This window comes from Pseudooceanicola sp. DL12 (genome assembly GCF_056270665.1).
Genome location: NZ_CM149884.1, coordinates 378,894 through 420,000, shown reverse-complemented (window position 1 = coordinate 420,000; position 41,107 = coordinate 378,894). Strand labels below are relative to the sequence as shown.

Below are 41,107 nucleotides of genomic sequence, written 5' to 3'. Positions count from 1 at the left end.
CTGAGCCAGGATCAAACTCTCAAGTTGAAATCCGATTACTCGGATATCCTTGACGTTCGAACCTCTGCACATCTGTGTCCCGGAGGCTAGTCCGGGACGTCTCTGTTTGTCTGTGCTTCAGTACCAAAGGTACAGAAACCGTTCAAACAGTGAAGCTGACATTCCATCATCGGCCGAAGCCTAGGAACGCGATATGCAGACATTGATCATCGAAATGATCCAAACCGCCCACATATCTCTTCAGATACTCGCGATGTCAAAGAGCGTAGAGACAAAAACCAGACCAGTGCGCCCTAACTTACGGCGCGCCCGCCCGTCATTACCTCTGAATTTCTTGTCACCACCTAACCGTCCAGTCCCTCAAGAGCGTCCGCTCCGTCCGTCCCGTCCGCCTCAGTGGCGCCCCGTAGCGCCTCAGCGCCGCCGGTGAAGGGGTATTTAGGGATTGGGCCGCAGAGCCGCAAGCGGAAAAAACCGGGAATTCGCGCTTTTTTCAGAAAATATAAAAATATAAACATTTTCAATAAGTTACCAACCCACTTCCGTGTGAGATCATGTGACGGCCCCATCAAGACCTCCCGTGAAAGTTGTGTGCCAAGGACCTGTCGGCAGGGGCACCCCACTTATCCCCCGAGTTATCCCCAGACTCGGCCGGAATCGGGGTGGAATCGGACGGGAATCGCCCCCGACTCGAGTCGGACGGCATGGGAATCGCCGGTGGGTGCCCCGATCGCCCCGGATCCTCGCTCGACACTCCGGTCCATCATCGGCTGCTCCATGGCACGCCTTCCGGTCTTTCCCGGCCTCTCCCCGGATCTGCCGCCAAATCGCCGACGCAGGCCTCGCCCCTCCGCCCGCCTTTGCGCCCGCCTTTGCGCCCGCCTTTGCGCCTGTCTCTCCCACACGCGGCTTGACCCACGGCCGCGAAGGCGTAGTCTCCTCCCCACGTCAGGGGAATCCCGCCCAGGGGATCGAGAGGCTGACATCGGGGAGACCCGAGGTGAAGCGACCCTTTGAACCTGACCCAGTTGATACTGGCGTAGGAAGACCGAAGGGCTTTTCCGCATCCTCTGTTCGCACGAGGCGGTCCTTTCGGGCCACCGTGGCCCTTTGCGTATCGACGCACCCGGGCCACATGGCCCCTTTCTGCCTCACTACTCACTTGGGTCTTTTCGAAAGAGGAGACCGATATGAAAGACGCCCCCCCCACCATCTCCACCGGCGCCCTGCCCGCCGCCCGCAAGATCTACCTCCAGGGAGACCGGCACGAGATCCGCGTGCCTCTGCGTGAGATCGCGGTGACCGGCGAGGCCTCCCTGCGGGTCTACGACAGCTCGGGCCCCTACACGGACCCGGCCGCGCAGATCGACATTGCCACCGGACTGCCCCCCGTACGGGGCGGCTGGCTGCAGGCGCGCGGCGATGTCGAGACCTATGAGGGACGCAGGGTAGAGGCCGCCGACAACGGGTTTGCCGAGGGTGCCCGGCTGACGCCCGCCTTTCCCCGCGCCCGCGCCCCCATGCGCGCCACGGGCGGCCGCGCCGTGACCCAGCTGGCCTATGCCCGCGCCGGCATCGTGACACCCGAGATGGAATTCGTAGCCATCCGCGAGAACGAGGGGCGCACCGCCGCGGCCACGCGGGACGGCGAGCCCTTCGGTGCCGAGCTGCCGGACCTGGTGACACCCGAGTTCGTCCGCGACGAGATCGCCGCCGGCCGCGCCATCATCCCGGCCAACATCAATCACACCGAGCTCGAGCCGATGATCATCGGGCGGAACTTCAAGGTGAAGATCAACGCCAACATCGGCAATTCCGCCGTCACCTCTTCCATGGAAGAGGAAGTGGAGAAGATGGTCTGGGCGATCCGCTGGGGCGCCGACACGGTGATGGACCTCTCCACGGGGCGCAACATTCACAACATCCGCGACTGGATCATCCGCAACGCGCCGGTGCCCATCGGCACCGTGCCGCTCTATCAGGCGCTGGAGAAGGTGGGCGGCATCGCCGAGGACCTGACGTGGGAGGTCTACCGCGACACGCTGATCGAACAGGCCGAACAGGGTGTCGACTATTTCACCATCCACGCCGGCGTACGCCTTCACATGATCCCGCTGACCGCCGAGCGCGTGACCGGCATTGTCAGCCGGGGTGGCTCGATCATGGCCAAGTGGTGCCTGCATCATCACCGCGAGAGTTTCCTCTACGAGCATTTCGAGGAGATCTGCGAGATCTGCCGGCAGTATGACGTGAGCTTCTCCCTTGGCGACGGCCTGCGGCCCGGCTCCATCGCCGATGCCAATGATGCCGCGCAATTCGCCGAGCTGCGGACGCTGGGAGAGCTGACAGAGGTGGCCTGGGAGAAGGATTGCCAGGTGATGATCGAAGGACCGGGCCATGTGCCCATGCACAAGATCAGGGCCAACATGGAAGAACAGCTGAAGCACTGCCACGAGGCGCCCTTCTATACACTCGGGCCGCTCACCACGGATATCGCGCCGGGCTATGATCACATCACCTCTGCCATTGGCGCGGCGATGATCGGATGGTTCGGCACGGCGATGCTCTGCTACGTCACGCCAAAGGAGCACCTCGGGCTGCCCGACCGCGACGACGTGAAGACCGGGGTGATCACCTACAAGCTGGCCGCCCATGCCGCCGACCTGGCCAAGGGTCACCCCGGCGCCCGGCTGCGTGACGATGCGATCAGCCGTGCACGGTTCGAGTTCCGCTGGGAGGACCAGTTCAACATCGGCCTCGACCCGGACACCGCGCGTGACATGCACGACGAGACAATGCCCAAGGAAGCGCACAAGGTGGCGCATTTCTGCTCCATGTGCGGGCCCAGGTTCTGCTCAATGCGCATTTCTCACGACATCCGGGCCGAGGCCGAGAAGCAGAAGGGCATGGAGAGGATGGCGGAGAAGTTCCGCGAGGGCGGCGAACTCTACATCCCGGCAGAGGAGGGCGCGAAATGATCTCGGTCCTTGGATCGGGGGTGGCGGGGCTCTGCGCCGCCACCGCCCTGGCCGAGGCGGGGCTGGAGGTGGAAGTGATCGTGCCTGTGGATGCGCCTGCACCCGCCTCTCATCTGGCCGGTGGCATGCTGGCGCCCTTCTGCGAAGGCGAGAGCGCGCCGGAGATGATCGTCACCCGCGGGCAGCAGGCGCTCGACTGGTGGGCGGCCCATGTGCCCGGCGTCGAACAGCGCGGCACGCTCGTCGTGGCGCCCCCTCGCGACGCGGCAGAGCTGACCCGCTGGGCGCGCGCCACACGCGGCCACGCCACCGTGGATCCCGCCACGCTGGAGCCCGACCTGCAGGGCCGCTTTGCGCGGGGGCTCCATTATGGAGAGGAGGCGCATCTCGACCCGCGCCTGGCCCTCGCCCATCTGCGCGGCATGCTGGAGGCCCGCGGAACCGACTTCCGCGACGGACCTCCGCGGGGCCGCATCGTCGATTGCCGCGGCATGGCCTCGGCCGATGTGCTGCCAGACCTGCGCGCCGTGCGGGGAGAGATGGTCGAGGTGATGGCGCCGGATGTCCATCTGACCCGCCCCCTGCGGCTGCTGCATCCGCGCTTTCCCTGCTATGTCGTGCCCCGTGGCGCCGGGCGCTACATGCTAGGCGCCACGATGGTTGAAAGCGCCCGCACCGGCCCCGTCACCGCCCGCGCGCTGATGGAGCTGCTCTCCGCCGCCTATGCCATCCACCCCGGCTTTGCCGAGGCCGAGGTCATCTCCACCGGCACAGGCCTGCGCCCCGCCTTCCCCGACAACACCCCCCGCCTGCGCCGCGCCGGCGCCCGCATCCACCTCAACGGCATGTACCGGCACGGCTTCCTGATGGCACCGATCCTCGCCCAGGACCTCGTGCAGATGCTTACCGAAGAACAGGAGCCCCTGCCATGCTGATCGACCTCAACGGCACTCCCCTCGACACCGCCGCCGCCACCCTCGCCGCGCTGCTGACAGAGCAGGGGCTCGGCCCCGCCGTGGCTACAGCCCTCGATGGCGCCTTCGTGCCCGCGCCCGCGCGCGCAGACACCCCCCTGCACCCCGGCGCCCGGGTCGAGGTGCTCTCTCCGATGCAGGGGGGCTGAGCGATGTTCCTCGACAGCGAACACGCCAGCCGCCTGCTGCTGGGAACCGCGCAATATCCCTCGCCCGCCGTGCTGCAACAGGCCATCGCGGCCTCGGGCACCGGCATCATCACCGTCTCGCTCCGCCGCGAGGGGCCCGAGGGCGCAGCCTTCCGCGAGATCCTGCAATCCAGCGGCTGCCGCATCCTCCCCAACACCGCCGGCTGTCACACCGTGCGCGAGGCCGTGACAACCGCGCAGATGGCACGCGAACTCTTCGGCACCCCCTGGATCAAGCTCGAGGTAATCGGCCATGCCGACAGTCTGCAGCCCGATCCCTTTGCCCTGGTCGAGGCCGCCCGCATCCTCTGCGACGAGGGGTTCGAGGTCTTCCCCTACACCACCGAGGACCTGATCGTGGGCGAGCGCCTGGTCGAAGCCGGCTGCCGGGTGCTGATGCCCTGGGGGGCGCCCATCGGCTCGGGCCAGGGGCTGCGCAACCCGCAGGGGCTGCGCGCCATGCGCGCCCATTTCCCCGATCTGCCGCTGGTGATAGATGCCGGTATCGGCGCGCCGTCCCAGGCGATGGCCGCGATGGAGATGGGATTTGATGCCGTGCTGCTGAATACCGCCGTGGCCCGCGCCACCGATCCCGTCGCCATGGCCCGCGCCTTCGGGCAGGCCGTCGCCTCCGGCCGCGCCGCCTATCTTGCCGGCCTGCTGCCCCCGCGCGACATGGCCTCGGCCTCCACCCCTGTCTTCGGAATGGCGAACCTCGCATGACACGACTTCTCGATCCCTTCTATCTCATCGTCGGCGATGTCGGCCGTCTCGAACTGCTGGTCCCCCAGGGCGTCCGCCTCGTGCAGCTCCGCATCAAGGATCAGCCCGACGCCATCGCCCGGCATCAGATCCGCCGCGCCCGCGACATCTGCGCGGTGCACCGTGCCCGGCTGGTGGTCAACGATCACTGGCAGGCCGCACTCGATCTGCGCTGCGGGTTCGTGCATCTCGGCCAGGAAGACATGCAGGGCGCCGATTTTGCCGCGCTCCGCCGTGCCGGGGTGCGCTTCGGCCTTTCCACTCATGACGAGGACGAGCTCGAGCGCGCCCTCTCCCTCGGTCCGGCCTACGTGGCCCTCGGCCCCGTCTACCCGACGCTGCTGAAACAGATGAAATGGGCGCCGCAGGGCCTCGACCGGCTGCGTAAATGGCGCGCCCTCGCCGGAAAGACGCCGCTGGTCGCCATCGGCGGGCTGACGCCCGACCGCCTGCCCGGCGTCTTCGCGGCCGGCGCCGATAGTGCCGCCGTGGTGACCGACATCCAGCAGGCCGCCGACCCCGAGGCGCGCTGCCGCGAATGGGTGCTTGCCACCCGCGAGATGGCGACATGAGCCGTTACGACCGTCAGCTTTCCCTGCCAGAGGTCGGCGCCGCCGGTCAGGCGCGGCTGGCGGGTGCGCGGGTGCTGGTCGTGGGCGCCGGCGGGCTCGGCTCTGCCCTGCTGCCCCTGCTGGCCGGTGCCGGTGTCGGGCAGATCCGCATCATCGACCCGGACGTGGTGGAAGAGAGCAACCTGCACCGTCAGGTGCTCTACCGCATGTCCGACATTGGCCAGCCAAAGGCCCGTATCGCCGCCGCCGCCCTCTCGGCCCTCAATCCCGATTGCGCGGTACAGGCCCTTGTCGGACGCCTCGATCCCGAAGTGGCCCGCCGCGAACTGCCCGGCACGGATCTCGTGATCGACGCCGCCGACAGTTTCGCCACCACCTATGCGCTCTCCGATGCCTGCCTTGCGGCCGACCTGCCCCTTGTCACCGCCTCGGTGCTCGGGCGGTCCGGTTATGTCGGCGGCTTCTGCGGCGGGGCGCCCGGCTATCGTGCCGTCTTTCCCGACCTGCCGGAGCAGGCCGCCACCTGCGCCAGCGCCGGTGTCATGGGGCCGGCGGTCGCCACCCTGGGCGCGCTTCAGGCCCAGATGGCGCTTTCGGTGCTGCTGCGGCACGCCCCCTCGCCGCTCGGTCAGCTGCTCACCCTCGACCTTGCAAGCTGGCGCGTCAGCGGCTTCCGCTTCGAAGGAGCCGCAGATCCCGAGGCCCTGCCCCTTGTCCTCTCCGTTCATGACCTGACCGCCGACGACCTCGTCATCGACCTTCGCGAGGCGGCAGAGCGCCCTGGCCTCGTCACGCCGCGCGCCCTTCGCCTTGCCCCGGAGAAGGTGCCGGGCCTCTCCCCCGCTCCCGGTCAGCGCACGGTTTTCGTCTGCACCACCGGCCTGCGCGCCTGGCGGGCGGCCCGGGCAATGGCTTCCGCCGGGCACGGCAAGGTCGCCATCCTGGCCGATCCATGACGACGCCGGATGTCCTGCTGATCGGCGGCATGGATTCCAGTGGCGGCGCCGGGCTCCTGCGCGACGCCCTTGCCGCGCAGGCCTTCGGCATTGCGACCCGCGCTGCCGTCACCGCCGTGACAGCCCAGACAGACAGCCGCGTCTGGGCCGTGCACCCTGTGCCGGCCCTGGTCCTCGCGGCCCAGATCCGCGCGGCGGATCACCCGCCCGCCGCAATCAAGATCGGAATGCTGTGCAACACTGCCAATGTCGCCGCCGTGGCCGACGCACTGGCCGATACCCTCCCCGACGCGCCCCTGGTGCTCGACCCGGTGATCCGGTCCAGCTCCGGCACGGCGCTCCTCGATGATGCAGGCCTCGCGCTTCTTCTCGACCGGCTTCTGCCCCGCTGCACCCTGCTCACACCCAACCTGCCGGAGCTTGCTCTGATCGCCGGCGCGCTCGGCCTGCCCAGGGCGCCCGAGCCCGAGGTCACATCCGCCCTGCATCAGCGCGGATGCCACGCCGTCCTGGTCAAGGGCGGCCATGCCGCCGAGGCAACCTGCGAGGATCGGCTCTATCTGCCCGCCGCACCTGTCGTGAAGTTCCGTGCCCCGCACCTTCCGGTCGCCCTGCGGGGCACCGGCTGTCAGCTGGCCAGCGGCGTGGCCGCCAATCTTGCACTTGGAGAGGATCTGCCTGCCGCCGTCGCCGCCTCGCACGCGCTGTTGCAACAGCGCTTTGCGCAGGCCATGGCCTAGGCCGTCCAGAGAAATCCGACAGCCCGCGCCAGGAAAGACGTCACCGAGGAGCCGTGATTGTCGCCCGGATACTCCACGAAGGTCGCGTTGGTGGCCCGGGCCATGTCGCGGGCCCGGCCCACCATGTCGCGGCTGCGCAGCCGCTCGACGCGCGCCTGCGGCTGTCCCGATTGCTCGGCCAGTTCCGGTGTCTCCAGCGCCCCGATGGTGATCAGCACGGGCGCACCCTCGGGCCGCGACTCCGTCATCAGCCGTTCCGGATCGGTCCAGATCGAGGGGCTGCCCGCTGCCACATGAGAGAAGAGAGCAGGCCGGTCGATCCGCGCGGCCAGGCCAAAGGCCCCGCCGAAACTGTGGCCGAGGATCATCCGCCGCGCCGGGTTCACTGGCACTTCGCCCTCGATCCGCGGGATCAGCTCCTCCTCGATCAGCGCCAGGGTCGCACGACGGCTGGGCCCAACGGCGTCACTGCCCGCCAGGTCCGGCGTCCGGCGCGCGAAATCGATCAGGTCCGCCTCTGGCCAGCCGATGCCCACCACCACGGTGGGCTCGACACCGGATTCCGCGTAGCGGCTCGACTGCATGCGCACCGCGTCGCGCAGCGTGCCGAAGGTCCAGCCCGCATCCAGCGCGTAGATCACGCCATAGCCCCCGGGCGGCGGGGCGGCATCGGGCAGGCTCACCACGATGCGAAAGGGGCGCTCCGCCGGGCCGATGTCGAACTCGGCCGTCCCGGACGGACGCCAGGGGGGGCCGAATGCATCGGCCCCCCCGGTCTTGTCGTCATCCGTTTTCGTGGCTGCGGCCGTCATCTCGGTGGATGGTGCCATGGCTTCGATTGTCTCCGGATCAGAAGGATTTGCTGAGCGACACGTTAAACGTCCGGGGTTCGCCGCGGAAGTTGAAAACGGTCGTGCTGCCGACACGGGTGTAATAGGCCTCGTCAAAGACGTTATCCACGCCCATGCGCAGGGTCACGCCGTTGTCGAAGCTGCGCGCCGCCATCAGATCGACCACCTTGTAGGCCGGGGCCGTGATGGTCTTGGAGTAGAAGTCGGACATCGCCGTCAGACGGCCACCAAAGCTCCAGCCGGCCAGCGCGCCCTCGGTCACGTCGTAGCTGGCGGTCAGCTTGAACATGTGCTCGGGGGTGTAGGTCGAGAAGGTGTCGCCCTCGCTGTCGCCGTTCAGGTACTCGGTGTGGGTATAGGTATAGCCGCCCGAGATGTGGAAGTTCGGGGTGATCTCGCCGGCCAGTTCCAGCTCGATGCCCTTGGATTCCACTTCTTCCTGCGCCACGTAGATGTCATCGTCGACCTCGACCGGGCGGTTGACCTCGCGCAGATCGAAGACTGCCGCCGATACGTTCAGGCCGTAGGCCAGCTGTGCCTTGACGCCGGCTTCGAACTGCTGGCCCTCGATCGGCTCGAGCAGGTCGCCGTTGGCATCCTTCACCGACTGCGGAATGAAGATTTCCGAGTAGCTGGCATAGAGCGTGGTGTTCGGGTTCAGGTCATAGGTGACACCGGCAAAGGGCGTCACATGCGCATCCACGTCGTAGGAGCTCGTGTCGACCGCGCCGGACGACAGCGTCGTTGTGTCCGAGGTGCCATCATACCAGCTCAGGCGCGCACCACCGATGAAGGTCAGCGGCTCAATCGGCGACAGGCGCAACTGGGTATAGAGCCCTTTGGAAGTGGTGTCGGTATCGGTGCGCGTCGAGTAGGAGACGTCCGGAGCGGCAACCGCGCCGGTGTTCCAGTTGGTCAGGTCCCAGCTGCCCGAGATCGAGCCGCGCGCCTGGTACATGGTGCTCTCCACGTGCTGCCAGTCGGCACCGATGATGGCGTTGCCCGTCCAGTTGCCCATGTAGAAGGGCAGCTCGGCGTGGACATCCATCGCGGTGCTGTCCTGGGTGAAATCACGCGCCAGCCAGGCCAGCTTGGAAATCGTGTTGTCGGAGGCCGCGGCAGAGCCGGAATACCCGTAGAGGAAATTGCCTTCCTGGTGCGAACGGCGCAGCGAGAACTTGATGCGCCCGCCGTTGGCCAGCTGGTGCTCGGCCGCGATCACGCCGTCGGTGACCTCGTTCTCGAAGTTGTTCCAGTCCAGCACCGTGGTGGCCGAGCTGTTGAGCCACATCAGCGAGCTGTCGGAATAGGTCGGCAGGCCGTTATAGGGAGTGATGTCCCGTTCCATGTGGCTGAGCGAGAAGGTCAGCTTGGTGTCGGGCGTCACGTCCCAGGCCAGCGTGCCGTAGAGGGATTTCACGCCGTTGGTCACGCCGTCGACAAAGCTGTCGCCGTCGCCCCAGGCCGCCACGAAACGGCCACGCAGGGTGCCGTCCTCGTTCAGCTTGTTCGACATGTCGATCTCGGCGCGGGCCTGGCCGTTGGAATCGTAGGAGGTCGAGGCATAGCCGGTGAACTCGGTCGCATTGGCCTGCTTCAGGCGCATGTTGATCGAGCCTGCGGGCTCGCCGGTGCCGATGAAGAGACCGGCCGGGCCTTTCAGCACTTCCACGTGGTCGACGATCGAAAGGTCGGGCTGGGTGCCGTAGATCGAGCTGACCGGCGCCGGCAGACCGTCGAAGTAGAGATAGTCGAACTCGTAGCCACGCGAATAGATCGACGACCGGCCCACGTTGTTGTTCAGGATCATGATGCCGGGGGTATCGCCCAGCGCCTCTTCAAGCGCGGTATAGCCGCCGTCCTCGATCTGCTTGTGCGTCACCACGCTGGTCGACTGCGGCACCTGGCGCGGGCTCATCGTCGCCTTTTCCCCGACCGAGATCAGGTCCGTGGAATAGCTGTTGGTGTCTTCCGTCTCATAGCTCGACCCGTCGACGCTGATCGGGTCCAGCAGGATGACATTATCCTGCGCGAGGGCAGGGCCGGCAAGAGCGGTCGTGGCAAAGAGAGCCACGCGAAGGGAATGGCGTGCGAGCACTGGCATGGGGCGATCCTTATTTCCGACTTTTTTTATCGGTAATAGGCTGTAAACTGGTTCCCAGCCAGTCACCGACCTTTTCAAAAGGGTCATAAGGATTCGCCAGAACGCCATTTTGAGCTCACGAGAGACGCATGTCAGCGATCAGCCTCGCCCAGATCGAAGACGCCACCGGCGCACGCTGCGTGGATTTCGGCGCAACCCTGCCGGCCGACAGGATCGTCCTGACCGGGCTGCGAGAGGGCACGCCCCTGCCCTCAGGCATTCACGTCAACCTGCATCATTCCCGCGCCGAGCAGGATTTCGAGACGCGCATGGTGCGCGCGCCCAACGTGGTGCTTCAGATGGTTCTCGAGGGGCAGGTCGAGGCCTGGCTGGGCGGGGCCCGCGTCGAACACGGCCGCCCGCCGCACCAGCCCGCGCGCATCATCTTCAGCGCCCTGTCAGAGCCCACCCAGTTCCGCCGTCGTATGCGACGCGGGCAGGTGCTGCGCAAGATCGGCGTGGTGCTCTCCTGGGACTGGCTGCAGGCCCATGGCCTCTCGCAACAGGAGGTCCTGCACGGACAGCCCATGCGCTTCGACAGCTGGATCGCCCCCTCGGCCGACGTCTCCCGCGCCGAGGCCCTGCTGGCTGCGCAGGAGGACGGCAGCACTCCCGCCTCCCTGCTCGCCTTCCGCAAGGAGGCCCTCGCCATGTCGATGATCCGCCACGCGATCGAGAACCTGGCCGTCGACGCTGCCGCGCTCAAGCCAAAGGAACGCGAGAGGCTCTCGCGGATGGAGGCCCGGGCCAGCCGCCCCGGTCCGCTCCCCCCGCTAGAGGAGATCGCCGCGGCCGGCGGCATGAGCGTCTCGACCATGCGGCGCCTGTTCCAGCGTGCCTATGGGCGACCGGTGCTGTCGCATATCCGCGATCAGCGCATGGACCGCGCCGCGGGAGCCCTGCGCGCCGGCACCTCCGTCGGCGATGCGGCGGCCATCGCCGGCTACGAGACGCCCACCGCCTTTGCCACCGCCTTTCGCCAGCGCACCGGCGTCAGCCCGTCGCAGTTTCGCCGCTCCGGCGACTGACCGGCCACGGCACCCCGGCTAGAGCTCCAGCAGGCGCATGCGCATTGCCGTGGCCACCGCCTCGGAAATCGTAAGCGCCGAGAGCTTCTGGCGCAGGTTGCGGAAATGCATGTCCACCGTCGGCAACGAGATGTTCAGCCTGTGCGCGATCCGGTCCCGTCGCAGCCCCGTCGCCGCCAGTCTCAGTACCGACATCTCGCGCGGGGTCAGATGCGGCCTCTCCTCCGCCCCCATGGCTAGTTCGGCCTGTTCCAGGAACAGCACGATGCGGACACGGTCGCGGTCGAAGGGCAGGATGTTGACCTGCAGGAGTTCCCCGCCCTCCCCGCTTTCGGGCTTGCAGACCCAGGGCTGCGGATCCTCCTCGCGGCAGGCCAACTGCAGGGCCTCGCGAAACGGCCGCTCGGGCCGGATCGAGAGCCGCCCCGCCCGCGCCGTGCAGATCGCCGTGCCGCCGTCCTCCAGGAACCGTCCCGCCGCCGGGTCCAGCGCTAGGATCCGCCCCTCCGGATCTACCTCGAGCCAGGCCAGCGACACGGTCGTCCTGACGGGAATGGAGGGCGCCTTTCCGGGGTCGTTTCGCGGCGGTCGGCTGGCGGTGGCTTGTCTGTGCATGGCTCTCGGCTTTCCTGTCTTCCGCCGCCCCTCTCCGGCGCGGCCTGTCCTGGGCACCACCCTTGGAATCACCGCCGGCGGCTTTCGCCCCCCGAATGGGGGGAGACCCGCGGAAAGATCGGAACGCGGGACGAAAACGTACCGTACCGAAGGTTTTCGTGGCCGTTTTCCTTGCACCCCGTCCGAAACCTGCCAAAGATTTCCGTCACCGAATGGCTCCACCCCGCCGGCCCGCCGGCCCGGACGATCAAGGCACCGCCCGATGAAGTCTCAGGCAGACAAGACCTCCACGCCCCCCTCTCAACTGGTCGAGACCGTGGCCTCCGTCCTGCCGCGGGACCGCGCGCTGCCCTCGGAGGACGCCCTCCTGATCCGCCCGGCGCAGGAGACCGAGAGCGAGCGCTTCTTCCACCGCAACTTCTCGCGCTGCTCCTTCCCTGCGAACCTCCACGACCACGCCGGCCGCCGCCAGGTAGAGACCTTCCTCGCCGGTGCCGAAGAGGACTTCCCCGAAGTCCTGCGCATGCCCCGGCAATCCTCCGGCGGCTGTGCCTTCGTCGTGGCCGAAGACGCGCTCTTCTTCCTCTACGACCGGATCGACCGCTGGGAGGACGCCCCGGGGCACCTCGCCCTGGTCGCCGTGCGCATCGACCGCGACCGCCTGCCCTCGCTGCTGAGCGACGCGCCCCCCGGCACCCGCCTCACCCCCAGCGAATACCTGCTGCTCGGCCACCTGCTCACCGGTCTCGACCTCAAGGGCGCTGCCGAGACCCTCGGCGCCTCCTATGACACCAAGCGCAAGCAGATCCAGGTGATCATGGACAAGCTGGGCGCGCCCACCCAGACCGCCCTGCTGCGCAGCCTCTCGGTCGAGATCACCGCCCGCCTGCTCGACGAACTGCTGCCCGCCTGGCAGCAGAGCCAGGAAACCGCCCTCATCCGCCGGCAATTCGGCAAGGACGTCATCGTCAACCGCCTGACCATCGGCGAGGGAATCGAGGTGCCGGTCTGGGAATTCGGCGCCCGCCGCGGCCGCCCGGTGCTCTATTTCCACAGCATGCTGGCCCCCACCGTCTTCCGCGCGGACATGATCGAGCACCTGAAGGCCGCCAACCTGCGCTGGCTGGTGGTGCCCCGGCATTTCCTCGGCTTCGACGGCGCATTCGATGCCGAGACCCGCATGGCCCGGCTCACCCGCGCCCTGGCCGAGACCGTCGACTATCTCACCGACGAGCCGCTCACCTGCCTGGGAGAGAGCGCCGGCGTCTCCTGGGCGCTGCACTTCACCCGTCACAACCCAGAGCTGGTCGATCACCTCGTCCTGGCCGCCACGCCCCAGCCCGCCCCGGCGCCCGACACCGGCGGCAGCCTCACGATCTACGGCGAGATGTCCCAGCGGCTGCGCCGCGACGACCGTGTCATCGCCGGCCTGGCGCGGGTCTACAATGCCATCGCCCGGGTGCCTTCGCTGGCGCGCAAGGGGATGACCCACCTCTATCGCAAGTCGCCCGCCGATTCCGCCTGTGTCGAGGACATGTTCCGCCAGCCGGTCTTCACCGAATGGCTGCGCCTGATCGCCGATACCGCCACCCACACCTCGATCGACGAGATGCATATCCTGCAGCGCCGATGGATCGAGGATCTGCGGGCGCTGGACTGCGACATCAGCTTCTTCCATGGCGCCGAGGATCCGATCAGCCCCATCGGAGAGATCCGTGGGATCGCCGACAGCATGCCCCGGGCCAGCTTCCGCCAGATCGAGGATGCCGGGCACCTGGTCCTGACCCAACATTTCGGCGCCGTCACCCGCCATCTGGCGGGGCTCCCGCCACGGCAGGCCATCGCCGGCTGACCACCGGCCCCCCGATCACCGGCCCCCGATCATTGCCCGGCACGGATGCGCCGGGCAATTGCGGCCTCAGTGCGCCTGCAGGCGCTCGATCTTGTCAATCACCCGGTCATAGTCTTCCTGATAGCCGATCGGCTCGAAGAAGCGCCCGTCCTCGTCGAAGAGCAGAACCGAGGCGGAATGATCCATGGTGTAATCGCCGTTATCCAGCGGCACCTTTCGGGCATAGATCCGGAAGGCCTTGATCGCCTTGTCGATCTCCGCCTCCGATCCGCTCACCCCCACGACACCCGGCACCCAGGAGCTGTAGGCCCCCATCATGTCGACGGTGTCGCGCTCAGGGTCAACGGTCACGAAGAAGACGCGCAGCGGCGGATCCCCCGCGGCCGACAGCTCCTCCTGCCAGGTCGAGATATCGCCCAGCGTCGTCGGGCAGACCTCCGGGCAGTGGGTAAACCCGAAGAACACCGCGCTTGGCGCGCCCTTCAGACTGGCCTGGGTAAACGTGCCGCCGTCCGTCGTCTGCAATTCGTAATCGCCCCGGCCAAGGGTATCGGCGATGCCGCGGTTCAGCCGCGGCTCGATCACCTTGACATAGAGCAGGGCCAGCGCCGCCACCGCGACACAGACCCAGAGCACGAGGCGAATGATCTTCTGCGTAGTCATGAGTTGCCTTCCCTGTTTTCGGGCCGGGCTCCTGCTGCCGTCCTGCGGCGCGGGCCCGGCCCTGTCCTTGCCCCCGGGGGGATCACTTCATGTGTCCCTGCATCTCGCCGGCGCCGGATTTCGCGTCACGCGCCAGCACCGGGAAGGTCACGGTCACCGTACCCGCCTTCTCGAATTCCAGCGTCACCGGAAAGCTCTCGCCCTCGGTCAGGCCCTGCTTCAGCCCCATGAACATGATGTGATAGCTGCCGGGCTTCAGCGTCACCACCTCGCCCGCCGGCAGGGGCAGACCGTCCGACAGTTCCCGCATCCGCATCACGTCGCCATCCATGGCCATCTCGTGCACTTCCACATGGTCGGCCACGTCGCCCGCCGTGGCCCCGATCAGCCGGTCATCCACTGCCCCGGTATTCTCCACCGACATGAAACCGCCGCCCACCGGCTGGTTCGGCAGGGTCGCCCGGGCAAAGGGCGCGGCGATGATCAGGTCGCCCTGTCGGATCTGTGCCGGCATGACCATGTCCATCTGCCCAGCGCCGGCACCGGCGCCGGCGCCGGCGTCATGAGCGTGCTCACCATGGGCCCCGCCTGCCACGACCGTCAGCCTTGGCGCGGGGTTCGGCACCTCGTGCGATCCGCTGGTGTCGGTCCAGTCGGCCTCGCCATCCGTGCATACCTGGAACGAAGGGAAATAAAGCACGGTGCCCGGCGCCACCTCCGGGCCGACCGCCCCGCGCAGGGTGAACTCGTCGTACCAGCCATCCTCCAGGTGACCACCGGACCAGGTGATCTCGCGCACGCCTTCCGTCATCTCGTGGCCATGGTTCATGTAGGGCGTCGCATAGGCCCCGGTGACGGTGCTCAGCTCCCAGCCCGCCTTGGGCATGGGCTTGGCGGCGTAGAAGCCGTCGGGCAGCGTGATGCGCACCGTTTCGGTCGCCTGACCATCACAGCCATGGGGCACCCGCAGGGTGATCTTGGTGGTGGCACCGGCCTGCGCCTGCTGCTGTTCGAGCGAGACATGGGCCATGGCAAGGGTGGCGGGGGCCGTCAGGGCGACGGCGGCAACAAGGGTTTTCAACATGTTCTTCTCCTGATGTCTGGCCGCAGTGCCGGAATGGCCTGCTGCCGAATGCCACGCGCGATGCGCGGCGTGAAGGGCTCGCGGCGAAACTGCCGGCAAGGCCCCCGCGTCAGGAAAAGCGGGGTGGCGCCCTTGGAGAGGTGGCGTGATCCGGTCGCTGGCGCGGCAGGTCGAAAGGCCCCGGCAGGCTGACGCCCAGGTCAAAGCACGCCGCCCGCGCGGTCAGCTCAAGCGGCGCATGGCCCTCCTCCGGCAGCAGCCGGCAGAAGGGACAGCGGTGGTCCGAATGGTCGTGGTCGCTCTGGCAATAGTCGTCGGCACTCCCGCCATAGACCATCTGTATCTCGGCGCGCGCAATGTCGTCCCGGTCGGGGGCCATGTGCCCAGCCGAGACCACGCTGGCCAGGGCGATCAGGATCGCCGCCAGGAGACCGAAGGGAGCTCTGATCCGCCGCGTGAACATGGGCGATGACTTTGCACGGGATCGAGGACGAGGGAAGCCAAAAGTGGGTGCCGCAGGGGCAGCGCGCCGGCGGCGCCGGTTCGGCCCGAAACCGCACCGACGCAATACCGACGTGATACCGACGCAATACCGACATCGATTTTTGGCGGATTTTTCGGCGATTTTCCGGCGGGATGGCAGCGGGAAAACCGCGCTCCGAATCGCATGCCCGACATCATGTCGAGGCTGCGCGTGCATGGACCTGCCCCGGGGGCTGATCTGCAAACCATTCAAATGAAGGGAGTTTTCCAGCACCACAAGGCCAATTGGCATTCTATGTGGTGCGTTGGATATCTGGTCGGAGTGAGAGGATTCGAACCTCCGACCCCTGCCTCCCGAAGACAGTGCTCTACCAGGCTGAGCTACACTCCGACCGTGGATCGCGACCTACAGAGAATGCCGCCCTTTGGCAAGAGCCAAACGAAGAAATTACGCATCCCTGCGCATTCGCATCATTGGACCGACCCGCAGACTTGCCGGTGTGCCCACGCGATTGCGCGTCCTCAGAACCGGTTGCTGCGATCCGCGACCTGCCCGCGACTCGCGCAGGACGATGTAGAGACCGGACAAGATGATCAGACCGGCGCCGGTGATGACATTCATGCCCGGCAGCTGATCAAAAAGGATGTAGCCATAGAAGGTTGCCCAAATGATCTGGGAATATTGCATAGGCGCCACCAGCGCCGCTTCCGCACGCTTGTAGGCGGCGATCATGCAAAGACCAGCGATGATCGACAGCGCCGCGATCGACGCGAACCCCGCAAGATCAAGCCCGGGCACCGGCTTGTAATACCATGGCATGAGCGCGCCCATCAGAAGGAAATTCGCCATCATCGGATAGAGCAGCATAACCACGCTGCGCTCCTCGGAGCCGATCTTGCGAACGATGACAGAGGCCAGGGAAGAGCACACCGCAGCCAGCAGCGCAGCGGCGTGCCCGAGGGTCAGAGAGGAATTGCCCGGCTGAAGGACGACCACAACGCCCGTGAGGCCAACCAGCACGGCGATCCAGCGGCGTAGCCGGACCTTCTCTCCCAGAATCGGGATCGCCAGCACGGTGATCAGCAGAGGAGAGGCGAAGAGAATCGCGTAGGTATCGGCAAGGGGCAGAACGGAGAAGGCATAGAAAGTGCACCCACTTGCAACAACGGCCGCAATGGTACGCAGCGCCATCCACCAAGGATGAACGGGCCGCAGCGTGCCTGGCTTGCCGTCGCGCATCAGGATCACCGTGGTCAGTGGGAACCCGAACAGAACCGAGAAGAATACGACCTGGAATGGAGCGAACTGCGCACCGAGGATTTTGACGATCACGTCGTGACTGGCAAAGATGGCAAAAGCCAGCAACGCCATCAGGATGCCGCGCGTCGATCCGGTCATGCTCTTCCCTTCAAAAGAAAATTCCCACTGCCATGACAATGGCAGCGGGAATCCGAAAGGCAAGGGCTGCCCCGAAAGAAGCCTTGAAAGGCACCCTCCAGGACATCAGAGCCTTAGAGGCTGGCGTCAAGAGCGGCGATTACCGCGTCACCCATCTCGGAGGTGGTTGCAGGGGTGATGCCTTCTGCGTTCAGCAGATCCGCGGTGCGTACGCCGTCGGCAAGAACGTTCTCCACGGCCTTTTCGAGACGCGTCGCCTCGGCCCCCTCATCGAAGCTGTAGCGCAGCGCCATGGCGAAGGACAGGATGCAGGCACAGGGGTTCGCCTTGCCCTGACCAGCGATGTCCGGGGCGGAACCGTGCACCGGCTCATAGAGCGCCTTGGGCCGGCCGTTCTCCATCGGGGCACCGAGGGACGCAGAGGGCAGCATGCCCAGCGAGCCGGTCAGCATGGCCGCAAGATCCGACAACAGGTCGCCGAAGAGGTTGTCGGTGACGATCACATCGAACTGCTTGGGCCAGCGGGTCAGTTGCATGGCACCTGCGTCGGCGTACATGTGGCTCAGCTCGACCTCGGGGTAATCCTTGCCCACCTCGGTCACGACTTCGCGCCAGAGAATGCCGCTCTCCATCACGTTCGCCTTTTCCATCGAGCAGAGTTTCTTGCCCCGCTTCATGGCCAGCTCAAAGGCCGAACGTGCCACGCGGTCGATCTCGCTCTCGGTATAGCGCTGCGTGTTGATCCCGACGCGCTCGTTGCCTTCCTCGATGATGCCGCGCGGCTCACCGAAGTAGACGCCCGAGGTAAGCTCGCGCACGATCATGATGTCGAGCCCGGCAACCACGTCCTTCTTCAGCGACGAGAAGTCGGCCAGAGCGTCGAAACACTGTGCGGGGCGCAGGTTCGCGAAGAGGTCCATCTCCTTGCGCAGACGCAGCAGACCGCGCTCGGGCTTCACCGAAAAGTCGAGCACATCGTACTTCGGGCCGCCCACTGCCCCCAGCAGGACGGCGTCGGCCTCCTGCGCTTTGGCCATGGTTTCGTCGGTCAGCGGCACACCATGCTTGTCATAGGCAGAGCCCCCAACGAGGTCCTCGCTCACGTCGAACGCCAGGCCACGCTTGGCGCCGAACCAGTCAATGATCTTGCGCACTTCGGCCATGACTTCCGGGCCGATACCATCCCCGGGGAGGATAAGAAGCGAGGGGTTGCTCATCTGGTTTTTTCCTTCCTGAACTCTCTGTCCACCGCCTACCCGCAAAGGGCGGAAAGTTCAAGAAACGAAGGGGGCAAGCCCCTCTGTCAGACGGTCCCACACAAGGCTGACGCGCGGCGTCCTGCGGATGCCTTCATGGGCCGACAGCCAGACCGGCAGACCGGGGATTTCGAGCCCAAGATCCAGCTCCTCCAGCAACGGGTCCGCCCGCCCCAGTGCCGCCTGTCCGAAACCAATTCCAGCTCCCGCACGGACCAGTTCCCAGTTCGTCAGCTGGTGATCGCAGCGCAGGGCAAAGTCCTCTCGCGACAACTCGATCCCCATGCCCCGAACGGCCCGAAGCATCAGCTCCGAGCGGTCATACCCGATCATGTCATGACCAAGCGCTTCCTGCAGTGTCCGCGGCCGCCCGACCCTGTCGAGGTAGCTCTTGGCGGCGAAGGCCGACATCGGCACATCGCCAAGTTTCCGTGTCACGATGTCCAGCTGTTCGGGACGGTACATCCTCAGCGCGATATCGGCTTCGCGGAAGGTCAGGCTTTCGGTCATGTCAGAGGCGACAAGTTCGATCTGCAGTTGCGGCACCTCACTTCGCAACTCGGCCAGGATCCGCGGCAGGATGTGGAACGCCACTATCTCGCTGGCGGTAATGCGGATCGTTCCGGCCAATTGGTCATCTCGCCCCGCTACGGTCATGGCCAGCTGCCCGGCTGCTTCGGCCATGCGCTGCGCGGCAGGCAACAGCTGCATGCCATCCTCTGTCAGCGATAGCCCGCGGGGCTGGCGCCGGAACAACTCGGCGCCCAGAAGCACCTCGAGCTTCCGGACCTGTCGTCCCAAAGTCGGTTGCGACTGTCCCATGGCCCGCGCTGCAGCGGAAAGAGACCCGGTTTCTGCCACCACCAGGAAAACCTGCAGCAGCGCCCAATCCGGCGGGGTGAGTGTCTTATCCATTCAAATATGAATAACGGCTAGATGATCCCGGTCAATTTCAAAACGTTCGAGAATGGGTAAATTTTCTCCCAAGACCAAGCAATTTTCCCTCACACGAATGGAACAGAAAGGCAGAAAAACATGGTACGCACAGTTCTCATCACCGGCAGTCATGGCAAGTTCGGCCATAATGCAGTCGAGGCCTTCAAGGAGGCCGGCTGGCAGGTCAGGATCTATCGGCGTGGCAAGGACGACCTTCAGAAAGTGGCCGAAGGAGCCGAAGTCATCGTCAACGCGATGGGCCCGCCGACATACGAGACGTGGGCACGTGACCTCCTTGCCCTCCACGACTCGGTGATTGCCGCCGCCCGCAACACCGGTAGCACCGTGATCGTTCCCGGGAATGTCTATGTGTTCGGCCCCGATGCATCGCCCCCCTGGGGCCCCGACACGCCGCATCTGGCGGAAAACCGGCTGGGCCTCCTGCGCCGCGAGATGGAAGACCGCTATGCTGCCTCCGGTGTGCAGACCATTGTCCTGCGTTGCGGCGATTTCATCGACCACCAGCCCACAGGCAACTGGTTTGACCGGATCATTGCTGCCAAGGCCATGCGGGGCTATATCCGCTACCCCGGCAACCCGAACATCCCCCATGCCTGGGCCTATCTTCCTGATGCAACACGTGCGGCGGTGGCGCTGGCAGAGATGCGCACGCAACTCGGCGCCTTTTCCGATTTGCCATTTGCCGGCTACACGATGACCGGCAACGAGATGGCCGCCACCCTCGGGCAGGTGCTCGGCCGAACCGTTGAAACACGGTCCTTCAACTGGGGGCTATACGGTTTGCTGCGGCCGTTCATGCCGATGATGAACGGGCTCATGGAGATGCGATATCTCTGGGACCTGCCGCACAGCCTCGATGGTAGGGCGCTCGACGAACTCCTGCCGAGTCGGCAATCCACCCCGCTGGCCGACGCCCTGCGCCAGGCCACCGCGCATCTTCATTGACGCTCGCGACCAGCCGGCAGCTCGAGGTCGACCCAGACCAGCCGGTGGCGGCTTGCCGCAACGACCTGAGCACCGAGCGCCGTACCGGGGTCGGGCCAGAGTACGCCACTCTCCTCAACCAGCAAACTGCTCGCGGGCAGGATATAGTCGACACGCATGTTCCCCGGCATAGGGTCGGGCCAGTCCACCGTCTGCGGGCCTCGAAGCTCATGTCCCGTCACGGAGTTGCGCTGGCGTGGCAGCGGATCCTGCAGGCGGTCATCGGACAGGAGTTCGGTGATCGCCTGTCGCAGCCCGTCGCCATGCTCCCGATCCAGGTTCGCGCCACCGATGATCACTGGCACCCCTTCCGGCATGGCGCCAAGCTCACCGTCCAGCAGGCGCTGCCAGAACAGGATCTCGTCGTGATTGCGGCGCCCATTGCGATCTTCGGGCCCGTCAAAGACCGGGGTCGTGGCGCGGAAGAGGCCCAGCGCCAGGGTCTCACCGCCTGCCTGAAGCGGTTGAACGAAATGCACCACCGAGGACAGGCGCTGGACATCACGTCCGGTGTCTTCCGCGGTCATCAGGCTTCTCGGCAGCTCGGCCCAGAGCAGGGCGCTGAAATCAAGCGCCTCGCCCGCGCGAGGCAGGCGGGACAGCATCACCATGCCACCGGCACCATTGAACAATCCGTAGCCCTGGGCATCCCGCGCCTGCCCGAGCCTGCCGTTGCCATCAAGATCGAGCCCGGTCGCCACTCCGCTGTTCGGGCGAGGAAAAACCACCTCGGGATAAGGGCGTGCCAACCGTGCGTTCAGTGCCCGCGCGGCAAGGAATTCGGCGTCATAGTCGATGCCGGACAGCACGATGACGTCGGGATCGACGTGGTCTATGACAGAGATCACGGCCAGAACCTGGGCATCCTCGCCCTGAAGGATGTCTCGCAGCAGCAGCCCTGGCCCCTTTCGGGACAACTCGGTATCGAAATACGCCAGGCGAATGCGCTCGGCCCGAACCTGTACGGGGAAACCGGCCAGGACCATCAGAAGGCAGATCGAAAGGACACTTCGCGGACGCATGCAAGGCACTCCTGCTCCTGCAACCGACTTCGGCGAAACGTTCTTAATAGCTGGTTAATGTCAGACCACTAGAAGGTCCCGAATACGAGACAGGGCCCCGCGGGGCCCTGTCTTCATTGCAACTAAGAGGTTAGTCGCCAACGTCAGACCCAGGGGCGGGCCTGCGCTGCCTTGGCTTCGAAGGCCTCGATTGCAGGGGCTTTTTCGAGCGTTAGGCCAATATCGTCCAGGCCTTCCAGCAGGCAATGCTTGCGAAAGGGGTCGACCTCGAAGCTGAACACTTCGCCATCCGACGTGGTGACCGTCTGCGCCTCCAGATCGACCTCCATGCGGGCGTTGGCGCCTTTCTCGGCGTCTTTCATCAGGATGTCGACGACGTCCTGGGGCATGACGATCGGCAGCATGCCGTTCTTGAAGCAGTTGTTGAAGAAGATGTCGGCGAAGCTGGTGGAGATCACCACCTTGATGCCGAAATCCGCCAGCGCCCAAGGCGCATGTTCGCGCGAGGAGCCGCAGCCGAAATTGTCACCGGCGACGATGACAGAGGCCTCGCGATAGGCCGGCTTGTTCAGGACGAAGTCCGGGTTTTCATTGCCATTTTCGTCATAGCGCATTTCGTCGAACGCGTGCACGCCCAGGCCCGACCGCTTGATCGTTTTCAGGAATTGCTTGGGGATGATCATGTCAGTGTCGATATTCACGAGCGGCATGGGGGCCGCGATCCCCGTCAGTTTCTCGAACTTTTCCATCGGTTGTCTCCTGGTCGAACCGCGCCGAAAAGGCGCGTCGGTATTACGTCGGTATCGCGTCGGTGCCATTTGGCCCCGGGGGCGACATCACGGGCCCGCCTGCTGTGGTGGTGCGCCGTGCGACTGTTGATATCGGGTTGGTGCCGGCAGGTCCCTGCCCCGCCGGCACCGGAACTCTCAGAGTTTCTCGAGCTTCTTGATGGCGAAGGACATGGCGATCAGGCCGATGCCTTCGAACAGCAGCTGGATGCCCAGCAGGATCCCGAGGAAGCTCACCGCGGCTGCGGCGAAGTTGAAGAAGATGATCAGGCCGATGATGACCGAAGCCACACCGGACAGGATCATGACCCAGCGCATGGCCGAGTCCTCGAAGTGGCCGAAGGCCGTGAAGATGCGCACGAGGCCCGTGACAAAGAAGAGGGCGCCCACGACAAGCGTCAGGCTGACCATGCCGCGCAGCGGGTTCGCCATCAGCCAGACACCGACGACGATACCCAGCAGGGCCATGATGGCGGACCAGATCTTCTGGCCGGTGGTCATGTCCTTGTCGGTGAAGGTCGCCCACATCTGGACGACCCCGCCGGCCGTGAAGAAGATACCCACGAGGGTGGTCACCGCCAGCGACGCCGCGAAGGGGTTGATGAGGGCGAGAATGCCCCCGATGATCAGGAATACCCCGATCAGGATCATCAATGTCTTGCTCATGTCTTTCCGACTCCCGTTGCAGACCTAATTACAAGTATTAACTTACCGGTAATTAAGATTAACGGCGCCCCCCTCACATGAGATTTCTCACGTCCGTAAGTTTTCCGGTCACAGCTGCCGCGGCGGCCATGGCCGGCGACATCAGGTGGGTCCGGCCACCACGGCCCTGACGGCCCTCGAAATTGCGGTTCGAGGTGGCCGCACAGCGTTCGCCCGGCGCCAGCTGGTCCGGGTTCATCGCCAGGCACATGGAACAGCCCGCAAGCCGCCATTCGAAACCCGCGTCGATGAAGATCTCGGCCAGGCCTTCTTCCTCGGCCTGGGCCCGCACCAGGCCAGAGCCGGGCACGACCATCGCGCGGATGCCGTCCTTGATCTTCTTGCCCTTCAGGATCTCGGCCGCGGCGCGCAGATCCTCGATGCGACCGTTGGTGCAGGAGCCGATGAAGACGGTGTCGATCGCGATGTCTTCAAGCTTCTGACCCGCGGTCAGGCCCATGTATTCCAGCGCGCGCCTGGCGGCGTCGACCTTGCCGCCGGAGAAGCTCTCGGGGGCGGGCACGACATCGGAGATCGGCAGCACGTCCTCGGGCGAGGTGCCCCAGGTGACGACCGGCGCGATGTCCTCGCCACGGATGGTGACGACCTTGTCCCAATGGGCATCGTCATCGGAGAAGAGCGTCTTCCACCAGGTCAGCGCGGCTTCCCACTGGGCGCCCTTGGGCGCATGGGGGCGGCCCTTGATGTATTCGAAGGTGGTCTCGTCCGGCGCGATCAGGCCCGCGCGAGCACCGCCCTCGATCGCCATGTTGCAGACGGTCATGCGGCCTTCCATCGACAGCGAGCGGATGGCTTCGCCGCAGTATTCGATGACATAGCCGGTGCCGCCACCGGTGCCGGTCTTGCCGATCACCGAGAGGGTGATGTCCTTGGCGGTGACGCCCGGAGCAAGCTGGCCGGTGATCTCGACCTTCATGTTCTTCGACTTCTTCTGAATCAGCGTCTGGGTGGCGAGCACGTGCTCGACCTCGGAGGTGCCGATACCATGGGCCAGCGAGCCGAAGGCGCCGTGGGTGGCGGTGTGGCTGTCACCGCAGACCACGGTCATGCCCGGCAGGGTCCAGCCCTGTTCGGGGCCGACGATGTGCACGATGCCCTGTCGAACGTCGTTGACGGGATAGTAGTTCACGCCGAACTCGCGGGCGTTCTTGTCGAGCGCGTCGAGCTGGATCCGGCTGTCCTCGTTCTCGATCACGCCGGAGGCGCGGTCGAGCGTGGTGGGGACGTTGTGGTCCGGCACGGCAATGGTCTTGTCCGGGGCATGCACCTTGCGGCCTGCCATGCGCAGCCCTTCGAAGGCCTGCGGGCTGGTCACCTCGTGCACCAGGTGCCGGTCGATGTAGAGGAGGCAGGTGCCATCCTCGGCCTCGTCCGCCACGTGGGCATCCCAGATCTTGTCGTAGAGCGTCTTGCCGGCTGCGGCCTTGGAATCAGAAGACATGTGTCCTCTCCCTTGGATTCGTGGATATTCTGGAATGGAGGAACGCACGGGGAGAAGCCCCGCACACCGTCATAGGTGGGCGAGGATCGTCTGGGTCGCGCCGAAGAAGCGCCAGGGCAGGCGCGCGCGGTCATCCATGTCGAAAATCTGCGTCATGCCGCATCAGATACTCTGCGGCGCGCGGTTCATCAAGCCTTTCACGCAGGGAACATCCTCGGGGAACCGGGCGGGGCAGCTGCCGGTCGGGGAGGTGGCCCTGCATTCCCAGTCGCGCTGGCAATTCACCGCTCCCGGCGCCGTGCCCAGCGCCCCGGGCAGACGGAAGGGCACGCGCGGCGCATGCAGCACATCGAAGTAGCCGGCCCAGCGATCCAGTTCGTCAGGGCTTTCAAGCAGCTGGGCCTTGATGTTCTCGGTTCCGTCCGCATAGGCCAGGAAGACCCGCCCCATGGCGTAGCCGAAGCTGCCCGGTTCCGCCAGCAGGGCAAAGGAGGTCTTCCAGCCATGCCGGGTCAAGGAGCGGTCGAACCGCGCCACGTAGGAATGAATCATCGTGGAGGTCAGGTCGGAGCCGGTCTGACGGCGCAGGTCCACGACGATGCGGGCATCGCCCTGCAGCATGTCGAAGCGAATCGACGCGCGGACGATGGAGCCGAAGGAGGCAAGTCTCGGGTGGCCGAGAACGGTACCGATGATCAGCCCCGGCTGGGGCAAGTATGCGACGTCGATGGTCAATTTCTGTTCCGTTGCATCCCGGGATAGGACCGGGCCTTCATGGGCAATTGCAAGTGGCGCGGGCGCCACCTGTATACATGCCGCATCCTGAAGGTGATTTCACCGCTCAAATTTCCCCTACGGCACTTTTCCGCCACGCGTAGCGGACCGGCCACAGATTGCCCCAAGGCCCTCAGTCCCGTGCCCGGATCCCTTCGTTCATTCCCGCCCTTCAAATCCAGGGGCTCGGGCGCAGGCGGATCTCTGCACGGTAATGTTCTGCAACCCGGCGTGATGGAACCCGAACGCCCCCGGGGGCGTTTACCCGTGAAAGGAGAGTGCGCATGACACACACATTGAAATTGAAAGAGAAATCCGCTCTCACCCACGACGTGCACCAGTTCGTGTTTACCCGTCCCGAGGGGCTCGAGTTCACCCCCGGACAGGCCACCGAACTGGCGCTGGAAGACCCGGCGTGGGAAGACGAGGGCCGCCCCTTCACCTTTACCTCGCAACCGGACGAGAAGGTGATCGAGTTCGTCATCAAGAGCTACCCCGAGCATGACGGCGTGACCGAACAGCTGGCGGGGCTGAAACGCGGCGACGAGGTCGAGATTGCCGATCCTTTCGGCGCGATCCACGACGAGGGGCCAGGCACCTTCATCGCGGCCGGCGCCGGGCTGACGCCCTTCATCCCGATTCTGCGGCAACGTGCGCACAAGGGCCGTCTCAAGGGGTGCCGTCTCATCTATACCAACAAGACCGAGGACGACATCATCCTGCGCGAGGAATGGGAAGCCATGCGCGATCTGGAGTGCATCTTCACCGTCACCGACGAGCCCGGCAAGACCGTGCCGCGCGCGCGGATCGACCGCGACTTCCTGGCCTCGAAGATCAAGGATTTCTCTGAAACCTTCTATGTTTGCGGGCCCGACGGCTTTGTCACCGACATCCGCGACACACTGAAATCGCTTGGCGCGGCCGAGGACAGGATCGTCACCGAAGAGGGCTTCTGAAGCCGGCAGCGCCCCCTGCCCCAGACGGAATGGGCCGGTTCCGGCCGCCGCGCGAACATGCGGCACCGGATTCGGCCCCCGTTTCGTTGAAAACCCGGACATCTCTTGCTATCTTGGGGGCATGCCCAGCACCGGGGCCTTGTCGGTGCGCTGCCAGGGAGGACAATGTCCTGTCACTCGACGCAACCGCGGATACGTCCGCACCTCATGGGGCCACGATCATGACGGCCTCGCAAGAGCTGTCGGCCAAGGGCCAGCTCGACCTGATCCTGAAATCGCTGGATGACGACAAGGCCGAGGAGATCGTGACGATCAACCTCAAGGGCAAGTCGTCCATCGGCGACTTCATGGTGGTGTGCTCCGGGCGCTCCTCGCGCCAGGTGGGGGCCATCGCGGAAAAGCTGGTGGAACGCCTGAAGGAGGCCTCCGGCCGCACGGCCAAGGTCGAAGGCAAGGAAACCGGCGACTGGGTCCTGATCGACACGGGCGATGTCATCGTTCATGTCTTCCGTCCCGAGGTGCGCGAATTCTACCAGCTCGAGAAGATGTGGCTGCAGCCGGGCAGCGCGGTTCCCTCCGCCTGACCTGACAAGCCCGCTTCATGAAGCTGCATATCTGTGCCATCGGCCGGCTGCGCGCCGGGCCGGAGAAGACGCTGATCGACGATTACCTGGACCGCGCCGGCAAGACCGGCCGCGCTCTGGGGCTCGGGCCGGCCAGCGTCAGCGAGGCAGAAGACAAGAAGGGCGGTGGGATGTCTGCCGAGGCCGCCCTGCTTGACCGCATGATCCCCGAGGGCGCCGCCATCGTCTGCCTCGACGAGCGCGGCAAACTGATGAAATCCCCGGATTTTGCCAATCAGCTGGCGCGCTGGCGCGATGACGGCCTCCGCGATGCGGCCTTTGTGATCGGCGGCGCGGACGGGCTCGATCCGGCGCTGCGCGCCCGGGCCGACCTGTCGATTTCCTTCGGCAAGATGGTCTGGCCACACATGCTGGCGCGGGTGATGCTCGCCGAACAGCTCTATCGCGCCACGACGATCCTGGCCGGATCCCCCTATCACCGCGAATGACCCCCGCGTGACAGAAAAAGGGCGGCGCCGTGGCACCGCCCCTTTCCCATTCCATTCCGCCTCAGCGCGCCGGCGCCAGGTATTTGGCCGAGACCCAGCCGGTCTTGCCGCCGGGCCCGAAGGAGATCTGGCACCACTGGCCGTCGGGCGAACGGCTGGTGACCATGACCTTGTCGTGCGGGCCAAGCTGGCCGACGACGGGCGCGTTGGTACCGGGCCCCTGGCGCACGTTCAGCGAATTCTGCACGCCCACGACCTGGAAGGGTTCGCCCTGCTGCGGGCCGCCCGGTTGGCCACCCGGTGCGGGCGGCTGTTGCGGAGCGGGTTGCGCGGCACCCGGCGGGGGCGGCGGGGTTTGCGTCTGTGCGGCGGCGCCGAAGGCCGTCGCGCTCAGGGCCAGCGCCAGCGACGCGGCCAGGATCTTGTTGGATTTCATGGAAGTCTCCTGAACTGCTCTCGGGACATGCGGAGCCGGTTTTTTTCCGGCCCTCCGCCCCGTTTGGGTCTTTATCATCTATGCCGCGACCAGGGTGCGGGCAGAGTGTCGCGGCACGCAGACAAAACGTTCCGGCGCCGCGAAAGATCCCGCCCCCCCGCCATCACTTGACGGCGCGCAGGAATTCGCTCGACACCCAGCCCGAGGTGCCACCGGCAGAGACCTGGCTCCAGCCGTGCTGGGTGCCGGTCACGGTGACGGTTTCGCCGGCGCGAAGCTGGCCGACCACGCGGTTGCTGGTGCCGGGGCCCGAACGCACGTTCAGCGAGTCCTTGACGCCGACCACCTGTGCCTTGGTCGTGGCGGCCGGGGTCGCAGCGGGCTTTTGCTGTTGCGTCTGATGCTGCGCGGCCGGGGCCTGGCCCTGAGGTTGGCCCTGCGGCTGGCTGGCCTGGGCAAAGGCGGCACCGGTCGTCAGCCCGAGGGCAAGGGTGGCGGCAGTAGCGGCTGCGAGGATGGATTTCATGGGGTATTCTCCTTGACTGATCGCGCCCGGCCAATGCGGGTCCGGGCGGGATGGCAGTAACTGGTACGCACCGATATGACCCTTCCGTCGGCGTTATCCAGAGCGTTTGCGCAAGCATCGGCGGGAAACGACCGGCAGAGGTTTCGCCCCGTGATCTTAATGGCTAGAACATGCCCAGCAGCAGTGCCCGCCAAGGGCCGACCCGGCAGGAGAGTTTTCCGATGAGCACCCCGAAACCCGTCGTCCTGTGCATCCTGGATGGCTGGGGCCTGCGCGAAGAGCGCGAGGCCAATGCCCCCGCCCTGGCCAATACCCCCACCTATGACCGCATCATGGCGACCTGCCCCCACGCGACGCTGATCACCTTTGGCCCGGACGTGGGCCTGCCGAAAGGGCAGATGGGCAATTCCGAGGTGGGGCATACCAACATCGGCGCCGGCCGCGTGGTGGCGATGGACCTGGGCCAGATCGACCTGGCGATCGAGGACGGCTCCTTTGCCAAGAACGGCCCGCTGAACGATTTCATCGCCACCCTGAAGGACGGCGGCGGCGCCGCCCACGTCATGGGCCTTGTATCGGATGGCGGTGTGCATGGCTCGCTCACCCATATTATCGCAGCCGTGCAGGTGATCGCGGGTGCCGGCGTGCCGGTGGCCCTGCATGCGGTGACGGACGGGCGCGACGTGGCGCCGCAATCGGCGCTGGGATACCTCGAGACGCTGGAGGCCGCCCTGCCCGACAACGCCAGGATCGCCACGGTTTCGGGGCGTTACTATGCCATGGACCGCGACAACCGCTGGGAGCGGGTCAGCCAGGCCTATTTCTCCATGATCAGGGGCGAGGCCGAAACCCGCGCCGCCAGCGCGAAAGAGGCCGTGGAGCAGAGCTATGCCGCCGGAAAGGTGGATGAATTCGTGCTGCCGACGGTGATCGGCGATTATGCCGGCGTGAAGGATGGCGACGGCTTCTTCTGCATGAACTTCCGCGCCGACCGTGCCCGCGAGATCCTGCGCGCCATCGGCGAGCCGGGCTTTGCCGATTTCGACACCGGCCCCCGCCCCGCGCTTTCGGCCCTGCTGGGCATGGTGGAGTATTCGGTGGATCACAACGAATACATGACCACCTGCTATCCCAAGCAGAAGATCGTCAACACGCTGGGCGAATGGGTGGCCAAGCACCACAAGACCCAGTTCCGCCTGGCCGAGACGGAGAAATACCCGCATGTGACCTTCTTCCTCGATGGCGGCATCGAGAAGGTGAAGGAAGGCGAGGACCGTTTCATGCCCAAGTCGCCCAAGGTGGCGACCTACGACATGCAGCCCGAGATGTCCTCTGTCGAGGTGACCGATCATTTCGTCCAGGCCATCGAAGAGGGCTACGACCTGATCGTGACGAATTACGCCAACCCCGACATGGTCGGCCACACCGGCGACCTGGATGCCGCGATCGCTGCCTGCGAGGCGGTGGACCGGAGCCTGGGCCGGGTGGTCGAGGCGCTGGAGAAGGTGGGCGGCGCGATGATCGTCACCGCCGACCACGGCAATTGCGAAACCATGGTGGACCCCGTGACCGGCGGGCCGCACACGGCGCATACAACGAACCTCGTGCCTGTGGCGCTCTTCGGGGGCCCCGAGGGGGCCGAGCTGCGCGATGGGCGGCTGGCCGACCTGGCGCCGACGCTGCTGCAGCTGATGGGCCTGCCGCAGCCCGCGGAAATGACCGGGATCAGCCTGATCAAATGAGGCCCTACCGATTGGGAGCGCGTCGTCTTGCCCTGCTATGTTCTGCCGCGGTGTTCATCGCCGGACCCGGCTGCGTCATGGCGGCCGATGGCGGTGCCGCGGCACAGGCCCGCGCCGCCGCGGACCAGCTCGATGCCGCACGCAGCGCGCTCGAGGGCGCGGATCAGGCCAGCGACCGGGTCGAGGCGCTGACGGCGGCGGTCACCGGTTACGAGGCCGGCATGGCCGCCCTGCGCGCCAGCCTGCGCGCCGTCACCCTGCGCGAGAACGAGATGCAGGCCGAGCTCGACAGCCGACGCGAGGAGATCGCCGGGCTGCTGGGCACACTGGAAACCCTGTCGCGCGCGCCGGAACCGGTGCTGATCGCCCATCCCGCAGGCCCGGTTGGGGCCGCAAGGGCGGGCATGATGATGGCCGAGGCCACCCCGGCGCTGAACAGCCGCGCCGAGGCGCTGGCCGGCCAGCTCTCCGAGCTGCGCGACCTGCGCACGGTCCAGCAGGGTGCCCTCGGCGAGATGCAGGAGGCGCTGAGCGAGGTACAGCGGGCCCGCACCGCGCTGTCGCAGGCCGTCTCCGACCGCACCGACCTGCCGCAGCTCTTCACCGCCGACCCGATGAAGACCCGGCTGCTCGTCGCCACCACCGACACGCTGCGCGAATTCGCCGACGGGCTGGACCAGATCGGCGAGGACAACACCTCCGACGGAAGCGCGCCGGTACTGCCGCTGATCGACGCCCGCAAGGGCAGCCTGCCCTGGCCCGCGCAGGGGCGTGTCCTGCGCCATGCCGGCGCCGCCGATGCGGCCGGGGTGGAACGGCCCGGCGTGGTTCTGGCCACGGCCCCGAAGGCCCTCGTGACCACCCCCACCGCGGCCACGATCCGCTATCTCGGGCCACTGCTCGACTACGGAAACGTGATGATACTTGAGCCGGAAACGGGGATACTGTTTGTTCTTGCCGGCATGGATGTTGTGTACGGAGAGATCGGGCAGGTGCTGCCCGCCGGTGCGCCGGTCGGGCAGATGGGCGGAACGCCCCCCGATGCCGGTGCATTGCTCGCCCGGGCAGATGACGATACGGAAGGCGGCACCGGAGACGCCGCAGGCCCTTTCAGGGCCGAGACGCTTTATATAGAGGTCAGGAAGGGGAACGAACCCCAGGACCCCGAAACCTGGTTCGAACTCATGAAGGACACGCAATGATGAAGAAATTCGCGTTTGCAGCGCTTGGCGGCATGGCTGTTGCAGCCATCGCCACGACACAGATCGCGCCGCCGCTGCTCGCTCAGGAACGCTCGGACGATCAAAACGTATACGAGCAGCTGGATCTCTTCGGCGATGTCTTCGAACGTATCCGCAGCCAGTACGTGGAAGAGGTGGACCCCTCCAAGCTGGTCGAAGCCGCCATCGACGGCATGCTGACCTCGCTCGACCCGCACTCGAGCTATCATCCGCCCGAAGAGGCCGACGACCTGCGCGTGCAGACCCGTGGCGAATTCGGCGGCCTTGGCATCGAGGTCACGCAGGAAGACGGCTTCGTGAAGGTTGTCACCCCGATGGACGACACTCCCGCTGCCGAGGCCGGCATCGAGGCCGGCGACTTCATCACCCATGTCGACGGCGAGAGCCTGCTGGGCCTGACGCTGGACGACGCGGTCAAGATGATGCGCGGGCCCGTCGGCTCGGAGATCACCGTGACAATCGTGCGCGAGGGCGAGCAGGATCCCTTCGACGTGACGCTGGTGCGCGATACGATCAAGCTGACCTCGGCCCGTGCCCGCACCGTGGGACACACCGTCGTCGTGCGCCTCTCGGCCTTCAATGATCAGACCTTCCCCGGCATGCAGGAAGGCATCCAGCGCGAGATCGAGGCCGCCGGCGGCATCGACAACATCAACGGCATCGTGCTTGACCTGCGCAACAACCCCGGCGGGCTGCTGGTGCAGGCGATCAAGGTCTCCGACGCCTTCCTCGACAAGGGCGAGATCGTCTCGACCCGGGGCCGCAACCCCGCCGACGGCGACCGCTACAACGCCGAGCCCGGCGACATGATCGACGGCAAGCCGATCGTGGTGCTGATCAACGGCGGCTCTGCCTCGGCCTCGGAAATCGTCGCCGGTGCGCTTCAGGATCACCGCCGCGCCATCGTCGTGGGCACCAAATCCTTCGGCAAGGGCTCGGTCCAGACCGTCATGCCGCTGCGCGGTGACGGCTCGATCCGCCTGACCACGGCGCGCTACTACACCCCCTCGGGGCGCTCGATCCAGAACCTGGGCGTCTCGCCCGACATCGTCGTCGAACAGCCCAAGCCCACCCCGGCAGACGCCGAGGAAGAGGACACCACGCAGCCCAACACCCGGTCCGAAGCGGACCTGCGCGGCACGCTCAGCAACGACTCGCTGTCGGAAGACGAAATCCGCCAGATCCGCGAAGAGCAGGAAAAGGCCGAGGAAGCCGCCAAGCTGCGCGACGAGGATTACCAGCTCGCCTATGCGATCGACATCCTCAAGGGTCTCTCGGCGCTTGGCCCGCAGTACAGCGTGACCGCCTCGACCGACCTGGCCGACACCGACGACGGCACCGCCACGGGCAACCCGTAACACCCTGCCGGAATGTCGCTTTTCACGCCCCCGCCTGCACCGCAGCGCGGGGGCGTTGCGTTTCTGCCATGTGCAGGATCACCGCGCCCGCCTTGTGCCCACTCGCCCCGGGCATAGACCGCCGCCATCCGTCACCCTGCAGCTACCGGGAGCACCGCCCGCGCCTGGTGTTCGACCTGCCCGCCGCGATACTGCCTCAGCTGGCGGCCTCTTCCCCCGGCTCGGCGGTGTGACAGGCGACGCAGATCTTGTTGCCATCGGGATCGCGGAAGTAGGCGCCGTAGTAATCGGGGTGATAGCGCGGGCGCAGACCCGGGGCGCCCTCGTCACGCGCGCCCGCGGCCAGTGCCATGGCCCAGACATCGCGCACCGTGTCACGGTCATGGGCCAGGAACCCGAGCATCGGCCCGTTGCCCGGCATCGGCTCGCCCTCGTAGGGGCGGGTCAGGAAGAACAGCGGCCGGGGCTGATCAGGCAGGCGAAAGGCCGCCTCGCGCCCCTCGACAAGCCAGGTTTCCTCGATCCCCAGCCGCTGCATCAGCGGCAGGTAGAAGGCGCGGGCGCGGTCGAAATCCGATACGGCGATGGTGACATGGCTGATCATGGCGCGATCCTGCCCCAGCCCGTGGCATAAGAAAAGCCTGCCCTGCCCTCCTAAGCGGCACTCCTGCGTCACTCCCCGGACACGGCGACCGAAAAGCGGCCGCCCGGGCATCCGCGTCACTGGTACGGGCGAAACCGCCCGCCTAAGGTACCCCTGACGATGGGCAGGTGCGGCCCGCACGAACGGGAGAGAGCAGCGGTGAAAGCCAGGAGAGCAGACGTGCGCCTCGGGGTGATATCGGTGGTGCTGGGCGCGGCCTGCGGCGCAGTGGCCGCGGCGGTCTACGTGCTGATGATCGAGCTCGAGATCCTGATCTGGCACACGATAGAGATCCCCCGCTGGGGCATCCTGCCGCTGACCACGCTCGGCGGGGCGCTCACCGGCTGGACCATCATGAAGGGCGCCGACCTCGACGTCGACGAGGAGATCGCCCAGGCCCAGGACCCCGAGCCTAACCGCGGCAGGCAGGCCCTCTGGACGGCACTCGGCGCGATCTTTGCCGTGGCCTTCGGCGGCGTCGTCGGGCCCGAGGGGGGGATCGTGGCCCTGACCCTGCAGCTCTCGACCATCGTGGCGCTGCGGCTCGGGCGTACCGCCGCCGAACAGCGCGCCATGACCGAGGCCGGACTGGCCGGCGGCATGGCGGGCTTTTACGGCTCGCCCATTGCCGGCCCGGTGCAGGCCGAAGCCCCGGGCGAGGTGCCAAAGGCCACGCTGTTCCTGGCGGGGATCGCGGGCCTGCTCTTCTTCATGTGGACGGCGAATTTCCTGCACGAGGGCGCTCTCGGGATGATGTACCTGCCGCGGTTCAACATCACGCCCCAACCCGGCGACGCGCTGATCGCCATTGCACCGGGCCTTGCGGGCGGCCTCGTCGGGGTGCTCTTCATCTGGACCGTGCCAAGGATGAAATCCGCCTTCGGCACCTACATGCCCGGCCATTTCTGGGCCCCGGTCACCGGCGGCGTGATCCTGGGCGTGATCTGTACCTTCGCCCCGATCCTGCTTTTCTCCGGCCACAGCCATATCGGCGACATGCTGCAGCTGGGGCAGGACAACGGGCCCTTCATCCTTCTGCTGCTCGGCTGCACGAAGGTGCTGCTCTGCGCGCTCTGCATCTCCGCCCACTGGAAGGGCGGCGCGATCTTTCCGCTGTCCTTCGGTGGCGCCGCGCTCGGGGCGGCAACGCTCTTTCTCTTTCCCGGCATCGACCCGACCATCGGCGTCGCGGCCGGCATGACCGGCGCCGCGACGGTCGGCCTGAAGAAGCCGATCCTGGCCGGTGCCGTGATGATCTTCGTGCTGGGAGACGGGGTGCTGCTGCCGATCTGCGTCGGCGTGCTGGCCGGCTGGCTGTTCCTGAGCATCCTGCCCGACAAGCTTGTCGATGCGAACAGCACCGCCCACTGATCACGAGAAAGGGGCCGGCGCTCTCTCGGCCGGCCCCCTCGACGGGTCATCCTGCAAGGATCAGAAGAAGGCCTGAAGCCCCGTCTGTGCCCGGCCCAGGATCAGGGCATGCACGTCGTGGGTGCCCTCGTAGGTGTTCACCGTTTCCAGGTTCGCGGCATGGCGCATCACCTGGTACTCGATCTGGATGCCGTTGCCGCCGTGCATGTCCCGCGCCATGCGCGCGATATCCAGCGCCTTGCCGCAGTTGTTGCGCTTGATGATCGAGACCATCTCCGGGCTGGCCTTGGCCGCATCGAAGAGCCGCCCCACCCGGAGTGCCGCCTGGGTGCCCAGCGCGATTTCGGTCTGCATGTCGGCCAGTTTCTTCTGGTAGAGCTGCATCTGTGCCAGCGGCTTGCCGAACTGTTTGCGGTCCATGCCATAGGAGTGCGCCCGAAACCAGCAATCTTCCGCAGCCCCCATCACCCCCCAGGCAATGCCGTAACGCGCCCGGTTCAGACAGCCGAAGGGGCCCTTCAGGCCCGACACATGCGGCAACAGGGCCTCTTCGCTCACTTCCACGTTGTCCATCACGATCTCGCCGGTGATCGAGGCCCGCAGCGACAGCTTGCCACCCACCTTGGGGGCGCTCAGGCCCTTCATGCCCTTCTCCAGGACAAAACCACGGATCGCCCCGTCATGGGCCTCGCTCTTGGCCCAGACCACGAAGACATCGGCGATCGGCGCGTTGGAGATCCACATCTTGGAGCCAATCAGGCGATAGCCGCCCTCGGTCTTGATGGCTCGGGTCTTCATGCCCGCCGGGTCGCTGCCCGCATCGGGCTCGGTCAGGCCGAAACAGCCGATCCATTCGCCGCTCGCCAGCTTCGGCAGGTACTTCTTGCGCTGCTCTTCGCTGCCATAGGCATAGATCGGATACATCACCAGCGAGCTTTGCACCGACATCATCGAGCGATAGCCCGAATCGACCCGCTCGACCTCGCGCGCGACAAGGCCATAGCTGACATAGCCGGCACCGATGCCGCCGTATTCCTCGGGCACGGTCACGCCCAACAGGCCCGTCTCGCCCATCTCGGCAAAGATCTCCGGCTCGACGCCCTCGTTCAGGTACATGTCCTCGACCCGCGGCATCAGCTTTTCCTGCGCAAAGGCATGGGCGGTGTCGCGGATCATCCGCTCTTCTTCCTCCAGCTGGTCGTCGAGCAGGAAGGGATCCTGCCAGTTGAAGCTGGACATGTTGGGGCGGTCCTTGTCCTTCAGAACCGGCTTGGCGGGGGTATCCATCGGGTCTCTCCTCAAAGCGATCTTGGCCGCAGACTAGGCCATGGACGCGCGCCGCGCTAACGAGTAATTCTGGCAGGGCTATGAGATTTCCGCATAAACGGGACAGCGATGCGCAAGCCATACATACCTTCGGTGGGCGAGCTTGAAGCCTTTTGCGCATGCGCCCGCATAGGCACCACCACTGGCGCGGCCCGCGATCTCGGCCTGACCCAGAGCGCCGTCAGCCGCTCCATCGCCGCACTGGAGGACCGCCTGGGCGTGGCGCTCTTCCTGCGGGCAAGACAGCGGCTGACACTCTCGGATGCCGGTCGGTCCTTCCTGCCCGAGGCGGTGGCGCTGCTTGACCGGCTGGATGCGGCGGCCACCGGGGTGATGGCCTTTGCCGGGCAGCAGGCGGTGCTGCGCATGGCGGTGCTGCCGAGCTTCGGGCGCAGCTGGCTGATCCCGCGCCTCGGAGCGTTTCAGGCGGCGGCGCCCGGTACCGGCTTCGACGTGGCGGCGCGCCTGGCGCCGGTGGATTTCGACAGCCAGCCCTTCGATCTTGCCATCCAGCGCAGCCAGCACCGCAGCACCGGGGCCCAGCATCTGCACCTCCTTGACGAGCAGATGATCGCCGTCGGCGCGCCGCGGCTGACCGGCCCCGCGCCCCTGCCGGATGCCGAGCTGCTGCGCCTGCCGCTGTTGCAGCAGAGCACCCGGCCGAGCCTCTGGCCCGACTGGTTCCGGGCCGCCGGGATCGACCCGCGACAGGCCCTGCGCGGCGCCCGGTTCGATCATTTCGACATGGTGATCGACGCCGCCGCCGCGGGCCTCGGCGTGGGTCTCGTGCCGGAGATCATCGCCCGGGGCGCGCTGCAGTCGGGCCGGCTGGTGCAGGCCTCGCCACGAGTCCTGGAAACCGGACAGGCCTATACGCTGATCTACCCCGAGCGGAGCCTTGCCCTGCCCGGATTTGCCCGGTTCCGCGACTGGCTCTCGGCCGAAATCGCCGACATCTACGCCTGATCGGCGGCCCGGGGCGATTTTCGGGCCGGCGCGGGACGGAAACAGCCTGCACCCGCGTAAAGGGATCACGGAAGGCTGCTTTGCCTTCCCCGGCCATAGGTCTACGATGGCGGCAAATCACCTGACACAGCCATCCGGAGGCCCCCATGTCCGACCCCCTGCTGACCCGCGACCAGATCGAGGCATTGCCCTATCGTCCCTGCGTCGGCGTCATGCTCGTCAATGATCAGGGCCATGTCTTTACCGGCCAGCGCAACGACTTCAAGGGCGATGCCTGGCAGATGCCCCAGGGTGGCATCGACGAGGGCGAAACCGCCGAAGAGGCTGCCCTGCGCGAGCTCTGGGAAGAGACCGGCGTGACCGCCGACAAGGTCACCATCGAGACCATCACCGACGAATGGATCCCCTATGACCTGCCCGACGACCTGGTGGGCCGGATCTGGGGCGGCAAGTATCGCGGCCAGGAGCAGAAATGGGCGCTGATGCGCTTTCACGGCAGCGACAGCGACGTGAACATCGCCACCGAGCACCCCGAGTTCGTCGAGTGGAAGTGGATGCCCCCCCAGGATCTGCTGGCCAACATCGTGCCCTTCAAACACGCGGTCTATGCCCGCGTCCTCGAACTTTTCGGAGATCGCCTGTGAAATACATCCTGCCCGCCGCCCTCGTTGCCCTCGGTACGGCTGCCATCCCGGCCAATGCACTCAGCTGCCTGACCCCGACCATCGAGGGCAGCTACAACATCGCCGCCGATTCCGACGACCACGTGATGATCGTTCACGGCAGCCTGACCCATGGCAACCCGCAACTGCCGGAGGTCGACCCCGAGAACCCGGAAGAGCTGGAAGTGAACGTGACGCTGGACGCCAAGGCGCTGACCCCGAACGGCTTTACCCAGCCGGTCAAGGGCACGATCCCGATGATCCTGCAATGCGTGGCCGGCAGCTGCGCCACTCTGCCCGACGAAGGTGACGTGCTGGCCTTCGTCGTCCTGCCCGAGGATCCCAAGACCGAAATGCCGACGCTCTACGTCGATCCCTGCGGGATCTCGCTCTTTGCCGACCCCACCGAGGAGCAGCTGCAACAGGTCGTCAGCTGCCAGCAGGATGGCTGCAGCGCCGAGTAGGCGCCGCGATCCGCGCCTGGCGCCGGGATCACCCCTGGCGCCAGTCGAAGAAGCCCTCGCCCGCGCGCGCCAGCAGGTCGCGCGCCATGGCCCGGCCCAGCTCGGCCCCGTCCTCGACGGCGGCCGTGCGATCATCTGACAGCGCCTCCGACCCATCGGGCCGCAGCACCTCGCCACGCAGGCGCAGCGTGCCGCCGTCCAGCTCTGCCAGGCCGGCGATCGGCGTTTCACAGGAGCCGTCGAGTGCCGCGAGGAAGGCCCGTTCCGCCGCCAGGCGCTCGGCCGTCACGCCATCGTGGATGGCCTCCAGCATCATCGCCACGCGGGCATCGTCGCTGCGTCTTTCCACGCCGATGGCGCCCTGGGCCACCGCCGGCAGCATCTCGCCGGGAGAGAGCGCCGATTGCGCCACTTCGGCCAGGCCCATGCGGTTCAGCCCTGCCATGGCCAGGAAGGTCGCATCGGCCACCGCCTCGTCGAGCTTGCGCAGACGGGTCTGCAGATTGCCGCGAAACTCCACCACCTTCAGGTCGGGTCGCCGCACCAGCAGCTGCGCCCGCCGGCGCAGGCTCGAGGTGCCCATGGTCGCGCCCTCGGGCACATCTGCAAGGCTGGCGAAACGACGGGACACGAAGGCATCGCGCACGTCCTCGCGCGGCAGGTAGCAATCGAGGACCAGACCCGCGGGCTGTTCCACGGGCATGTCCTTCATCGAGTGTACGGCGATGTCGATTTCGCCCGAGAGCATCGCCTCCTCGATCTCGCGGGTGAAGAGCCCCTTGCCCCCCACTTCGCGCAGCGCCTTGTTCTGGATCCGGTCGCCGGTGGTCTGCATGGGCACGACCTCGAAGGCCGCCTGCGGCAGGTCGAATGCGGCGGCCAGGCGGTCGCGGGTTTCATGGGCCTGTGCCAGCGCCAGCGGAGAGCCACGGGTGCCGATCTTCAGCGGATCTGCGGGGGTGGGAAGAGGCTGTGTCATGGGCCAAGCTCTATTGCGCCCTCCGACTTCTGGCAAGGGGCCGCGCCAATTGTCGCGGGCAGGCCCGCGCCAGCCTCCGGCGGGGATATTTCCAACAGGGAAACAGCCAGGGGCGCGCAGGTTTCAGGAGCGGTTCGCTTGACATTCGGCGCCCCTGACGCGACCAGTTGGGCGACCCAGAGTGAGAGGCAGCCCATGACCGACAAGACCCTGCTCCGCGCCCTTCGCGGCGAGACCCTGCCGGTGCCGCCGATCTGGATGATGCGCCAGGCGGGCCGTTACCTGACGGAATATCGCGCCACCCGCGCGCAGGCCGGGGACTTCCTGTCGCTCTGCTACAACCCCGAACTGGCCGCCGAGGTGACGCTTCAGCCGATCCGCCGCTATGGTTTCGACGCGGCGATCCTCTTTGCCGACATCCTGCTGCTGCCCCAGGCGCTCGGGGCCGACCTTTGGTTCGTCACCGGCGAGGGGCCGCGCCTGTCCACCGTGACCACCCAGGGCGATTTCGACGCGCTGAAGCCCGCGTCGGAGGTGCACGAGGTGCTCTCGCCGATCTACGAGACGGTGAAGATCCTGGCGCGGGAGCTGCCGGAGGAGACCGCGCTGATCGGTTTCGCCGGTGCACCCTGGACCGTGGCCACCTACATGATCGCCGGCCGCGGCACGCCCGATCAGGGCCCGGCCCATGCGCTCAAGGCCGAGAACCGCGCGCTCTTCGAAGCGCTGCTGGAGCGGCTGACCGAGGGCACGATCGAATACCTGTCGAAGCAGGTCGAGGCCGGCGCCGAATGCGTCAAGCTCTTCGACAGCTGGGCCGGATCGCTCTCTGGCGAGGATTTCGACCGCTATGCACTAGAGCCCGCGAAACGCATCATCGCCGAGCTGAAGGCGCGCCACCCTGGCCTGCCGGTCATCGCCTTCCCGCGTGAGGCGGGCGAGAAATACGTCGGCTTTGCGCGTGCAACAGGCGCCGACTGCGTGGCGCTCGACAATTCCGTCGCCCCGGAATGGGCTGCCGCAAATGTACAGGCCGACGGCTGCGTGCAGGGCAACCTGGCGTCGTCGCACATGGTAACGGGTGGCGAGGCCCTGGTGGCCGAGACGCGCCGGATCGTCGAGGCCTTCCGTGGCGGGCCGCATATCTTCAACCTGGGCCATGGCATCACGCCGGACGCCGACCCGGAAAACGTGCAGCTGATGATCGACACCGTCCGCGCCATGGCGCCGGCGGACTGAGCCGTACCCGGGTGGCTGCCCTCAGGGCAGCCCCTCCATGGCATTGTCGAGCATGCGCCGGCGCTTGATCTGAACGTTCAACGATCCGCCGAGCAGCGCCAGGAAGGCCGAGACGTAGAGCCAGAGCAGCATGGCCACCGCCGCCCCAAGAGAACCGTAGACCTGGTTGTAGTTCGAGAAATTCGCCAGGTAGACCGAGAAGCCGAACGAGACCAGACCCCAGAGCGAAGCCACGAGAACCGCCCCCCAGGTCAGCCAGCCGTCGCGGTCGTTGCCCTTCTGGTTCGGGCCATAGCGATAGATCAGGGTCAGCCCGACAAAGATCGCCCCCAGGGCCGCGCCCCATTGCGCCGCCTGCACCAGCAAGGCCGAGAGCCCGTGCAGCGGCACGAAGCTGAGGATCAGCGGGATGATCACGACCGAGGCCAGGGCGATGATCCCCACCCCGATCAGGGCAACGGTGATCACGATGGCAAAGAGATAGTGCAGCACGCTGCCACGCCGGTTCGATCCGTGGATCAGGTTCAGCCCCAGGATCATCCCCGCCACGCCCGACCGCGAGGACCAGAGCGCAAGGCCGAGGGAAATCACGCTGGTCCAGGTCAGCGTGGTGGTGTTCGAGCTCAGCGCGATCACTTGCGCCTCGACGATGTTGAACACGGAATCGGGCATGATGTCCTGCAGCAGCTGCAGCTCTTCCAGCACCACGTCCGGATCCGAGAACAGCCCCCAGAGCGAGATCAGCGCGGCCAGCGCAGGAAACATCGCCAGCATGCTGTAGAAGGCGACGCCGGCCGAGATCAGGGTCATGTTGACCTGCCCGATCTGACGGATCACCGCCGTGATGATCTGGAACATCATCTTCATGCCTGTGCGAGATCCTTCTGCGA

41 protein-coding genes, 1 tRNA gene and 1 rRNA gene (1 of these 43 running past the window's edge) are annotated in these 41,107 nt (G+C 66.3%); 21 read left to right on the top strand and 22 right to left on the bottom strand.

The window, feature by feature from the left end:
- Window positions 1-27: ribosomal RNA gene (locus AC0WR5_RS02020) — 16S ribosomal RNA — on the bottom strand (it extends 1,437 nt beyond the left edge of the window).
- Between the two features lie 1,163 nt (window positions 28-1,190).
- On the opposite strand from AC0WR5_RS02020, the gene thiC reads away from it, so the two are divergent.
- From thiC to AC0WR5_RS01985, 7 genes are read left to right on the top strand one after another with little or no spacing between them, the layout of a single operon-like run.
- A complete protein-coding gene (thiC, locus tag AC0WR5_RS02015) occupies window positions 1,191-2,978 on the top strand; it encodes a phosphomethylpyrimidine synthase ThiC (RefSeq protein ID WP_475866471.1) in 1,788 nt (595 codons plus the stop codon).
- A complete protein-coding gene (locus AC0WR5_RS02010) occupies window positions 2,975-3,913 on the top strand; it encodes an FAD-dependent oxidoreductase (protein WP_475866470.1) in 939 nt (312 codons plus the stop codon). Before thiC ends, AC0WR5_RS02010 begins: the two co-directional genes overlap by 4 nt.
- The gene (thiS, locus tag AC0WR5_RS02005) at window positions 3,907-4,101 is read left to right on the top strand and encodes a sulfur carrier protein ThiS (RefSeq protein WP_475866468.1); all 195 of its coding nucleotides are present in this window, start codon (window positions 3,907-3,909) and stop codon (window positions 4,099-4,101) included. Before AC0WR5_RS02010 ends, thiS begins: the two co-directional genes overlap by 7 nt.
- Before the next feature lie 3 nt (window positions 4,102-4,104).
- A complete protein-coding gene (locus AC0WR5_RS02000) occupies window positions 4,105-4,863 on the top strand; it encodes a thiazole synthase (RefSeq protein WP_475866466.1) in 759 nt (252 codons plus the stop codon).
- Complete coding sequence (locus AC0WR5_RS01995; RefSeq protein WP_475866464.1) at window positions 4,860-5,474, top strand: thiamine phosphate synthase; 615 nt, start codon at window positions 4,860-4,862, stop codon at window positions 5,472-5,474. Before AC0WR5_RS02000 ends, AC0WR5_RS01995 begins: the two co-directional genes overlap by 4 nt.
- Entirely contained in the window at window positions 5,471-6,430 is a 960-nt protein-coding gene (locus AC0WR5_RS01990) for a HesA/MoeB/ThiF family protein (protein WP_475866462.1), read from the top strand. The genes AC0WR5_RS01995 and AC0WR5_RS01990 overlap by 4 nt, the downstream gene beginning before the upstream one ends.
- Window positions 6,427-7,170, top strand: a complete 744-nt coding sequence (locus AC0WR5_RS01985; RefSeq protein WP_475866461.1) for a hydroxymethylpyrimidine/phosphomethylpyrimidine kinase — start codon at window positions 6,427-6,429, stop codon at window positions 7,168-7,170. The genes AC0WR5_RS01990 and AC0WR5_RS01985 overlap by 4 nt, the downstream gene beginning before the upstream one ends.
- Here the strand turns inward: AC0WR5_RS01985 and AC0WR5_RS01980 are convergent.
- Both AC0WR5_RS01980 and AC0WR5_RS01975 read right to left on the bottom strand, forming a co-directional pair.
- Window positions 7,167-8,000: an alpha/beta hydrolase gene (locus tag AC0WR5_RS01980; RefSeq protein WP_475866459.1), complete on the bottom strand. Its 834-nt coding sequence runs from the start codon at window positions 7,998-8,000 to the stop codon at window positions 7,167-7,169. The genes AC0WR5_RS01985 and AC0WR5_RS01980 overlap by 4 nt on opposite strands.
- Before the next feature lie 19 nt (window positions 8,001-8,019).
- Window positions 8,020-10,125, bottom strand: coding sequence for a TonB-dependent siderophore receptor (locus tag AC0WR5_RS01975; protein WP_475866457.1), 2,106 nt, complete (start codon window positions 10,123-10,125; stop codon window positions 8,020-8,022).
- A 128-nt stretch (window positions 10,126-10,253) separates the two neighbouring features.
- On the opposite strand from AC0WR5_RS01975, the gene AC0WR5_RS01970 reads away from it, so the two are divergent.
- Window positions 10,254-11,192, top strand: a complete 939-nt coding sequence (locus tag AC0WR5_RS01970; RefSeq protein ID WP_475866455.1) for a helix-turn-helix transcriptional regulator — start codon at window positions 10,254-10,256, stop codon at window positions 11,190-11,192.
- An 18-nt stretch (window positions 11,193-11,210) separates the two neighbouring features.
- Here the strand turns inward: AC0WR5_RS01970 and AC0WR5_RS01965 are convergent, their stop codons facing one another.
- A complete protein-coding gene (locus AC0WR5_RS01965) occupies window positions 11,211-11,807 on the bottom strand; it encodes a helix-turn-helix transcriptional regulator (protein WP_475866454.1) in 597 nt (198 codons plus the stop codon).
- A 262-nt stretch (window positions 11,808-12,069) separates the two neighbouring features.
- Between AC0WR5_RS01965 and AC0WR5_RS01960 the strand changes: the two genes are divergently transcribed.
- On the top strand, window positions 12,070-13,659 hold the full coding sequence (locus tag AC0WR5_RS01960; protein ID WP_475866452.1) for a bifunctional helix-turn-helix transcriptional regulator/alpha/beta hydrolase: 1,590 nt from the start codon (window positions 12,070-12,072) through the stop codon (window positions 13,657-13,659).
- Between the two features lie 66 nt (window positions 13,660-13,725).
- Here the strand turns inward: AC0WR5_RS01960 and AC0WR5_RS01955 are convergent, their stop codons facing one another.
- From AC0WR5_RS01955 to AC0WR5_RS01925, 7 genes are all read right to left on the bottom strand, one after another.
- The gene (locus AC0WR5_RS01955) at window positions 13,726-14,322 is read right to left on the bottom strand and encodes an SCO family protein (protein WP_475866450.1); all 597 of its coding nucleotides are present in this window, start codon (window positions 14,320-14,322) and stop codon (window positions 13,726-13,728) included.
- A gap of 82 nt (window positions 14,323-14,404) precedes the next feature.
- Window positions 14,405-15,406 (bottom strand): DUF1775 domain-containing protein, encoded by a 1,002-nt coding sequence (locus AC0WR5_RS01950; RefSeq protein WP_475866448.1) that lies wholly within the window; start codon window positions 15,404-15,406, stop codon window positions 14,405-14,407.
- A 109-nt stretch (window positions 15,407-15,515) separates the two neighbouring features.
- Window positions 15,516-15,869 (bottom strand): hypothetical protein, encoded by a 354-nt coding sequence (locus AC0WR5_RS01945; RefSeq protein ID WP_475866446.1) that lies wholly within the window; start codon window positions 15,867-15,869, stop codon window positions 15,516-15,518.
- A 334-nt stretch (window positions 15,870-16,203) separates the two neighbouring features.
- A tRNA-Pro gene (locus tag AC0WR5_RS01940) sits at window positions 16,204-16,280 on the bottom strand.
- A gap of 57 nt (window positions 16,281-16,337) precedes the next feature.
- Window positions 16,338-17,288, bottom strand: coding sequence for a DMT family transporter (locus tag AC0WR5_RS01935; protein WP_475866445.1), 951 nt, complete (start codon window positions 17,286-17,288; stop codon window positions 16,338-16,340).
- 113 nt (window positions 17,289-17,401) lie between these two features.
- A complete protein-coding gene (leuB, locus tag AC0WR5_RS01930) occupies window positions 17,402-18,505 on the bottom strand; it encodes a 3-isopropylmalate dehydrogenase (RefSeq protein ID WP_475866443.1) in 1,104 nt (367 codons plus the stop codon).
- Window positions 18,506-18,562: 57 nt separating this feature from the next.
- Entirely contained in the window at window positions 18,563-19,459 is an 897-nt protein-coding gene (locus tag AC0WR5_RS01925; RefSeq protein WP_475866441.1) for a LysR family transcriptional regulator, read from the bottom strand.
- A gap of 120 nt (window positions 19,460-19,579) precedes the next feature.
- Between AC0WR5_RS01925 and AC0WR5_RS01920 the strand changes: the two genes are divergently transcribed.
- Window positions 19,580-20,446, top strand: a complete 867-nt coding sequence (locus AC0WR5_RS01920; protein WP_475866439.1) for a Rossmann-fold NAD(P)-binding domain-containing protein — start codon at window positions 19,580-19,582, stop codon at window positions 20,444-20,446.
- On the opposite strand, the gene AC0WR5_RS01915 is transcribed toward AC0WR5_RS01920, so the two are convergent.
- From AC0WR5_RS01915 to AC0WR5_RS01895, 5 genes are all read right to left on the bottom strand, one after another.
- Complete coding sequence (locus tag AC0WR5_RS01915) at window positions 20,440-21,507, bottom strand: endonuclease/exonuclease/phosphatase family protein (protein WP_475866437.1); 1,068 nt, start codon at window positions 21,505-21,507, stop codon at window positions 20,440-20,442. The two genes, AC0WR5_RS01920 and AC0WR5_RS01915, sit on opposite strands and share 7 nt — an antisense overlap.
- 143 nt (window positions 21,508-21,650) lie before the next feature.
- Complete coding sequence (leuD, locus tag AC0WR5_RS01910) at window positions 21,651-22,256, bottom strand: 3-isopropylmalate dehydratase small subunit (protein WP_475866435.1); 606 nt, start codon at window positions 22,254-22,256, stop codon at window positions 21,651-21,653.
- Window positions 22,257-22,433: 177 nt separating this feature from the next.
- Complete coding sequence (locus AC0WR5_RS01905; protein ID WP_475866433.1) at window positions 22,434-22,961, bottom strand: HdeD family acid-resistance protein; 528 nt, start codon at window positions 22,959-22,961, stop codon at window positions 22,434-22,436.
- A 73-nt stretch (window positions 22,962-23,034) separates the two neighbouring features.
- Window positions 23,035-24,462 (bottom strand): 3-isopropylmalate dehydratase large subunit, encoded by a 1,428-nt coding sequence (gene leuC, locus AC0WR5_RS01900; RefSeq protein ID WP_475866432.1) that lies wholly within the window; start codon window positions 24,460-24,462, stop codon window positions 23,035-23,037.
- Window positions 24,463-24,624: 162 nt separating this feature from the next.
- Entirely contained in the window at window positions 24,625-25,197 is a 573-nt protein-coding gene (locus AC0WR5_RS01895) for a hypothetical protein (protein WP_475866430.1), read from the bottom strand.
- A gap of 323 nt (window positions 25,198-25,520) precedes the next feature.
- On the opposite strand from AC0WR5_RS01895, the gene AC0WR5_RS01890 reads away from it, so the two are divergent.
- The 3 genes from AC0WR5_RS01890 to rlmH all read left to right on the top strand — a co-directional run bounded on the left by AC0WR5_RS01890 (window position 25,521) and on the right by rlmH (window position 27,264).
- Entirely contained in the window at window positions 25,521-26,192 is a 672-nt protein-coding gene (locus AC0WR5_RS01890; RefSeq protein ID WP_475866428.1) for an FAD-binding oxidoreductase, read from the top strand.
- A 221-nt stretch (window positions 26,193-26,413) separates the two neighbouring features.
- Window positions 26,414-26,776, top strand: a complete 363-nt coding sequence (rsfS, locus tag AC0WR5_RS01885; protein ID WP_475866426.1) for a ribosome silencing factor — start codon at window positions 26,414-26,416, stop codon at window positions 26,774-26,776.
- Window positions 26,777-26,793: 17 nt separating this feature from the next.
- Window positions 26,794-27,264 (top strand): 23S rRNA (pseudouridine(1915)-N(3))-methyltransferase RlmH, encoded by a 471-nt coding sequence (gene rlmH / locus AC0WR5_RS01880; RefSeq protein ID WP_475866424.1) that lies wholly within the window; start codon window positions 26,794-26,796, stop codon window positions 27,262-27,264.
- A 61-nt stretch (window positions 27,265-27,325) separates the two neighbouring features.
- Here rlmH and AC0WR5_RS01875 read toward each other — a convergent pair whose 3' ends face one another.
- Together AC0WR5_RS01875 and AC0WR5_RS01870 are read right to left on the bottom strand one after the other, a co-directional pair.
- Complete coding sequence (locus AC0WR5_RS01875) at window positions 27,326-27,700, bottom strand: SH3 domain-containing protein (protein ID WP_475866422.1); 375 nt, start codon at window positions 27,698-27,700, stop codon at window positions 27,326-27,328.
- 163 nt (window positions 27,701-27,863) lie between these two features.
- Entirely contained in the window at window positions 27,864-28,226 is a 363-nt protein-coding gene (locus tag AC0WR5_RS01870) for an SH3 domain-containing protein (protein WP_475866420.1), read from the bottom strand.
- A 221-nt stretch (window positions 28,227-28,447) separates the two neighbouring features.
- Here AC0WR5_RS01870 and gpmI point away from each other — a divergent pair, with 221 nt between their 5' ends.
- Genes gpmI through AC0WR5_RS01855 form a run of 3 tightly spaced genes read left to right on the top strand, consistent with a single transcriptional unit; the run spans window position 28,448 to window position 32,567 of the window.
- Entirely contained in the window at window positions 28,448-29,968 is a 1,521-nt protein-coding gene (gene gpmI / locus AC0WR5_RS01865) for a 2,3-bisphosphoglycerate-independent phosphoglycerate mutase (RefSeq protein ID WP_475866419.1), read from the top strand.
- 11 nt (window positions 29,969-29,979) lie between these two features.
- The gene (locus tag AC0WR5_RS01860) at window positions 29,980-31,170 is read left to right on the top strand and encodes a murein hydrolase activator EnvC family protein (RefSeq protein ID WP_475866417.1); all 1,191 of its coding nucleotides are present in this window, start codon (window positions 29,980-29,982) and stop codon (window positions 31,168-31,170) included.
- Window positions 31,170-32,567, top strand: a complete 1,398-nt coding sequence (locus AC0WR5_RS01855) for a S41 family peptidase (protein WP_475868862.1) — start codon at window positions 31,170-31,172, stop codon at window positions 32,565-32,567. Before AC0WR5_RS01860 ends, AC0WR5_RS01855 begins: the two co-directional genes overlap by 1 nt.
- Window positions 32,568-32,763: 196 nt before the next feature.
- On the opposite strand, the gene AC0WR5_RS01850 is transcribed toward AC0WR5_RS01855, so the two are convergent.
- Window positions 32,764-33,171, bottom strand: coding sequence for a VOC family protein (locus AC0WR5_RS01850; protein ID WP_475866415.1), 408 nt, complete (start codon window positions 33,169-33,171; stop codon window positions 32,764-32,766).
- 198 nt (window positions 33,172-33,369) lie between these two features.
- On the opposite strand from AC0WR5_RS01850, the gene AC0WR5_RS01845 reads away from it, so the two are divergent.
- The gene (locus AC0WR5_RS01845; protein WP_475866413.1) at window positions 33,370-34,581 is read left to right on the top strand and encodes a chloride channel protein; all 1,212 of its coding nucleotides are present in this window, start codon (window positions 33,370-33,372) and stop codon (window positions 34,579-34,581) included.
- Window positions 34,582-34,641: 60 nt separating this feature from the next.
- On the opposite strand, the gene AC0WR5_RS01840 is transcribed toward AC0WR5_RS01845, so the two are convergent.
- Window positions 34,642-35,868, bottom strand: coding sequence for an acyl-CoA dehydrogenase (locus tag AC0WR5_RS01840; protein WP_475866411.1), 1,227 nt, complete (start codon window positions 35,866-35,868; stop codon window positions 34,642-34,644).
- Window positions 35,869-35,976: 108 nt separating this feature from the next.
- On the opposite strand from AC0WR5_RS01840, the gene AC0WR5_RS01835 reads away from it, so the two are divergent.
- The 3 genes from AC0WR5_RS01835 to AC0WR5_RS01825 all read left to right on the top strand — a co-directional run bounded on the left by AC0WR5_RS01835 (window position 35,977) and on the right by AC0WR5_RS01825 (window position 37,999).
- A complete protein-coding gene (locus AC0WR5_RS01835; protein WP_475866409.1) occupies window positions 35,977-36,873 on the top strand; it encodes a LysR substrate-binding domain-containing protein in 897 nt (298 codons plus the stop codon).
- Between the two features lie 146 nt (window positions 36,874-37,019).
- Window positions 37,020-37,517: an RNA pyrophosphohydrolase gene (locus AC0WR5_RS01830; protein WP_475866408.1), complete on the top strand. Its 498-nt coding sequence runs from the start codon at window positions 37,020-37,022 to the stop codon at window positions 37,515-37,517.
- Entirely contained in the window at window positions 37,514-37,999 is a 486-nt protein-coding gene (locus AC0WR5_RS01825) for a hypothetical protein (RefSeq protein ID WP_475866406.1), read from the top strand. The genes AC0WR5_RS01830 and AC0WR5_RS01825 overlap by 4 nt, the downstream gene beginning before the upstream one ends.
- 28 nt (window positions 38,000-38,027) lie before the next feature.
- On the opposite strand, the gene hemC is transcribed toward AC0WR5_RS01825, so the two are convergent.
- Window positions 38,028-38,978, bottom strand: coding sequence for a hydroxymethylbilane synthase (gene hemC, locus AC0WR5_RS01820; protein ID WP_475866405.1), 951 nt, complete (start codon window positions 38,976-38,978; stop codon window positions 38,028-38,030).
- Window positions 38,979-39,173: 195 nt separating this feature from the next.
- On the opposite strand from hemC, the gene hemE reads away from it, so the two are divergent.
- Window positions 39,174-40,217: a uroporphyrinogen decarboxylase gene (gene hemE, locus AC0WR5_RS01815; protein ID WP_475866403.1), complete on the top strand. Its 1,044-nt coding sequence runs from the start codon at window positions 39,174-39,176 to the stop codon at window positions 40,215-40,217.
- Between the two features lie 21 nt (window positions 40,218-40,238).
- Here hemE and AC0WR5_RS01810 read toward each other — a convergent pair whose 3' ends face one another.
- Window positions 40,239-41,084 carry a YihY/virulence factor BrkB family protein gene (locus AC0WR5_RS01810; protein ID WP_475866401.1) on the bottom strand — a complete coding sequence of 282 codons (846 nt, stop codon included), beginning with the start codon at window positions 41,082-41,084 and terminating at the stop codon, window positions 40,239-40,241.
- Window positions 41,085-41,107 lie beyond the last annotated feature (23 nt).

What these genes read in the sequence shown, in the direction of transcription:
- thiC (WP_475866471.1), top strand. Translation starts at nt 1,191, where the DNA reads ATGAAAGACGCCCCCCCCACCATCTCCACCGGCGCCCTGCCCGCCGCC.
- AC0WR5_RS02010 (WP_475866470.1), top strand. Translation starts at nt 2,975, where the DNA reads ATGATCTCGGTCCTTGGATCGGGGGTGGCGGGGCTCTGCGCCGCCACC.
- thiS (WP_475866468.1), top strand. Translation starts at nt 3,907, where the DNA reads ATGCTGATCGACCTCAACGGCACTCCCCTCGACACCGCCGCCGCCACC.
- AC0WR5_RS02000 (WP_475866466.1), top strand. Translation starts at nt 4,105, where the DNA reads ATGTTCCTCGACAGCGAACACGCCAGCCGCCTGCTGCTGGGAACCGCG.
- AC0WR5_RS01995 (WP_475866464.1), top strand. Translation starts at nt 4,860, where the DNA reads ATGACACGACTTCTCGATCCCTTCTATCTCATCGTCGGCGATGTCGGC.
- AC0WR5_RS01990 (WP_475866462.1), top strand. Translation starts at nt 5,471, where the DNA reads ATGAGCCGTTACGACCGTCAGCTTTCCCTGCCAGAGGTCGGCGCCGCC.
- AC0WR5_RS01985 (WP_475866461.1), top strand. Translation starts at nt 6,427, where the DNA reads ATGACGACGCCGGATGTCCTGCTGATCGGCGGCATGGATTCCAGTGGC.
- AC0WR5_RS01980 (WP_475866459.1), bottom strand. Translation starts at nt 8,000, where the DNA reads ATGGCACCATCCACCGAGATGACGGCCGCAGCCACGAAAACGGATGAC.
- AC0WR5_RS01975 (WP_475866457.1), bottom strand. Translation starts at nt 10,125, where the DNA reads ATGCCAGTGCTCGCACGCCATTCCCTTCGCGTGGCTCTCTTTGCCACG.
- AC0WR5_RS01970 (WP_475866455.1), top strand. Translation starts at nt 10,254, where the DNA reads ATGTCAGCGATCAGCCTCGCCCAGATCGAAGACGCCACCGGCGCACGC.
- AC0WR5_RS01965 (WP_475866454.1), bottom strand. Translation starts at nt 11,807, where the DNA reads ATGCACAGACAAGCCACCGCCAGCCGACCGCCGCGAAACGACCCCGGA.
- AC0WR5_RS01960 (WP_475866452.1), top strand. Translation starts at nt 12,070, where the DNA reads ATGAAGTCTCAGGCAGACAAGACCTCCACGCCCCCCTCTCAACTGGTC.
- AC0WR5_RS01955 (WP_475866450.1), bottom strand. Translation starts at nt 14,322, where the DNA reads ATGACTACGCAGAAGATCATTCGCCTCGTGCTCTGGGTCTGTGTCGCG.
- AC0WR5_RS01950 (WP_475866448.1), bottom strand. Translation starts at nt 15,406, where the DNA reads ATGTTGAAAACCCTTGTTGCCGCCGTCGCCCTGACGGCCCCCGCCACC.
- AC0WR5_RS01945 (WP_475866446.1), bottom strand. Translation starts at nt 15,869, where the DNA reads ATGTTCACGCGGCGGATCAGAGCTCCCTTCGGTCTCCTGGCGGCGATC.
- AC0WR5_RS01935 (WP_475866445.1), bottom strand. Translation starts at nt 17,288, where the DNA reads ATGACCGGATCGACGCGCGGCATCCTGATGGCGTTGCTGGCTTTTGCC.
- leuB (WP_475866443.1), bottom strand. Translation starts at nt 18,505, where the DNA reads ATGAGCAACCCCTCGCTTCTTATCCTCCCCGGGGATGGTATCGGCCCG.
- AC0WR5_RS01925 (WP_475866441.1), bottom strand. Translation starts at nt 19,459, where the DNA reads ATGGATAAGACACTCACCCCGCCGGATTGGGCGCTGCTGCAGGTTTTC.
- AC0WR5_RS01920 (WP_475866439.1), top strand. Translation starts at nt 19,580, where the DNA reads ATGGTACGCACAGTTCTCATCACCGGCAGTCATGGCAAGTTCGGCCAT.
- AC0WR5_RS01915 (WP_475866437.1), bottom strand. Translation starts at nt 21,507, where the DNA reads ATGCGTCCGCGAAGTGTCCTTTCGATCTGCCTTCTGATGGTCCTGGCC.
- leuD (WP_475866435.1), bottom strand. Translation starts at nt 22,256, where the DNA reads ATGGAAAAGTTCGAGAAACTGACGGGGATCGCGGCCCCCATGCCGCTC.
- AC0WR5_RS01905 (WP_475866433.1), bottom strand. Translation starts at nt 22,961, where the DNA reads ATGAGCAAGACATTGATGATCCTGATCGGGGTATTCCTGATCATCGGG.
- leuC (WP_475866432.1), bottom strand. Translation starts at nt 24,462, where the DNA reads ATGTCTTCTGATTCCAAGGCCGCAGCCGGCAAGACGCTCTACGACAAG.
- AC0WR5_RS01890 (WP_475866428.1), top strand. Translation starts at nt 25,521, where the DNA reads ATGACACACACATTGAAATTGAAAGAGAAATCCGCTCTCACCCACGAC.
- rsfS (WP_475866426.1), top strand. Translation starts at nt 26,414, where the DNA reads ATGACGGCCTCGCAAGAGCTGTCGGCCAAGGGCCAGCTCGACCTGATC.
- rlmH (WP_475866424.1), top strand. Translation starts at nt 26,794, where the DNA reads ATGAAGCTGCATATCTGTGCCATCGGCCGGCTGCGCGCCGGGCCGGAG.
- AC0WR5_RS01875 (WP_475866422.1), bottom strand. Translation starts at nt 27,700, where the DNA reads ATGAAATCCAACAAGATCCTGGCCGCGTCGCTGGCGCTGGCCCTGAGC.
- AC0WR5_RS01870 (WP_475866420.1), bottom strand. Translation starts at nt 28,226, where the DNA reads ATGAAATCCATCCTCGCAGCCGCTACTGCCGCCACCCTTGCCCTCGGG.
- gpmI (WP_475866419.1), top strand. Translation starts at nt 28,448, where the DNA reads ATGAGCACCCCGAAACCCGTCGTCCTGTGCATCCTGGATGGCTGGGGC.
- AC0WR5_RS01855 (WP_475868862.1), top strand. Translation starts at nt 31,170, where the DNA reads ATGAAGAAATTCGCGTTTGCAGCGCTTGGCGGCATGGCTGTTGCAGCC.
- AC0WR5_RS01850 (WP_475866415.1), bottom strand. Translation starts at nt 33,171, where the DNA reads ATGATCAGCCATGTCACCATCGCCGTATCGGATTTCGACCGCGCCCGC.
- AC0WR5_RS01840 (WP_475866411.1), bottom strand. Translation starts at nt 35,868, where the DNA reads ATGGATACCCCCGCCAAGCCGGTTCTGAAGGACAAGGACCGCCCCAAC.
- AC0WR5_RS01835 (WP_475866409.1), top strand. Translation starts at nt 35,977, where the DNA reads ATGCGCAAGCCATACATACCTTCGGTGGGCGAGCTTGAAGCCTTTTGC.
- AC0WR5_RS01830 (WP_475866408.1), top strand. Translation starts at nt 37,020, where the DNA reads ATGTCCGACCCCCTGCTGACCCGCGACCAGATCGAGGCATTGCCCTAT.
- hemC (WP_475866405.1), bottom strand. Translation starts at nt 38,978, where the DNA reads ATGACACAGCCTCTTCCCACCCCCGCAGATCCGCTGAAGATCGGCACC.
- hemE (WP_475866403.1), top strand. Translation starts at nt 39,174, where the DNA reads ATGACCGACAAGACCCTGCTCCGCGCCCTTCGCGGCGAGACCCTGCCG.
- AC0WR5_RS01810 (WP_475866401.1), bottom strand. Translation starts at nt 41,084, where the DNA reads ATGAAGATGATGTTCCAGATCATCACGGCGGTGATCCGTCAGATCGGG.